Source organism: Cyanobacteria bacterium GSL.Bin1 (assembly GCA_009909085.1).
GTDB lineage: Bacteria > Cyanobacteriota > Cyanobacteriia > Cyanobacteriales > Rubidibacteraceae > Halothece.
On the sequence record JAAANX010000083.1, the window covers coordinates 57,672 to 106,363 of the forward strand.

At 43.5% G+C, this 48,692-nt stretch carries 44 protein-coding genes, 1 tRNA gene, 2 pseudogenes and 1 other annotated feature; of the genes and pseudogenes, 25 read left to right on the forward strand and 22 right to left on the reverse strand.

Annotated elements, in window-relative coordinates:
• Window positions 1-637 precede the first annotated feature (637 nt).
• From GVY04_10505 to folK, 3 genes are read right to left on the reverse strand one after another with little or no spacing between them, the layout of a single operon-like run.
• Window positions 638-1,258 carry a Uma2 family endonuclease gene (locus GVY04_10505; GenBank protein NBD16543.1) on the reverse strand — a complete coding sequence of 207 codons (621 nt, stop codon included), beginning with the start codon at window positions 1,256-1,258 and terminating at the stop codon, window positions 638-640.
• Window positions 1,255-1,818, reverse strand: a complete 564-nt coding sequence (locus GVY04_10510; GenBank protein NBD16544.1) for an NUDIX domain-containing protein — start codon at window positions 1,816-1,818, stop codon at window positions 1,255-1,257. Before GVY04_10510 ends, GVY04_10505 begins: the two co-directional genes overlap by 4 nt.
• A 12-nt stretch (window positions 1,819-1,830) precedes the next feature.
• Window positions 1,831-2,325 (reverse strand): 2-amino-4-hydroxy-6-hydroxymethyldihydropteridine diphosphokinase, encoded by a 495-nt coding sequence (gene folK / locus GVY04_10515; GenBank protein ID NBD16545.1) that lies wholly within the window; start codon window positions 2,323-2,325, stop codon window positions 1,831-1,833.
• Window positions 2,326-2,391: 66 nt separating this feature from the next.
• Between folK and GVY04_10520 the strand changes: the two genes are divergently transcribed.
• The 5 genes from GVY04_10520 to GVY04_10540 all read left to right on the forward strand — a co-directional run bounded on the left by GVY04_10520 (window position 2,392) and on the right by GVY04_10540 (window position 8,539).
• On the forward strand, window positions 2,392-3,522 hold the full coding sequence (locus tag GVY04_10520) for an FAD-dependent oxidoreductase (GenBank protein ID NBD16546.1): 1,131 nt from the start codon (window positions 2,392-2,394) through the stop codon (window positions 3,520-3,522).
• Between the two features lie 117 nt (window positions 3,523-3,639).
• The gene (clpB, locus tag GVY04_10525) at window positions 3,640-6,333 is read left to right on the forward strand and encodes an ATP-dependent chaperone ClpB (protein ID NBD16547.1); all 2,694 of its coding nucleotides are present in this window, start codon (window positions 3,640-3,642) and stop codon (window positions 6,331-6,333) included.
• Window positions 6,334-6,424: 91 nt separating this feature from the next.
• A complete protein-coding gene (locus GVY04_10530; GenBank protein NBD16548.1) occupies window positions 6,425-6,634 on the forward strand; it encodes a hypothetical protein in 210 nt (69 codons plus the stop codon).
• Window positions 6,635-6,725: 91 nt separating this feature from the next.
• Complete coding sequence (locus GVY04_10535) at window positions 6,726-7,892, forward strand: AAA family ATPase (protein ID NBD16549.1); 1,167 nt, start codon at window positions 6,726-6,728, stop codon at window positions 7,890-7,892.
• 2 nt (window positions 7,893-7,894) lie between these two features.
• On the forward strand, window positions 7,895-8,539 hold the full coding sequence (locus GVY04_10540; GenBank protein NBD16550.1) for a hypothetical protein: 645 nt from the start codon (window positions 7,895-7,897) through the stop codon (window positions 8,537-8,539).
• Between the two features lie 168 nt (window positions 8,540-8,707).
• Here GVY04_10540 and hflX read toward each other — a convergent pair whose 3' ends face one another.
• From hflX to pstS, 5 genes are all read right to left on the reverse strand, one after another.
• On the reverse strand, window positions 8,708-10,396 hold the full coding sequence (hflX, locus tag GVY04_10545; protein ID NBD16551.1) for a GTPase HflX: 1,689 nt from the start codon (window positions 10,394-10,396) through the stop codon (window positions 8,708-8,710).
• 222 nt (window positions 10,397-10,618) lie between these two features.
• Entirely contained in the window at window positions 10,619-11,440 is an 822-nt protein-coding gene (gene pstB, locus GVY04_10550) for a phosphate ABC transporter ATP-binding protein (GenBank protein NBD16552.1), read from the reverse strand.
• 32 nt (window positions 11,441-11,472) lie between these two features.
• Window positions 11,473-12,399 (reverse strand): phosphate ABC transporter permease PstA, encoded by a 927-nt coding sequence (gene pstA, locus GVY04_10555; protein NBD16553.1) that lies wholly within the window; start codon window positions 12,397-12,399, stop codon window positions 11,473-11,475.
• A complete protein-coding gene (pstC, locus tag GVY04_10560; protein NBD16554.1) occupies window positions 12,399-13,322 on the reverse strand; it encodes a phosphate ABC transporter permease subunit PstC in 924 nt (307 codons plus the stop codon). Before pstC ends, pstA begins: the two co-directional genes overlap by 1 nt.
• A 135-nt stretch (window positions 13,323-13,457) precedes the next feature.
• A complete protein-coding gene (gene pstS / locus GVY04_10565; protein ID NBD16555.1) occupies window positions 13,458-14,528 on the reverse strand; it encodes a phosphate ABC transporter substrate-binding protein PstS family protein in 1,071 nt (356 codons plus the stop codon).
• 242 nt (window positions 14,529-14,770) lie between these two features.
• Here pstS and rplS point away from each other — a divergent pair, with 242 nt between their 5' ends.
• The 8 genes from rplS (at window position 14,771) to rplL (ending at window position 18,639) form a co-directional block, all read left to right on the forward strand.
• A complete protein-coding gene (rplS, locus tag GVY04_10570) occupies window positions 14,771-15,127 on the forward strand; it encodes a 50S ribosomal protein L19 (GenBank protein NBD16556.1) in 357 nt (118 codons plus the stop codon).
• 81 nt (window positions 15,128-15,208) lie between these two features.
• A tRNA-Trp gene (locus GVY04_10575) sits at window positions 15,209-15,281 on the forward strand.
• A gap of 102 nt (window positions 15,282-15,383) precedes the next feature.
• Window positions 15,384-15,626, forward strand: coding sequence for a preprotein translocase subunit SecE (secE, locus tag GVY04_10580; protein NBD16557.1), 243 nt, complete (start codon window positions 15,384-15,386; stop codon window positions 15,624-15,626).
• Complete coding sequence (nusG, locus tag GVY04_10585; protein NBD16558.1) at window positions 15,626-16,246, forward strand: transcription termination/antitermination protein NusG; 621 nt, start codon at window positions 15,626-15,628, stop codon at window positions 16,244-16,246. Before secE ends, nusG begins: the two co-directional genes overlap by 1 nt.
• A gap of 2 nt (window positions 16,247-16,248) precedes the next feature.
• Window positions 16,249-16,674: a 50S ribosomal protein L11 gene (gene rplK / locus GVY04_10590; GenBank protein NBD16559.1), complete on the forward strand. Its 426-nt coding sequence runs from the start codon at window positions 16,249-16,251 to the stop codon at window positions 16,672-16,674.
• 55 nt (window positions 16,675-16,729) lie between these two features.
• Window positions 16,730-17,446, forward strand: coding sequence for a 50S ribosomal protein L1 (rplA, locus tag GVY04_10595; GenBank protein ID NBD16560.1), 717 nt, complete (start codon window positions 16,730-16,732; stop codon window positions 17,444-17,446).
• Window positions 17,447-17,459: 13 nt separating this feature from the next.
• Window positions 17,460-17,625, forward strand: a sequence feature (ribosomal protein L10 leader region).
• A gap of 36 nt (window positions 17,626-17,661) precedes the next feature.
• Window positions 17,662-18,198, forward strand: coding sequence for a 50S ribosomal protein L10 (locus tag GVY04_10600; GenBank protein ID NBD16561.1), 537 nt, complete (start codon window positions 17,662-17,664; stop codon window positions 18,196-18,198).
• 48 nt (window positions 18,199-18,246) lie between these two features.
• Window positions 18,247-18,639: a 50S ribosomal protein L7/L12 gene (gene rplL, locus GVY04_10605; GenBank protein NBD16562.1), complete on the forward strand. Its 393-nt coding sequence runs from the start codon at window positions 18,247-18,249 to the stop codon at window positions 18,637-18,639.
• Between the two features lie 198 nt (window positions 18,640-18,837).
• On the opposite strand, the gene GVY04_10610 is transcribed toward rplL, so the two are convergent.
• Together GVY04_10610 and GVY04_10615 are read right to left on the reverse strand one after the other, a co-directional pair.
• Window positions 18,838-19,284 carry a hypothetical protein gene (locus GVY04_10610; protein ID NBD16563.1) on the reverse strand — a complete coding sequence of 149 codons (447 nt, stop codon included), beginning with the start codon at window positions 19,282-19,284 and terminating at the stop codon, window positions 18,838-18,840.
• Window positions 19,285-19,340: 56 nt separating this feature from the next.
• Complete coding sequence (locus tag GVY04_10615) at window positions 19,341-19,667, reverse strand: hypothetical protein (protein NBD16564.1); 327 nt, start codon at window positions 19,665-19,667, stop codon at window positions 19,341-19,343.
• Window positions 19,668-19,963: 296 nt separating this feature from the next.
• On the opposite strand from GVY04_10615, the gene GVY04_10620 reads away from it, so the two are divergent.
• Window positions 19,964-20,278, forward strand: a complete 315-nt coding sequence (locus GVY04_10620; protein NBD16565.1) for a hypothetical protein — start codon at window positions 19,964-19,966, stop codon at window positions 20,276-20,278.
• A gap of 242 nt (window positions 20,279-20,520) precedes the next feature.
• Window positions 20,521-21,399: a formyltetrahydrofolate deformylase gene (purU, locus tag GVY04_10625; GenBank protein ID NBD16566.1), complete on the forward strand. Its 879-nt coding sequence runs from the start codon at window positions 20,521-20,523 to the stop codon at window positions 21,397-21,399.
• A 117-nt stretch (window positions 21,400-21,516) separates the two neighbouring features.
• Here the strand turns inward: purU and GVY04_10630 are convergent, their stop codons facing one another.
• Both GVY04_10630 and GVY04_10635 read right to left on the reverse strand, forming a co-directional pair.
• Entirely contained in the window at window positions 21,517-21,921 is a 405-nt protein-coding gene (locus GVY04_10630; protein NBD16567.1) for a DUF1824 family protein, read from the reverse strand.
• A 15-nt stretch (window positions 21,922-21,936) separates the two neighbouring features.
• Entirely contained in the window at window positions 21,937-22,824 is an 888-nt protein-coding gene (locus GVY04_10635; protein NBD16568.1) for a mechanosensitive ion channel, read from the reverse strand.
• A 53-nt stretch (window positions 22,825-22,877) separates the two neighbouring features.
• Here GVY04_10635 and GVY04_10640 point away from each other — a divergent pair, with 53 nt between their 5' ends.
• Entirely contained in the window at window positions 22,878-23,147 is a 270-nt protein-coding gene (locus GVY04_10640) for a hypothetical protein (GenBank protein NBD16569.1), read from the forward strand.
• Between the two features lie 195 nt (window positions 23,148-23,342).
• Here GVY04_10640 and GVY04_10645 read toward each other — a convergent pair whose 3' ends face one another.
• Window positions 23,343-23,852: a pentapeptide repeat-containing protein gene (locus tag GVY04_10645; protein NBD16570.1), complete on the reverse strand. Its 510-nt coding sequence runs from the start codon at window positions 23,850-23,852 to the stop codon at window positions 23,343-23,345.
• Between the two features lie 143 nt (window positions 23,853-23,995).
• Between GVY04_10645 and GVY04_10650 the strand changes: the two genes are divergently transcribed.
• The 3 genes from GVY04_10650 to GVY04_10660 all read left to right on the forward strand — a co-directional run bounded on the left by GVY04_10650 (window position 23,996) and on the right by GVY04_10660 (window position 29,435).
• Window positions 23,996-25,057, forward strand: a complete 1,062-nt coding sequence (locus tag GVY04_10650; GenBank protein NBD16571.1) for an NTP transferase domain-containing protein — start codon at window positions 23,996-23,998, stop codon at window positions 25,055-25,057.
• 267 nt (window positions 25,058-25,324) lie between these two features.
• Window positions 25,325-28,576 carry a carbamoyl-phosphate synthase large subunit gene (gene carB, locus GVY04_10655; GenBank protein NBD16572.1) on the forward strand — a complete coding sequence of 1,084 codons (3,252 nt, stop codon included), beginning with the start codon at window positions 25,325-25,327 and terminating at the stop codon, window positions 28,574-28,576.
• 118 nt (window positions 28,577-28,694) lie between these two features.
• The gene (locus GVY04_10660; GenBank protein ID NBD16573.1) at window positions 28,695-29,435 is read left to right on the forward strand and encodes a hypothetical protein; all 741 of its coding nucleotides are present in this window, start codon (window positions 28,695-28,697) and stop codon (window positions 29,433-29,435) included.
• 81 nt (window positions 29,436-29,516) lie between these two features.
• Here the strand turns inward: GVY04_10660 and pdxA are convergent, their stop codons facing one another.
• Window positions 29,517-30,584 (reverse strand): 4-hydroxythreonine-4-phosphate dehydrogenase PdxA, encoded by a 1,068-nt coding sequence (gene pdxA / locus GVY04_10665; protein NBD16574.1) that lies wholly within the window; start codon window positions 30,582-30,584, stop codon window positions 29,517-29,519.
• Window positions 30,581-31,516 (reverse strand): serine/threonine phosphatase, encoded by a 936-nt coding sequence (locus GVY04_10670; protein NBD16575.1) that lies wholly within the window; start codon window positions 31,514-31,516, stop codon window positions 30,581-30,583. The genes pdxA and GVY04_10670 overlap by 4 nt, the downstream gene beginning before the upstream one ends.
• Before the next feature lie 387 nt (window positions 31,517-31,903).
• Here GVY04_10670 and GVY04_10675 point away from each other — a divergent pair, with 387 nt between their 5' ends.
• The gene (locus GVY04_10675; GenBank protein ID NBD16576.1) at window positions 31,904-32,659 is read left to right on the forward strand and encodes a response regulator; all 756 of its coding nucleotides are present in this window, start codon (window positions 31,904-31,906) and stop codon (window positions 32,657-32,659) included.
• Between the two features lie 256 nt (window positions 32,660-32,915).
• Here GVY04_10675 and GVY04_10680 read toward each other — a convergent pair whose 3' ends face one another.
• Together GVY04_10680 and GVY04_10685 are read right to left on the reverse strand one after the other, a co-directional pair.
• Window positions 32,916-33,626, reverse strand: coding sequence for a response regulator (locus GVY04_10680; protein NBD16577.1), 711 nt, complete (start codon window positions 33,624-33,626; stop codon window positions 32,916-32,918).
• A gap of 205 nt (window positions 33,627-33,831) precedes the next feature.
• On the reverse strand, window positions 33,832-34,740 hold the full coding sequence (locus GVY04_10685) for an o-succinylbenzoate synthase (GenBank protein ID NBD16578.1): 909 nt from the start codon (window positions 34,738-34,740) through the stop codon (window positions 33,832-33,834).
• 61 nt (window positions 34,741-34,801) lie between these two features.
• On the opposite strand from GVY04_10685, the gene GVY04_10690 reads away from it, so the two are divergent.
• From GVY04_10690 to sodX, 4 genes and pseudogenes are all read left to right on the forward strand, one after another.
• The gene (locus GVY04_10690; GenBank protein NBD16579.1) at window positions 34,802-36,097 is read left to right on the forward strand and encodes a phosphopyruvate hydratase; all 1,296 of its coding nucleotides are present in this window, start codon (window positions 34,802-34,804) and stop codon (window positions 36,095-36,097) included.
• A gap of 98 nt (window positions 36,098-36,195) precedes the next feature.
• Window positions 36,196-36,438: pseudogene (locus GVY04_10695) on the forward strand (hydroxylamine reductase).
• Between the two features lie 577 nt (window positions 36,439-37,015).
• Window positions 37,016-38,047, forward strand: coding sequence for a hypothetical protein (locus GVY04_10700; protein ID NBD16580.1), 1,032 nt, complete (start codon window positions 37,016-37,018; stop codon window positions 38,045-38,047).
• A 28-nt stretch (window positions 38,048-38,075) separates the two neighbouring features.
• Entirely contained in the window at window positions 38,076-38,420 is a 345-nt protein-coding gene (gene sodX, locus GVY04_10705) for a nickel-type superoxide dismutase maturation protease (GenBank protein ID NBD16581.1), read from the forward strand.
• Here the strand turns inward: sodX and GVY04_10710 are convergent.
• Window positions 38,417-39,691, reverse strand: coding sequence for a DUF815 domain-containing protein (locus GVY04_10710; GenBank protein ID NBD16582.1), 1,275 nt, complete (start codon window positions 39,689-39,691; stop codon window positions 38,417-38,419). The two genes, sodX and GVY04_10710, sit on opposite strands and share 4 nt — an antisense overlap.
• A 98-nt stretch (window positions 39,692-39,789) precedes the next feature.
• Here GVY04_10710 and GVY04_10715 point away from each other — a divergent pair.
• Window positions 39,790-41,309, forward strand: a pseudogene (locus GVY04_10715) (FAD-dependent oxidoreductase).
• A gap of 259 nt (window positions 41,310-41,568) precedes the next feature.
• On the opposite strand, the gene GVY04_10720 reads toward GVY04_10715, so the two are convergent.
• From GVY04_10720 to GVY04_10735, 4 genes are all read right to left on the reverse strand, one after another.
• The gene (locus GVY04_10720; GenBank protein ID NBD16583.1) at window positions 41,569-41,754 is read right to left on the reverse strand and encodes a hypothetical protein; all 186 of its coding nucleotides are present in this window, start codon (window positions 41,752-41,754) and stop codon (window positions 41,569-41,571) included.
• Window positions 41,755-41,772: 18 nt separating this feature from the next.
• Window positions 41,773-42,711, reverse strand: a complete 939-nt coding sequence (locus GVY04_10725) for a hypothetical protein (GenBank protein NBD16584.1) — start codon at window positions 42,709-42,711, stop codon at window positions 41,773-41,775.
• Window positions 42,712-42,747: 36 nt separating this feature from the next.
• Window positions 42,748-43,152 (reverse strand): hypothetical protein, encoded by a 405-nt coding sequence (locus GVY04_10730; protein ID NBD16585.1) that lies wholly within the window; start codon window positions 43,150-43,152, stop codon window positions 42,748-42,750.
• Between the two features lie 78 nt (window positions 43,153-43,230).
• Window positions 43,231-48,150: a S8 family serine peptidase gene (locus tag GVY04_10735; GenBank protein NBD16586.1), complete on the reverse strand. Its 4,920-nt coding sequence runs from the start codon at window positions 48,148-48,150 to the stop codon at window positions 43,231-43,233.
• Window positions 48,151-48,692: the final 542 nt, after the last annotated feature.

Genomic DNA, 48,692 nt, shown 5'->3' on the forward strand with positions numbered 1-48,692 from the left:
TAGCTACTACATAGTCAATTCCCACGAATAGAAAAAGTGACAAATAGACGTAGACAATTTGAAAAAAATATGCGATCATAAAAAGTATGCCCTCGATTTTTAAATATAAAGCACTTAAGAGTCAGGGTTAAGGGAGATAGATTGTAGGTTAGCGTCTGTCAATCTATCTCTCAGCGTATTTTTTTAGCCCAGTATCTCTGTAGTTCTCAATCTAGTAAGAACTAGTTTCCTAAGAAGATTCCTGCAGACTTAGAAACCTAAAAAAGGATTTCGTTAGCAAAACTACCGAGAAAACCAAATTGTTTAGGTTTAGGAGAACCACTTAAGGGACTGAGGTACTTAGGTATGTATTATTACACAGATTGGAAGACTTGTAAACCAATCTCTATTAAATAAAATTAATATTTACTTTTATTTAAAATCGTATTTCCTTATAATCGCTGCAACAAGCAGCAAGGCGGTAGCCAGGAATTTGACTGTCTGAGAACACCTCCTCACCCAGAGCGTCTGCTAAGAATTGGGCTGCTTTCAAACTGCGGGGAACACAGGTAATCCAAGGTAATTTGCCCAATTGTTGAAGATTTGGGGCGCGCTTTGAGGGCACGATCAGCGACATAGATGCCGACCTACTTAGCCTTTATTGACCGGCTTGGAAAACTTGTTTAGCTGTGAGATTAAGCCTCGAAAAAGTAGGCGAAACAATAAGATCATCTCCTCGAAATTGGCTGACTTGATATTCTCCCTCAATCAATTGATAAACAGATACTGTGGGTTGTTTCGGGTTTCCTAAAAAATTGCGTCCTCCCAATGCCGCATAATCAACAATCCAATATTCAAAAATCCCCACTTCTTCATAATCGGCTCTCTTTTTGAAATAGTCATCGCGCCAGTTTGTGCTGATGACTTCAACAATGAGTTTGACAGAGTGAGCCTTTTCAATAATGGATTCTTTTTCCCAACGCGGTTCTGCTATCGTTGCCTCTTGATCCAGGACGATAATATCAGGTTCATACCCAGATTTTCCGTTGCTGGATTTGACAATTGACTCTCTGGGAATTGTCCAAAGTCCTCGCTTCCCCATTTGGACAATGGTAAGAATTAATTCTTCTATGAGAAAGCCGGTTACATTGGAATGTCTCCCAGTCGGTTTTGGCATTGCAACAATTGTCCCATCGTGGAGTTCGTAGCGTTGACTTGTGTTGGGATACCACGCAATGAAGTCTTCAAAAGTAACAGTTTGAGTGAAAGATTGAATCATAGATTTTTTGAATGGGGATCAAGAAACGGACGGGCAAGATAATAACTGGTAATTGATTTCGCATCTAAATTGGAATTGCCGCTATGAATTAATTGTTCTAATTCTTCGGGCGTGTAAAGCACCACTTCAATATCTTCATCTTCATCTTGTGCTGGTGGCGTTTCTAGCTTTTCTAAATCCGTCGCTAAAAATGTATAGATGTATTCATCAGAATAACCCGGTGCGAGAGCAAATTTGCCTAAATCTCGCCATTGTTTGGCGTGATAGCCGATTTCTTCCTTAATTTCCCGTTGAATCGTTGCTGCTGGGGATTCATCAATTTCTACCGTTCCTGCGGGAAATTCTAACAAGCGTTGTTGAAGAGGAATGCGATATTGATCCACTAACACTAATTTTCCTTCTGGTGTGACCGGAACTGCTAGCGCCCCGCCCGGATGACGGATACATTCCCATTCCCCTTCCACACCATTAGCAAGCCGGAGATGGCTGACTTCAAAACGAAACTTACGCCCTTGGTATTGGAGACGTTCTTTAAGCAGTTGGGGAGTGGAATCATTCATAGCGATTAAAAATTAAAGTTTTTGTAAGATACCGGAACAGTCGATACTTTGTTTTAATTGCGCGATCGCGCTGCCAGTAACCGGATCAATCCAGTTCGGGGCGATTTCAGCTAAAGGCACTAAAACAAAGGCCCGTTCTCTCATCCGTGGATGAGGAATTTGTAAGTGTTCTGTTGCCAACACCTGATCATCATATAAAAGGATATCTAAATCAAGGGTGCGCGCCCCCCAACGTTCCTGGCGCACCCGCCCAAATTCATTTTCAATCTTGAGTAAGGTGGCTAAGAGATCGCCAGGGGATAAGCTAGTGGTTAAGAGGGCACAGCCATTGAGATAGTTCGGCTGTTCCGGTCCTACAGGAAGGGTTTCGTACCAGCTGGAAACAGCACTGACGCTCACCTCAGAATGAGTATCTAACTGTTGAATGGCTTGTTCAAGAATCTGTTGTGACTCTCCTAAATTACTCCCTAGCGCGATCGCGCACTGGACTTTTTCCCTTGTACTCATAAAAAATTCAGTCAAGATTTAAAAATCTAAGAAACAATAGAAACTGTCGTCTTCAAGTTATTGCTCATGCAATCGCGCGCTCAACCCCAAAAACTTGTTCTCATCGGTGGCGGTCATAGTCATGCCATTTTACTACGAATGTGGCAGTTGCATACCCTCCCAGAGGTTCGCTTAACGCTCCTGAGCGATACCGAAAAAACCCCCTATTCTGGGATGTTACCCGGTCATGTAGCAGGACTCTACACTTACGATGAAACGCACATCGATTTACCGCCTCTGGCCCAACGTGCCCAAGCTGACTTTTATCATGACAAAGCAGTCGGTTTAGACCTCAAGCACAAGCAAATCTTATGTCTGAATCGTCCCCCATTAACCTTTGATCAAGTCTCTGTTGATATTGGTTCTACGCCAGCCACTTTGACAGTTCCCGGTGCCAAAGATTATGCGGTTCCGGCAAAACCGGTTTCTGTGTTCCTCAAGCACTGGTATCAATTTCTAGAAAGTGTGGAAAAAAATCCTCAGCAACAACGCACCCTTGCGATTGTTGGCGGTGGGGCTGGTGGGGTAGAACTCGCTTTAAATATGCAAAAACACTTGCAGGAAAAGAGTCAGCAGGTGTCCATTCATTTATTCCAACGGGAAAAGGAATTATTACTCGATAAAGGGAAATGGGTGCGTCGCCATTTGGCATCCTTGCTTAAACAACGAGGCATCTCCCTTCATTTAGGAGAAGCGGTCAGGGAAGTGTTTCCGGATAAAGTGGTCTGTGAATCCGGGTTTGTTCTCGCAACCGATATTATCTTTTGGGTGACACAAGCCAGCGCACCGCATTGGATTCAAGAAAGTGGTTTAGCCACTGATGAGCGAGGATTTATGCTCGTTAATGACTATTTACAATCAATCTCGCATTCTTTTGTCTTTGCGGCTGGGGATATTGCAACAATGGTTAACCATCCCCGTCCGAAAGCCGGGGTGTTTGCCGTGCGACAAGGAAAACCGTTGTTTCAAAATTTACAACGGATTGTTTTAGGAAAACCTTTAAAGCCTTATCGTCCGCAGCGAAATTATCTCAGTTTAATTGGCACCGGTGATGAAAGCGCGATCGCGTCCTGGGGAAATTTTGGCTTGCATTGCCCACTGCTTTGGCGTTGGAAAGATCACATTGACCGCAAATTTATGGCGCAATTTTCTCACTAATTAAAGAAAAACTGGCAACAAACAAGTTAAGTTGTCATCAATTAACAACAGTGAGTAAGACAAAGAAATTGCTATACTCTTGATGAAAGCCAATTTAACACCAATCGAGAGTAAAGAATGCAGCCGACTGACCCGAGCAAGTTTACGCAACAAGCCTGGGATGTAATTGTTGATTCACAAGAAGTAGCCCGCCGCTTCAAAAATCAGGAATTAGAAGTAGAACACTTAATGCTGACCCTATTTTCCACAGAAGGGGTCGCCAATCAAATTTTAGAAGCGAAACAAATTGATGTCTCTCGCCTTCAACAGCAGCTTGAAGTCTTTACCAACCGGCAACGGAAATCAATGCGAGTGGAACAACTCTACTTGGGACGAGGGTTAGATCAGTTGCTCGATCGCGCTGAGAAAGCAAGGCAAAGTTGGCAAGATGAGGTGATTGGTGTCGAACATCTCTTGCTCGCTTTTGCTGAAGATGAACGAGTCGGTCGTCGTTTGTTGCGCCCTTACAGTGTTGATCCCCAAGATATTGAAGCGGCGATTAAAGAATTTCGCGCCAATTCTACCCAAGAAGAAACAAGCACAGCAGAAGGAGAAGGGGAAAAAGAACAAGAGAAAGAAGAAGAACAAAGTCCCTTAGAAAAATATGGACGGGATTTAACTGAACAAGCCAGTGGCGGTAAACTCGATCCGGTCATTGGTCGGGATGAAGAAATTCGGCGTGTGGTACAAGTGTTATCCCGTCGTTCTAAAAATAATCCGGTTTTAATTGGTGAACCGGGTGTGGGGAAAACGGCAATTGCAGAAGGGCTAGCGCAACGGATTGTCAATGGGGATGTTCCAGAATCTCTTAAAAATCGGCGGTTAATTGCCTTAGATATGGGCAGTCTGATTGCTGGGGCGAAATATCGCGGGGAATTTGAAGACCGGCTGCGGAAGGTGTTACGGGAGGTCACTCACTCCGAAGGGCAAATTGTGCTCTTTATTGATGAATTACAAACTGTGGTCGGAACTGGTTCCGGTCAAGGCACGATGGATGCTGGCAATCTCTTAAAACCCATGCTGGCACGAGGAGAATTGCGCTGTATAGGGGCAACCACTCTCGATGAATACCGTAAGCACATTGAAAAAGATCCAGCACTGGAACGGCGGTTTCAACAAGTATACGTGAAACAGCCGGATGTGGAAGCAACGGTTTCCATTTTACGGGGATTGAAGGAACGCTACGAAGTTCATCATGGGGTGAAAATTACCGATTCGGCATTGGTGGCTGCTGCCAGTTTATCGGATCGCTACATTACCGATCGCTTTCTACCGGATAAAGCCATTGACTTGGTCGATGAAGCGGCGGCGAAGTTGAAAATGGAAATTACCTCCAAACCAACGGAACTCGAAAGCATTGATCGTCGCCTGATGCAGTTGCAAATGGAAAAACTCTCTTTAGAAGGAGAAGACGAGTTAGCCAGCGGGAATACCAGTGCCTATCGTTCGGCCAAAGAACGCCTGGAGAAAATTGAGCAGGAAATGCAGGAACTCGAAGGCAGTCAGAAAGAACTCTCTTCTCAGTGGCAATCAGAAAAACAGATGTTAGAGGAAATTAATACCCTCAAAGAAGAAGAAGACCAATTGCGCGTCCAAGTGGAACAAGCCGAACGAGAATATGACTTGGAAAAAGCAGCGCAGTTGAAGTATGGACAACTCGAAGGCTTACAACGTCAACGGGAAGATAAAGAGGGAAAACTACTGGAAATGCAGTCTCAAGGACGGGCATTATTACGGGAACAAGTCACAGAAGCCGATATTGCAGAAATTGTTGCGAAATGGACGAGCATTCCCGTTAATCGCTTGTTAGAGTCAGAACGGCAGAAACTATTAGGCTTAGAAGGCTATTTACATGAACGAGTGATTGGTCAAAAAGAAGCAGTAGCGGCGGTTTCTGCTGCGATACGGCGGGCAAGAGCAGGAATGAAAGATCCCGCCCGTCCCATTGGTTCCTTCTTGTTCATGGGTCCCACCGGGGTCGGAAAAACAGAATTAGCGCGCGCGATCGCGGAATTTTTATTTGATAGCGAAGAATCCATGATTCGGATTGATATGTCCGAATACATGGAAAAACATTCCGTCTCTCGTTTAGTTGGCGCACCGCCGGGCTATGTCGGTTACGAAGAAGGGGGACAACTCTCTGAACAGATCCGCCGTCGTCCCTATTCCGTGGTGCTGTTGGATGAAGTGGAAAAAGCCCATCCCGATGTCTTCAACATTCTCCTCCAAGTTTTAGATGATGGGCGCATTACCGATTCCCAAGGACGGACGGTTGACTTCCGTAATACGATTATCGTGATGACTAGCAATATTGGCGGTGAAGACATATTACAGCTTGCACAAGAAGACTCACAATATGAACAAATGCGGAAAAAAGTTTTACAAGCCCTCCGCGAACATTTCCGCCCGGAATTCCTCAATCGCATTGATGACTTGATTATCTTCCACACTCTCAGACGAGAAGAACTCGGGCGCATCATTACCATTCAACTCCGACGGATTGAAAGTCTCTTATCGGAACAAAAAATCACGATTAAACTGACTGAAGCAGCGCAAGATTACTTAGTTGATGTGGGTTACGATCCGGTTTACGGGGCACGTCCTCTCAAACGAGCGATTCAACGGGAGTTAGAAAACCCCATTGCCACGAAAATCCTAGAAATGGCATTTACGGAAGGGGATACCATCCTCGTCGATTGTGAGGATCATCAACTGGTGTTTAAGAATCAAGAAGAAGCGCAATCTGTAGAAGTTGAAGTAATGTCTTCTTAGTTTGAAAAATGATGATCAATGATTTAATGAATACTGAAATAACGAATATAAGATTCTAGTCTGATTTGATGCAGCAAAAACAGCTTTAAAGATGGGACTTCCTCTATTTGTCGTTACTCCTCAGTATTACAAAGATTCTCCTCAAGGTAATATTGATTTGATTCAAAAAGGAGGAATAGAGTTTAACCCTAATGATGGAATTGGAGAAATTTTGAAGCATTTTTTTCAAGATAAGGTAGAACAAGAAACTGTAAGTAGTCTTTCACAGCAACCTCAACAATTATCCTTACCTTTAGCTTAGGTGTTTAGAGCGTTGTCTAAAGGGTGGGCGATGCCACCCTACAAACTGCTCATTAGGTTATGCTGTAAATGCTGGTATCAGTTTAACTCCGATGCTAAAAACAATCAAAATTGAAAACTTTCGTGGTTTTGAGTCTTTTGAACTTCAAAATCTCGGAAGATTAAATCTATTAGTAGGCAGGAATAACAGTGGTAAAACCTCTATTTTAGAGGCGATTCGACTCCTCTGTTCACGGAATAACCTTGAGCCTCTCAGAGAGATGATGATAAGCCGAGGTGAATGCTTTTGGGATGAAAATAGAAAATATAAAGAGCTAGATATTTGTCACCTTTTTTATGATCATGAAATAACCATTAAGAGTAGATTTTTAGTTTTGGGTGTCCACAAAGATAGCCAAGAAAAACTCATTGGATATATGGGCTTTCGTAAAGGTAAGCAACCAAGTTATCATTTAGCTGACATGGAAGTATTAAATTCTACTCCTGAAAAAGAACAATTTAATCAGGGTCAAGATTTTTTAATTGATGCTAGCAGAATGAATTTGAATGAGCTTGGTTTTATTCTAAAATGGACATATGCAGAAGAACCAAACACTTGGAGATTTCCCTTATCTGGTAACGGCGGATTATCTGATTATTATATTCGTGCCATAAAAAACAGTGGTATTCAAAAAAAAAGTGAAACTAAAACGCAATTTATCACCTCATCTGCGTTAAGCTCTGCTAAAATGATCGACCTATTTGATCAGATTGTTTTAACCCCTGAAGAAGACTTAGTCTTGCAAGCACTGCAAACAATTGAACCAAGAATTATTCGTATTGCTTCAGTTAGTTCGGAAAGAGAGATAAGTTCTGAAGCACGGGAAGGATTTATGGTACGGTTTAGTGATAGTAAACAACGCATCCCAATTGGCAGTATGGGTGATGGGATCTGGCGTATTTTAGGACTTGCCTTAGCAACCGTTAGTGCATCAAATGGTGTTTTGTTAGTCGATGAAATTGATACGGGCTTACATTTCACTGCCATGTCTGATATGTGGAAATTGGTTTGGGAGACTGCAAAAAGACTTAATGTTCAAGTTTTTGCCACAACACATAGCAGTGATTGTTGGATGAGTTTAGCTGATATTGCCAGTCGAGAAGATACCGCAGAAGATGGCATTACAATCCAGAGAATTGAAAAAGGAAAAGATACAGGAGTCGTTTTCAATCGCGAGCAAATTCTCACTGCTGCCAAGTGGGATATTGAGGTGCGTTAGTAATGTCAAGGCAAGATAAGTCACCGAACTGGTTATTAGTGGAAGGAGAGGAAGATAAAAGAGTAATTCCCTATTTGATGGAAGCAAATGGTATCCCTTGGAAAAAACAAGAAGAACCTGCTTTCATTCGAGAATGTGGCGGTTATCAAAATATTGACTCCACTTTAATTTCTACTGTTTTGCAAAAATCTGGGCTACAGGCTCTAGGAGTTATAGTTGATGCAGATGATAATCTTAATGAGCGTTGGAAAAGCATTAGAAATGCTTGTTTAGAGAGTATTCCAGATATTCCTGAAAACTTACCAACAACAGGGCTTATTCATCCAATAAATGACATTCAGTTTGGTGTTTGGATTATGCCTGATAATCAAGCCAGAGGGATGTTAGAAACTTTTTTAAGCTACTTGATTCCAGATGAAAGTGAGCCACTTTGGCAATATGCTCAAAACGTTACTAAAGAAGCTAAAAATCAAGGAGCTACTTTTATCAATTCTCATTTTGATAAGGCACAAATTTACACTTGGCTGGCATGGCAAGATCCACCAGGGCGACAATTACATAATGCTGTAATGGAAAAGATTCTGAATCCAAATCATCCCCAAGCCAAACCGTTTGTTAATTGGTTTAAGCAGTTGTATGACTTGTAAGAAAAAATAAATAGATTAAAAGAGCGCGATGTTCCCTACGGGAACCGGCGAAGCCATCGCGCAACGAAAAAGTTAAGAGGCTTGCTCAAATCCTACATTCAGCTTGACTACTAGGGTTAAGGTCTGTTCCATCGTTTTCACAATTTCACCATAATGACTATAACATGGTTAAGTTTGAAGGATCATGACTCCCATTTTTTCTCGTAAGGTTTCTAATCCTAATCTTTGCTCTGCCGAAATATAAACGGCTTCTGGAAAGTGTTGTTTTGCTTCAGTCAGCGTTTCTGTATCCACTTGATCAATCTTATTAAATACCAATAAACTCTCCGGCGGCATAATTGGCATTTCTTCTAGAATTTTGCTCACTGATTCGATTTGGCTTTGCCAAGCCCGATGAGATAAGTCAACAACATGCAACATCGCATCCGCTTCACTCACTTCTTCTAGGGTGGCACGGAAGGCATCAATTAAAGCTGGGGGGAGTTCTTTAATAAACCCCACGGTATCCGTTAGTAAGACAGTTTGTAATTCTCCTTGCGACGGAACAGTGAGACGACGAGTGGTTGGGTCAAGGGTGGCAAATAATTGGTCTTCGGCGTAAATTTCAGCATGGGTTAAGCAATTGAGCAAAGTAGATTTTCCCGCATTGGTATAACCCACCACGGCAATGGTCGGCACTTCTTGTTTTTGTCGCTGGTGGCGCATCCGGGAACGATGGGATTGCAGTTGATTGACTTCCTGCTGTAACCGGGATACCCGCTTTTGAATACGACGGCGTTCCGTTTCCAGTTTGGTTTCTCCAGGCCCACGGGTGCCAATACCACCACCGAGACGAGACATGGCTTCGCCCCGCCCCACCAGACGCGGGAGGAGATATTCCAATTGTGCCAATTCAACTTGGAGTTTTCCGGCGCGCGATCGCGCTCTTTGGGCAAAAATATCTAAAATTAACTCTGTCCGGTCAATCACTCTTACGCCAATTTGCTGTTCTAAATTGCGCACTTGGGCCGGACTCAAATCTTGATCAAACGCCACTAAACTCGCACCCACCGTTTGCACCGCGATCGCGATTTCTTGGACTTTCCCTGCCCCAATCACAGTCTGGGGATGAGGGCGACTGCGCCGTTGGGTAATCGTCTGTAACACCTCACCCCCTGCGGTATCCACCAAACGGATCACTTCCGCCAAGCCATCTGCAAACTGTTGCTGGGATAATTCAGCACTCATCAACCCCACAACCACCACGCGCTGATGGGAACTATCCACCTGCTGGGCGACATATTCCCGCTCAAATTCCGCTTCTAGCCCCTCAACTAGGTCTAGGAAATCTTGTTTCGTCAGAACATCTAGACTCAACGGCGGAGAAACTGTCCAATATAACCCTTCTTCGCGACTGGGATCAGATTCTGGGGCAAGATGCGCTAAATAAGCTGATTCCACATAACCGGTTGCCCCACCCCCGCGACGCTGGAATCCTTGACCGGTCAGCGTTAACGTCACCAGCGCGTCTAATCGCTGCAACACCATTGCCGTGAGACTGGGTTTTTTCGGGGGGTTTGACTTCAACGCCGTGGTCACACACCGAATCCCCGACAGCCGCTTAGCGCCATAACGCGGTAATTCCAGGGGGGGAATTTGCGTTTGTCGCGGGCTACCCACCCCCACCCGAATCACTTGTCCGCGACGGTTAATATAAGCGGATACCGGCTGATTAATTTCTGTACTAATCGCAGCAAGGCGCTGAGCAAATTCCGGGGTGGTTGCGCGATCGCGCGGCTGACGCTGATGATACAGCCGTTGCAGTTGTTTAAGCTGGCTTGATTTGAGTCCTTTTAGGTTGCCGTATAGGGTCTCGATTGACAATCGTCTCCTTAAGATGAAAACAGTAATTTTTGCTACATATTGATTCCCAAGCAAGGGAGAGAATACGGATTAAGAGATTCATCCCCCATAACTCAGTCCTCTTTATTTCATCTTAAATCCCAGCCTTGAAACTTTGCTGTTTTGAAACTGCACCTAAAAAACCGCCACTGAGAATAATTCAGTAGCGGTTGCTTCAATTGCCAATCGCAGGAAAATTTAACCAAATGCGCCGCTAACATATTGCTGAGTGGCTTCTTCTTTCGGATTTTGAAAGATCGTTTCTGTATCGTCATATTCCACGAGATACCCTTGCTTCCCGCCTTCTATGGCTTCGGCATTAAAAAATGCGGTCCGGTCGGAAACCCGGGAAGCCTGCTGCATATTGTGAGTCACAATCACAATTGTGTATCTCTCTTTCAATTCCGCAATTAACTCTTCAATTCGGAGGGTAGAAATGGGGTCCAGTGCAGAACAAGGTTCGTCCATTAAAATCACTTCCGGCTGAATGGCGATTCCCCGGGCAATACAAAGACGCTGTTGTTGTCCGCCGGATAAAGATAAACCACTTTCTTTTAACTTATCTTTCACCTCATCCCAAAGGGCAGCTTGTTTTAGGCTTTGCTCAATCAATTCATCCATATTCCCCTGATAGCCATTAATCCGCGCCCCAAAGGCAATATTTTCATAAATTGATTTCGGGAAAGGGTTGGGCTTCTGGAATACCATGCCAATGCGACGGCGCACCTCTACCGGATCAACGCCTTTGGCATATAAATCTTTATCATGATAGGTAATTTTTCCTTCCACTCTTGCTCCAGCGACTAAATCATTGAGACGATTAAAGCAGCGGAGAATCGTACTTTTACCACAGCCCGATGGACCAATCAAGGCTGTCACTTCGTTGGCATAAATATCCATGTTGACATTGCGCACTGCCAAATAGGAACCGTAGTAGACATTAACATTATCTACTTTTAAAACCGCTTCATTAACCTGGGCGTTATGCGGTGTTTGAGAAAGTTGGGGATCGCTGGTCATTTTTTTACCTCAATTTTTAAAAAACGATGATTTTAATCTAGTTTTTTCTGAAATTTATTCCGAAGAAAGATGGCAAGGGAATTCATTAGGAGTAATGCCACCATCAGAATAATAATGCCAGTGGCAGCAACCGCGTGAAACTCTTCTTGGGGACGGGATACCCAATTAAAAATTTGAATGGGCATGACGGTAAAGGGGGTTCTTAACCCTTCCCAAATCGGCCAGGTTGGGGGTAAAAAGGCAATATAAGTTAAAGCTCCCACTGTAATTAAGGGTGCTGTTTCGCCAATGGCACGGGATAAGGCAAGAATGGTTCCGGTTAACATACCAGGAAAGGCAAGAGGGAACACTTGTTCTCGCACCACTTGCCAACGGGTTGCTCCCAGTGCCATTCCCCCTTGTCTTAAACTATCCGGAACGGCTCTTAGCGCTTCACGAGTGGCAACAATAATAATCGGCAGAATGAGCAACGACATGGTCATCGATCCGGCCAATACGGTGCGCCCTCCTGTTAGGGGTTGCATCACCCGCACGAAGGCTTGTAAGCCCAGCAAGCCATAAATAATTGAGGGGACCGCCGCTAAATTGCCAATATTGACTTCAATGACTTTGGCATACCAGGTGTCCGCAGCAAATTCTTCTAAGAAGATGCCGGAACCAACACCAACAACAAAAGAAAGAATGGCAGTAATGACCATGAGCCAAATTGTTCCCACCCAAGCCGATAAAAATCCAGCTTGTTCCGGCTTACGGGAAGGATAATTGGTCATAAAGCTCCAATCGAGGTTACTAATACCATCAATAAAAACGTCGATTAATAGAACAGCTAAGACCACTAAACCAATGTAAGTGGCAATTAGGCTGATAATACGAAAAATGTTACCTTGCTGGTAACGTTTGGGCAGGGAGGTCTGAAATTGTGTACTCACCTGCTCTTGCATGGGATCGGCAGTTGTCATTACTCGTATTTCTCCCTAAATTTGCGTACAAACCAAAAACTAAAGATATTCAGTAGGAGTGTAATTAAAAATAAGCTGGTGCCAACCACAAATAAAGTGTTGTAGGCAAGCGTCCCAGTTGGCGCATCTCCTAGACTAACCTGAACGATAAAGGAGGTCATCGTTTGAACAGATACTAAAGGATTCAAGGTTAAAGTTGGGTTTTGTCCCGCAGCAACCGTTACAATCATGGTTTCTCCAACTGCACGCGAGATCGCTAAGATAAAGGAAGCAACAATTCCAGATAAAGCTGCTGGAATCACCACGCCAATCACAACCTCTTTTTTAGTGCAACCCATGGCATAAGCCCCTTGACGTAAACTTTGCGGTACAGAATAAATTGCATCTTCGCTAATTGAGCCAACTAGGGGGGTAATTGAAATTCCCATGACTAAACCAGCGCTCAGCGCATTAAAGCCCTGTAAACCCGGAATAAAATTTTGTAATAATGGCGTTACAAAGAGTAGCGCAAAGTAACCGAAAACAACAGATGGTACTCCTGCTAAGACTTCTAATGCTGGTTTAATCGAACGACGTACTCTAGCAGGCGCATATTCACTCAGGTAAATTGCTGATAGTAAGCCAATGGGCAAAGCAACAGTAATAGCAATTACAGAAGTCAAAAATGTTCCGCTCAAGAGCACAAAAATGCCGTATTGTGGATTGACAAATAAAGGCGTCCATTGTGTATCAGTGAGAAAACGCCATAAGGGTACTTTCTGAAAAAAGTTAATGGTTTCAAATCCTAGGGTCAGGACAATCCCTGCTGTTGTGGCGATAGAGATAAAGGCAAATAGGCCAAAAAGAAAAACAACAAGGCGCTCGCTGAGTTTATTGAAACCCCGAGCGGGCTTGAATAGATTGTCACGTTGATTCGCTGTCATTGCTCCTCATATAGTTGAAAGGGCTCACGTTAAGGTCAGAGTAGACACCTTCCTAAGCCGAAGGTGCCCACTCTAACTGTTGGCCAGCCGATGACCGACTGACCCAACTCAATTGATCATTTCAGACCATTCAGATTAAAGCACCTCGTTGAGCTTCACGCCAACTGTGGAACCATCTTCAAAGACTGTACCCGTTTTGCGTTCCTCAAAGCGACTCAACGCCTTTTGGTAAATGCTGTCGCTAAGCGCAACATACCCCACTTCACTGACAAGGTTGCGGTTGGCTGCATCCATATAGAATTGAATAAATGCTTGAACTTGCGGTTTTTCCTCTGCCGCGGACCGCCTAACATAAATAAAAATGGGTCGTGCTAGGGGCTGATAGGTTCCTTCTTCTACAGTAGCGGTACTGGGCTCAATACAGCCTTCTCCGTTATCCGGATTGCCATCATCAATCGTGATCGCCCCTAATTCGTCTTGGTTTTCTTCGTAGTAAGCGAGACCGAGATAGCCTAAGCCGCCTTGGTCACTCATAACCCCTTGCACAATCACATTGTCGTCTTCGCTGGCGGTATAGTCACCGCGACTGGCACCCCCTTCACCCATAATCGCTTCCGTGAAGTAGTCAAAGGTTCCCGAGTCAACCCCAGGTCCGTACAAGCTGAGTCTTTGATCTGGGAAACTATCACGAACTTGATTCCAATTATCAATTTGTCCCTGAGCGTCCGGTCTCCACATGGTTTCGAGTTCTTCGGTGGTTAAACATTCTGCCCAGTCATTGGCAGGATTTTTAATCACAGAAATGGCATCAAAAGCAACGGGCAATTCAATATATTCAATACCCGCTTCGGCACAGGCTTCTTTTTCCACTTCTTTAATGGGACGAGAGGCATCAGAGATATCGGTTTCACCATTACAGAATTTCTTGAAGCCACCGCCAGTTCCAGAAACACCAACAGTCACTCGCACATCTGGATGTTTCTGTTGGAACTCTTCTGCCATTGCTTCTGTAATCGGGAAAACGGTACTAGAACCGTCAACGGCAACAGAACCACTAAGTTGGGAGTCTTCTTCACTAGCACCAGTAGTTTCGCCTTCAGTCCCTCCATTCTGAGCTTGTTGCCCACCGCCGCAAGCAGCAAGGGTAAATGTCAGTGTTCCAACGGAAGCTAGCGCGATCAAACGACGTGTATATTGGTTCAACATGTTCAACATAATATTTTTAACCTATCGATTCGATTAGTTTGTCCCGTAGCAAGATATCGTGTGATTGTAAAATTTAGGTTAAGATGTATAAATTAAATCATCGTATCTAAGTGATACATGCTTGGATCAATTCCTCCATCACAACTTTACCTCACGTAAGTAAAGAGAAGGTTAAATTGACAAAACATAAAAAATTGCTTTACAATCATAGGCTGTGACATTTTTCTCTGGGATTTTAAGCCATGAATGCACAAGAGATAATCCGCTCCATTGAACAGGAGCAGATGAAAGACGATCTGCCCGTAATTCATGTGGGCGATACGGTGCGGGTCGGTGTTTTGATTCAAGAAGGGGGAAAAACCCGCACTCAGCCTTTTGAGGGAACTGTGATCGCCAAGCGTCATGGTGGACTGAATGAAACGATGACTGTCCGTCGGGTTTTCCAAGGTATCGGGGTCGAGCGCGTATTTTTATTGCATTCTCCTCGGATTAAGGATATTAAAATTATTCGCCGCGGGAAAGTGCGTCGGGCGAAACTCTATTACTTGCGCGATCGCGTTGGTAAGGCAACTCGCGTGAAACAGCGCTTTGATCGCTAAAAGCCTCTCCGAGATTGATCGCAAATCGGAGAAAAAAGTGTTATACTAGCACGAGGCTAAATGAGCGATAACAATCATTGTGCGTCCTTAGTTCAGTTGGTAGAACGTCGGTCTCCAAAACCGAATGTCAGGGGTTCGAGTCCTCTAGGGCGCGCTCGCTATTTACAACCCCCCTGTAACCAGTCCAAAACTGTACCGGGGGGAAACTTTTTCGTCTCAACGAAAACCGTCAAGAGCAGAAAGGGGGATTGATATTGTGGCAAAGAACGAACCAAAAAAAAGTGACCGCCCCGAAGTGAAAGCAAAAGAAGAGCAAAGTAGCTTCGATTTGGCTGACTTTCTCAAAGGCACGAAAGAGGAACTGGGCAAGATTGTCTGGCCGAGTCGTAAACAACTGATTAGTGAGTCAGCCGGTGTCATTTTAATGGTCACACTGGTTGCCACCATTATTTACTTATTTGATAACCTCTTCATTTGGATTGCAGGACAGGTATTTTGATGAGTTTTGCCACAGACAATCAAAACGAAGACCCAAATCTTGAACAGTCAACGGATCGTAAACCAAGATGGTATGCGATTCAAGTAGCTTCTGGATGCGAAAAGCGGGTGAAAGCAAACCTAGAACAACGCAGCCAGACCCTTGATGTTGCTGATCGCATTTTACAAATTGAAATTCCCCAAACCCCAATCTTCAAACTGCGTAAAGACGGAACTCGTCAACAAGCTCAAGAAAAAGTTTTTCCCGGCTATGTTTTAATCCAAATGCTGTTGGATGACCAAGTTTGGCAGGTTGTAAAAAATACGCCGAATGTGATCAACTTTGTGGGTGCCGAACAAAAACGTCCCTATGGACGGGGGCGCGGTCATGTTAAACCTATGCCTTTAAGCCCCTCGGAAGTAGAACGGATTTTCCGACAAAGCGAACAACAAGAGCCCGTCGTTCAAGCAAAAGTCGCAGTCGGTGATAAGATTGTAGTCCTTAGTGGACCGTTCAAAGATTTTGATGGAGAAGTCGTGGAAGTCAGTTCCGAACGGAACAAACTCAAAGCCCTCCTTTCCATTTTTGGACGGGAAACACCAGTGGAATTGGAATTTAATCAGGTTGAGAAACAAGACTAGCAATGGCAAAAAAAGTTGTCGCACTTATTAAATTGGCACTGCCTGCGGGAAAAGCAAACCCCGCCCCTCCGGTTGGTCCTGCCTTGGGTCAACATGGGGTAAATATTATGGCGTTTTGTAAAGAATACAATGCCAAAACCGCTGACCAAGCCGGAATGGTGATTCCGGTAGAAATTTCGGTTTATGAAGACCGTAGTTTCACCTTTACTCTGAAAACACCGCCGGCTGCCGTTCTCTTGAAGAAAGCAGCAGGCATTGAAAAAGGGTCCAGCGAACCCAATCGCCAAATGGTGGGCAGCATTACCCGCGCCCAATTGCAAGAAATTGCAGAAACCAAAATGCCTGACCTTAACTCAAATGATATTGAGGCAGCCATGAAAGTGGTGGAAGGCACTGCCCGCAATATGGGAATTACTGTTAAAGATTAAACTGTGTGAGTTGGGGAGAGGCTCCAGCTTCGTTATTGACCCAAGGAGAAAAATAATGGCAAAAAAACCATCGCGTCGGATGCGGGAGTTACTGGAAAAAGTTGAAAATCGTCCCTACGAACCCCTGCCCGCTCTAGAATTACTTAAAGAAACAGCAACCGCTAAATTTGAAGAAACCGCAGAGGCACATGTTCGCCTGGGAATTGATCCCAAGTATAGCGATCAACAGATCCGAACCACCGTTACTTTCCCGAAAGGAACCGGACAAGCGGTGCGCATTGCTGTGATTACCCGCGGCGAAAAAGTGAATGAAGCCACTGAAGCCGGTGCAGAAGTGGTCGGTTCCGAAGAACTGATTCAAGAAATCCAAAATGGTCGCATGGATTTTGATGTGGTGATGGCAACCCCGGATATGATGCCCCAAGTGGCGAAATTGGGACGGGTTTTGGGACCGAAAGGACTAATGCCCTCCCCCAAAGGCGGAACCGTCACCAACGAATTAGAGTCTGCCATTCAGGAATTCAAAGCCGGGAAGCAAGAATTCCGGGCTGATCGAACTGGAATTGTCCATGTCATGTTCGGAAAGGCTTCCTTCTCAGCAGAAGATCTATTATCGAATCTCAAAGCCTTACAAGAAACGCTCGATCGCAATCGCCCTTCTGGGGCAAAAGGAAGATACTGGCGCAGCATTTATGTTTCCGCGAGTATGGGACCGGCGATTGAAGTCGATATTGCCGCTTTAAGAGACTATAAATTACCGGAAGCAGCATAACTGAAAAACTGAATACAACAAACAGTAGAAGCCAAAGACAGCAGGAGTCACAAATAAGACTTAAATTGCCTGCCGAGGTGAATACCCAAACGTTCCCCCTGTGCCCAAGTTGTTTTGGGCGGTTGGGAGGGTGGGTCATCAAACCTCGGAGAATCATCCGGGGTTTTTTTGATGAAGGGGGAAAGACCAATGAAAACTAGGAGGTGCAAGCGCGTGTGGGCAGAACACTAGAAGATAAAAAACAAGTTGTAGCGGAATTAAAAGACCTGTTGAGTGAATCGCAACTGACCATTGTGATTAACTACAAAGGGTTATCCGTTTCTGAAATTGGCGATTTGCGCGATCGACTGCGCGAAACCGGAACCACTTGTAAGGTAACCAAAAATACTCTGATGCGCCGAGCCGTTGATGGGGATGAAAATTGGCAACCTTTACAAGATTTTCTCAGGGAATCCTCGGCATTTTTATTTGTCAAGGATGACTTTAGCAATGCCATCAAGGCTTATCGAGACTTTTCTAAAGCCACCAATAAAACTGAGTTACGCGGTGGTGTGATGGAAGGTGCGCCTTTGAGTAAAGAGCAAGTGGATGCCCTCGGAGACCTTCCCTCTAAGGAAGAACTGATGGCACGCATTGCTCGCGGAATCAATGCCAATACGACCAAAATTGCAACTGGCATCAAAGAAGTTCCCACGTCTCTGGCACGAGCACTCAGAGAAGTCTCAGAAAAAGACAACGAAGAAGCAGCGTAGATTGTTATTCATTCATCAATCATTCATTTTATTTAGGAGTACAAACCAATGTCTGCAAAAACTGATGAAATTCTCGAACAATTAAAAACTCTCTCCTTATTAGAAGCTTCAGAACTGGTTAAACAAATTGAAGAAGCTTTTGGTGTAGATGCGTCGGCGCCTGCAGGCGGCATGATGATGGCAGCTGCCCCCGGAGCTGCTGCTGCTGAGGAAGCGGCAGAAGAGAAAACTGAATTTGATGTGGTTCTCGAAGAAGTACCTTCTGACAAGAAAATTGCCATTCTCAAGATCGTTCGGACCATTACTGGCTTAGGCTTAAAAGAAGCAAAAGGCTTAGTGGAAGAAACCCCGAAAGCACTGAAAGAAGCTACGACCAAAGAAGATGCCGAAGAGATCAAGAAACAGTTAGAAGAAGCAGGTGCCAAAGTTACTGTTAAGTAGTAACTGTTATATAGCAGTTCTTGAACTCATGAAGTACACCATTTTAAGCTTTAGGGCTTCTTTGTACCTTTTCTTTTGTACCTCACCTGATTGGGAACTGCTATATGAGTAAAGGTGGGTCAAAAAAACCACCTTGCAACTCGATAATCTGGTTCTAGTATCGTTATTACTGAGGGGCATTACACTTTAAAGATTTTATTATTGGCTTCTATTTTGATTACTACCAAAATAGAAGCCAATAACTGAACCTACTAAACCAGTTTGAGTTGTAATTAACAGAGCAAAAATATCTTTAGTGTAGGTATATCTTTTATCTCTTTCCTCTAGATCATTTTGATTAATTGGAATAAACATCACACATAAAGTACATAAAAAAGTCACTAAGTAAGTTCCAACAAGTAACCAGATTAACCAGTTAGCTAAATTAGAACGTGTATCTTCTCTTTTGTGATCAAGTGATTTATCTAGTTTTACTTTTTCTTCACTTGTTGCATCACGTTCAAGATATTTTGCAACCTCTTCTTCTGTAAAATACTGACTTTTTTCTTCGCTTTCTAATTCTTCATCATGATTTACTTTTTTATTTATTGGGGGAAACTGAGCTTTTTTCTCCTTATTTCCAGTAACTTCTTCTGATTCTGACATAAAAATTAGTTAAACACAATTTTTAACTATTTGTTACCTTTGATTTATTAAGACCATTAATTAGGAATTAACCGAGCTATTCTACCTTGATTTTTTGCGTTTTTAAACCATTCTCGTAAAAGAACACGCTTTAATTTGTCATTAGGTTTTCTAATGTAAATTTCAGCTCCATTTTTTTCAGCTTGTAGAAGATAGTCAATAATATACTGACCATTTTCCTTTAGCAAATCTTCCTCTAAATCAAGAAATTTTAATTTATGCCCTGGTCTGAGAATAAAAAAATCAGAACCTGAACTACGAGAATGTAGTAGGTATGATACCAGAGCATAATACTTTTGATCTTGCTCGGAACTTAAACGATTATTAACTATTTTTTCTACCATCACCTAAACCTCCTATTTTCTAGCTTAGCTTGTGTAAGATAGTGAAAATCCTAATTATGTCTTGATAATTTTGACTAGCATTATATTTCATTATTTCCAATAATGGTTCTCGATTCACTATCTTAGTCAGTTCATAGGAAATTCTAAATGACTGACTATCCTATGCCACAAGTCTAGTGAGGCGCGATGGCTTTGCCGGTTCCTTTTCGGAATATCGCGCTCTCCTCCTGCAGAGAGAAGGAACTTAATTGAATAGTTAGTAACCTAAAGGTGTTGAACGGTAAAACAAAGCGTATATGGTCTTAGCCGCCGAAAGAACAACAACACTGGAAGCGTTACATACTCAATATGTGGAGGCAACTCAACAAAATTATCCTCATGCTTACGTCTTTTCTTTAGACGAAATTATGGCAAATATTGCTGAAAATGCTGAACCCAGTGATGATATCGACGCTTTAACGAAAAGCGTCTTAGAAGCGATGCTCTATACTGCTTCTAATACAGTGGGAGAAATGATCGAACGTGCTGAAGCCGACTTTATTCGTCGTTTTGAAAAAATGACCCCCGAACAACAACAGGTTTGCACTCAGTATCGATTAAAATTTAGCTAACCCAACACCATGCTCGCCCTGCGGGCAGACACCAAAGACTCTTCACCTTACCTCATCATGAAATTTTACTGGAGACTCTCTCAGGGTGGTCTCAAAATTGTAAGAGTACTGCTGTTTACAAAATTTTCCACCGCATAATAAAAGCATTGTGTTGTTATCGGTAAGAAAACACCAGTTACTTTGACCTTTAGAGATCGCGCGTTTCAGGTAAAATTTAAGCTGGTTCTTTCAGTTCAGTAAGGATGGGTTGGCTGGCAATGTTTCAGGATGATTTAACGGCGATCTTATTATTTTCCTGTCGCGATCGCATGGGATTAGTCTCTCGTCTCTCCAACTTCATTTTTGAACGAGGGGGGAATATCCTTGACTTAGACCAGCATGTTGATGCGAACGAAGGCATATTTTCAGCACGAATCGCTTGGGGGATGCAAAACTTTATGATTCCTCCCTCTGAGTTAAAAGCTGCTTTTATCCCACTGGCTAAAGAATTTGACGCGACTTGGAACATCCACTTTTCACAAGAAAAGACAAGACTGGCGATTTTTGTTTCTAATTCCGACCATTGTCTGCAAGAAATTCTGTGGCGTCATCGCCTCGGAGAATTTGCAGTTGAGATTCCCCTAATTATCTCAAATCATCCTGATTTAAAGCCCCTCGCCGAACATTATGGTATTCCTTACTATGTTCTCCCAATTACCCGCGACAATAAAGAAGCACAAGAGAAAAAGCAACTGGAACTATTAACCGAATACAAAATTGATACGGTCATTCTGGCACGTTATATGCAGGTTTTGACGCTCCAAATGATTGATGCCTATCCCAATCAAATTATTAATATTCATCACTCCTTTTTACCGGCTTTTATCGGTCGTAGTCCTTATAGGCAGGCTTATATCCGAGGGGTTAAGATTATCGGCGCGACTAGTCACTACGTCACTCCTGAACTGGATGAAGGTCCGATTATTGAGCAAGATATTATCCGCATTTCTCACCGTGATTCTCTTCAAGATTTAGTACGCAAAGGAAGAGATTTAGAGCGTTTAGTTTTAGCTCGCGCGATCCAATACCACACGGAAAATCGGGTTTTGGTTAAGGGCAGAAAAACCATTATTTTTAAGTAGAAACTGATTCAGCATTTTGTCTAAACCCTTTTCTGTTACTTTCCAAATCAAAAGATTATCCAGAGCTATGATTATTCTCCTAGCTAACTTTTGTCAGTCAATCAGCATCAGCCCTGACTACTCAGCAAATAAATTTAACGGTAAATGACCATAAACTCCTGCAATCAAATCATCTTCGGCTTGGCAAGAGACTAAAACGCCACGATATTCTCCTGTATAATTATCTTGATAAAATCCCATTTGCTTCGTACTAAATTTAATATAAACAGGAGTATTCACAGCCAAAACCTGCTCAAAATTAATCCGATTAATATCATATCCTAAAGCGCTGAGATAGCTTTTCAGTGCTTTAATCGCTTGCTCAGTATTATCGGCACAGATTCCTAAATTTTCCCACTCTGATTCCTGCACAATTTGTTGAATGGCCGTTTGTAATTCTTCTTTTTCTTGTTCCGTTTTAACTGATTTTTGTTCGGTACAACTGTATTGATCTAATAGTTTTCTAGCTTGCGTCAGTTCCATATCTAATTTCAATTATTAATTCTCAATATCTTGACCATTAATTGGTAAATAATCATTAAATCTTTGTTGATCGTAATAGTAAACAGTGCGAATTGGATAGGGAATATTAATATCCGCTTCATCGAACACGCGTTTAATTGCAATAATGGCTTTAGTTTGAACACGACGCACAATATTTTGTTGAGGAATGGTCCAGTATCTCACTACAAAGTCGATGGAACTATCGCCAAAGCTGACTAAATCAATTTCTGGCTGCGGTTGTTCTAACACCCCTTCCACTGCTTGAATGGTCTCTCTCAGGAGTTGAGCGGCCATTGGTAAGGGGGTATTATAGTCCACACCAACGCCTAAATCAGTGCGTCGATAGTCATAAGCGGTGCGAACCTGGATTTCGTTGGTAAAAACAGTTGCATTGGGAACAATCACTTCTTCTCCTTGATAGGTCCGAATGCGCGTGGTACGGATATCAATATGTTCAACGGTTCCCTCGTATCCGGCAACAATGATTTGATCGCCGATGCGAAAAGGTTCTTGCAATAAGAGTAAAATTCCCGCGAGAAAGTTTTTGAAAATATCTTGGAAGGCAAACCCAACCGCAACTGATCCTAGCCCCAGGGCAGCGATAATATCACCCAGACTTAATCCGGGAAACGCCACAACGCCAGCGAGTAAAACCCCTAGGGTTAAAGTTAAAATATAGCTGGTTTTTTCCAGTAACAGTTGTAGGGAGGCACTCGGAAGTGCTTTCTTGCCCACTTTACGCGCAACTTTATGAGTAACTTTTGCCGCATAACGGGCTAAGAAGAGGATAATAATTCCTGCAATCAGTCCGGGTAAAGCACGAATCAAACTGCCGACAATATCTTGCAGGCTGGTGATAATGGTATCTAAAATCCCACTCATTGATGATTTAGGGCTGTAGTAACGACTTTAGTTAGGATAATACGTTTTGGTCCATGGAAACATCGCAATCGATTTCTTCTGCCAGTGCCATTGCGCTGCAAAAAGAATTATCCCCGCAAGTCATCACCGATGACCAATTTCCGCAACCGATTCGCTACATCGCGGGTGTTGATGTGGGATTTAAGGATCGCTACCGCATTACACAAGCAGCTGTTGGGGTGTTGAGTTTTCCCACGTTAGAAAAAGTAGAATCCGCGATCGCGATTGGCACTGACGGATTTGCTCTCCTTGATGCGATCTATTTCGTCGTCTGGAAGCAGTAGATATTCTGCGTCAAGTTTGGTTACAGCAGGATTACCCGTCAAGCGAAGGAAAAGTGCAACTGCGAACCGAAAAAGATGGACCTCCTCATGCCAACAGGATTTTCTCCCTTTTCATGATTCAGGAAGATGATGAAGCTCTGGCCAAGGCTCGTGAGAGACAAAAGACGGCAGAATTTAAGAAGGAGTACTCCTTAATTAGCGACAGCCTAAACTGTCTCGAGTCGCAACGCCCGTTGTCGAATTAACGCCTTCTGCTCTTTGACACAATAATTTAATTTGGTAACGATTGATAATGGCATCAGTAAAATCCGCACCTGTAATTTTTGTGTCTTCAAAACTACTGCGAGTCATGACTGTTCCAATTAACACCGCATTAGTTAAATCGGCACCATCTAACACCACTCGATCCATTAAAGCACCACTTAAATTCGTATTAGATAAATCAGCATTAGTTAAGGTTCCTTTAGTAAACATTGCATTTTCCAAGTTAGAGCCACTAAAGTTGGTTCGACGCATTTGCGCAGCAGCAAAAACAGCCCCGACTAAATCTTTATGAGAAAAATCTCTTTCTGAAACCACAGTATGGGTATAATTAACGCTGTTATCTTGCGCCATTGCTGGTTTGGCATCCAGTAATATCCAAATTCCCGCTAAGAGGATCGCAATTGCCAGATAAAGAATTCGCTTGAGCATTTTTTGGACCATAATCTCTTCAATAATCAACGACGGCTTATTCCCCATCAATAACTATTTTTTCCTGTATTGTTTTGTTTTGATCATTTTCACTCTCTAACTTAATATTATCTCTTAAGATTAATGGAGACTCAATACAGCAGCATCATCAACCAATGGAAACTTCAATGATTCCTGTAATTCTTGCAGGCGGTAAAGGAGAACGCTTTTGGCCAGTTAGCCGCCGAGAACGTCCAAAACAATTTTTATCCCTTGATGGCAGTGGTCAGACTCTTTTGCAAGCAACAGCCAACCGACTGTTCCCGCTAACATCCGGATGGGAAAAAGTATGGGTGATTACATCGGAAATGTTAGCTTCAGGGGTACAAGAACAACTGCCAAATCTTCCCGCAGAAAATTGCCTAGTCGAACCGCAAGGTCGAGATACAGCGCCGGCTGTGGCGTGGGCAACCTTAGAAATAGCCCAACGGTACGGAGAAGATACAGTGATTGGTTTTTTCCCTGCGGATCATTGGGTGGGAGATCCGGCTAAGTTTCAACAGACGATCGCAGCAGGCGTGGAATTAGCCAAGGCAGAAAAAGTAATTGTGACCCTCGGGATGCAACCCAGCTATCCTGCCACGGGTTATGGTTATATCGAACAGGGGAAAAAGCTTGGTGAGTATCAAGGGTTATCCGCCTATAGTGTCACTCGCTTTACGGAAAAGCCTAATTATGAAACAGCGGAGTCTTTTATTGCGACCCAACGTTTTAGCTGGAATAGTGGGATGTTTATTTTTCGCGCTGGGGTGGTTTTACAAGAGTTAGCGCAAGAAGCACCGGAGATTCTGACGCCCTTACAGGAAAAGGGAAAAGCTGCTTATGCCAATCTCCCGAAAAATAGTATTGACTATGCCTTAATGGAAAAAACGCAACTGGCGTGTGTTCTCCCGAGTGAATTTAATTGGGATGACTTAGGAGATTGGAATGCACTCGAACGGTTGTTTCAAGGGGATCGGGAAAATGTTGAGATGGGAACGCATGTGGGGTTAGACACTAAAGGAACAATTGTTTATAGTAGCGATCCCGAAGAAGTAATTGTCACCTTAGGCTTAGAAGACGTAGTGATTGTGCGCGATCGCGGCGTGACCTTGGTCGTGAAAAAAGATCGCACTCAAGATATCAAAAAACTTCTGAAACAACTCCAAGCAGACAATCGTTTCGACAAGCTGTTATAGGAATTTCAATGATTTCCTGCTTTCTAGTCGAACTGAACAGGATCTTCAAGTCATCATGCTCTCTAAGCAAGGCGGGAATGCCGACATGATGACCAATTAATAATCAGCCACTGTTGGTTGTCTCAACTTGGATCTCGGTTACGACAACGGCACTTTCAACACACTTGCTTCCTTTTTTCATGGGGGACTAACTCACATTTATTTCAGAACGGCAGTTGTGATATAAAATAGTCTCGATTCCAACTGTGTTCTAGGCGCGAAAAGAATATGCCCCGTCGTACCGATCTAAAAAAAATTCTAGTCCTGGGTGCTGGTCCCATTGTTATCGGACAAGCCTGCGAATTTGACTATTCCGGGACGCAAGCCTGTAAAGCCCTACGCGAAGAAGGGTATGATGTGGTGTTGGTCAACTCAAACCCCGCAACGATTATGACTGACCCGGAGACGACGGAACGCACTTATATTGAACCCCTCACTCCAGAAATTGTCGAGAAAATTATTGCCAAAGAACGTCCGGATGCACTGCTTCCAACAATGGGGGGACAAACAGCATTGAATGTTGCGGTGGATTTGGCCAATGCTGGGGTTTTAGAAGCCTATAATGTAGATTTAATTGGTGCGAAACTGCCCGCGATTGAAATGGCAGAAGATCGCTTGCTGTTTAAAGAGGCGATGGCACGAATTGATATTCCCGTTTGTCCGTCGGGAATTGCCAGTAGTATTGAGCAAGCAAAGGTCATCGCGCAACAAGAAATTGGCAGTTATCCTATTATTATTCGTCCTGCTTATACCCTTGGGGGAAGTGGCGGGGGAATTGCTTATAATCAAGAAGAGTTTGAAGAAAAAGCCCAACTGGGGCTCGATGCCAGTCCCGTTTCCCAAATTCTCATTGAACGGTCTTTATTGGGTTGGAAAGAGTACGAGTTAGAAGTGATGCGCGATTTAGCGGATAATGTCGTAATTATCTGCTCGATCGAGAACCTGGATCCGATGGGTGTTCATACCGGCGACTCGATTACGGTTGCACCGGCGCAAACCTTGACGGATAAAGAATATCAACGGCTGCGGGATTATTCTAAGAAAATTATTCGTGAAATTGGCGTGGAAACTGGTGGATCCAATATTCAGTTTGCGGTGAATCCTGATGATGGGGAAGTCGTCGTGATTGAAATGAATCCCCGCGTTTCGCGATCCTCGGCGTTAGCCTCCAAAGCCACCGGATTTCCGATCGCGAAGTTTGCAGCAAAATTAGCTGTGGGCTATACCCTTGATGAAATTCCGAATGATATCACCAAGCAAACCCCCGCTTCCTTTGAACCGACCATTGATTATGTGGTGACTAAGATTCCCCGGTTTACCTTTGAGAAATTCCCCGGTTCTACCCCGAATTTAACCACGCAAATGAAGTCGGTGGGAGAGGCAATGGCAATCGGACGCACCTTCTGTGAATCCTTCCAAAAGGCGCTGCGATCGCTGGAAACAGGACGTATGGGGTGGGGATGCGATCAAAAAGAAATCCTACCCTCTCTGACACAGGTTCGTGCTAACTTACGCACCGCAACCCCAGAGCGCGTTTTTGCGGTTCGTCATGGGTTCCACTTAGGAATGACGGTAGAAGAGATTTATCGGTTAACCGGAATTGATCGCTGGTTTTTAAGCAATTTAGAACGAATGATTGCTAGTGAGAAGTTCCTGAAAGCAACGCCGTTAGATCAAATCACCGCCGAACAAATGCGGGAAATTAAACAGTTAGGCTTCAGTGACCCGCAAATTGCCTTTGCCACAAAAACCACAGAAGGAGAGGTTGCCGAAAAACGGCGGGAACTGAATGTTTTCCCTGTTTATAAAATGGTGGATACCTGTGCTGCAGAATTTGAAGCCTTTACCCCCTATTACTATTCCACCTATGAAGTGGGCGAATCGGAAGTCATTCCCTCTGAGAAGCCGAAAGTGATGATTTTAGGGGGAGGACCGAACCGCATTGGACAAGGGATTGAATTTGACTATTGTTGCTGTCATGCGTCTTTCTCACTGGGCGATGCAGGTTATGAGACGATTATGGTCAACTCTAACCCCGAAACCGTTTCTACCGATTATGACACCAGCGATCGGCTTTATTTTGAACCCCTCACGCGAGAAGATGTCTTTAATATTATTGCCGTAGAACGTCCACGGGGAATTATTATTCAATTTGGCGGACAAACGCCCTTAAAACTTGCCGTTTCTCTGGAAGAATATCTCCATCGCCATCAAGACACGATTCCTACCAAAATCTGGGGAACCTCTCCCGATTCCATTGATATTGCCGAAGATCGAGAACGGTTTGAACAAATTTTACGCCAGTTAGTGATTGATCAACCGCCCAATGGACTGGCGCGGAGTTATGATGAAGCCTTGGTGATTGCGGGGAATATTGGCTATCCCGTGGTTGTGCGTCCATCTTATGTTCTCGGGGGTCGCGCCATGGAAATTGTCTATTCTGATGAAGAATTAGAACATTACATGAATTTTGCAGTGCAGGTGGAACCGGAACATCCGATTCTGATTGATAAATTTTTAGAGAACGCAATTGAAGTTGATGTGGACGCGATCGCGGATCAAGAAGGGAATGTGGTCATTGGTGGCATTATGGAACACATTGAACAAGCTGGGATTCACTCTGGCGATTCCGCCTGTTCTCTCCCTTACGTCTCTCTCACCGATACCGTTCTCGCCACCATCCGCAAGGCAACTGCCCAACTGGCAACTGCGCTGAAAGTGGTGGGCTTGATGAACATTCAATTTGCAGTCCAAGGCGAAACGGTTTACATCCTAGAAGCCAACCCTCGCGCCTCTCGCACCGTTCCCTTTGTCTCCAAAGCAACAGGCTTTCCGCTAGCAAAAATTGCCTCTTTGATCATGTCCGGCAAAACCTTAGCCCAACTCAACTTCACCGAAGAACCGCGCCCTGACCATATCGCCGTCAAAGAAGCGGTGTTTCCCTTTGATAAATTCCCCGGTACCGATGTCATTTTAGGTCCCGAAATGCGTTCCACTGGGGAAGTGATGGGAATTGACTATGAGTTTGGAAAAGCCTTTGCCAAAGCCGAACTTGCAGCGGGTCAACGCTTACCTCTCTCGGGAACTGTTTTTGTCTCTACCAATAACCGCGATAAACCATCCGTCATTCCCGTCGTGAAAGATTTTATTGAACTGGGGTTTAATATTATTGCCACGGAAGGCACGAAAGCAGCTTTAGAAGCGGAAGGATTAGAGGTGGAACTCATTTTGAAACTCCACCAAGGTCGTCCTCACGTCTTGGATGCCATTAAAAACCGGAATATCCAACTGATTATCAATACCCCCACTGGACAAGAAGCGCAGACGGATGGTCAACTCATCCGGCGCACCGCATTAGCCTACAAAATTCCAGTGGTCACAACAATCGCGGGTGCAAGAGCAAATGTTGCTGCCATTCGGGCACTCCAATCGGGATCATTAGAGGTGAAGGCGTTACAAGAGTATATTCAAGCCGGGTGAAGATCAGCTGCGATCGCGCTTTAGCACTTTTATTATTATCTTGCTTCCGGTATTTCTGTTCTCCGCGCACGCTGTCGTTTTTTATTGCTCATTCTCAATTGTTCAGGTCAAAGTAAACATGTTAGATCAAGAGGGAATAAAAAACTATGTGACATTATATGGAGAGATTCTAAATCGACATCAAATCACTGCTTCTGATGACGATCTGAATAAAATTTATAACTTAATATTGCTAATCTTTAAACTTGATGATTTGTATGATTCTGCCAATGACGTACCTGATCAAGTTGAGTTAAATAAAATCAGAAAAGAGATGATTGCACTAATGCCTGATTGTCATCCGATTGCTATGAATGCAATTCAACTTGTGTTCACTGCAATGCATGATGAAGCTCATTCGGATTTAAGTCAATCTCTCAATTATTACTTAAATATTTGTGGCAAAAGTATCGGTGCTCAGCTTGTTTCTAGCTATTTAGCCAGTAAAGAAGGGATTGATTGGAAGATTTGGTTTTCAAATCTGATGGTTGAATTTAATAATGAAATCAATGATATTATTAGACTGGCTAATGATTATTTAGATATAACAGTTGATGTTAAAAGAATGTCGGAAGAGGTATCTCAAATCAAAGCCAAACATTTTTTCTCCAGTAAATTAGAATTCAAAAACTATTTATGCTATAGATATTTCTATCATAAAATTCGCTATTACCTTTATTTAGCTCGTTTTAAATATTTAAACCTTGCTTCGCAGTGGAGAGATTATTTAGTGGCTATCAACTGTGCAGAATCAGTACTTGATTTTGCGGTCAAAACTTATATTACTGACAAAAAATCAGGTCGAGAACCAGAGCATTAGCAATATGATTAGGGTCTGTTGAAAAAGTCACTTGGCGGGTTGAAGGGAGTGAATCGGGAATCGGGAATCAAAGATTCTCCTTCATTTCAAAACTGACAGACTACTAGGGTGGCGCGCTGACAACTCGGAAGCCAAATCAATAGCAGCTTTCAAACTCTGACAACTTGCCACTCCTTTTCCGGCAATGTCAAAAGCAGTACCATGATCAGGAGAAGTGCGAATAAACGGTAAGCCAATCGTCGTATTAATGGCTTCGTCAAATGCCATTAACTTGACTGGAATTAAACCTTGGTCATGATAAAGGGCAAGATAAGCATCCGCAGCACTCACACTTCCATCTTGAAACCAGGCATATCCGGGCTTGACCCACAAGGTATCAGGAGGAACCAATCCCACTAATTCCACATCCGGATCGGTCTCACGGGCTTGTTCCAGCCAGAGGGATAACCACTCTTGTTCCTCTGTTCCCAATTGTCCAGCTTCTCCACTGTGGGGATTTAAACCCGCGATCGCGATTTGCGGTTGGGCAATGCTGAAGTCTTGTTTGAGCGTCCGAATCAATAGGTCGAGCTTTTGCGTCATCAACGCTGGCGTTAAGGTCTGGGGAACTGCCTGCAGGGGAATATGAGTCGTTGCCAGAAGGGTGCGTAACGTCCAACCGGTATGGGGAGATTGCGCCACAAATAACATGCCAAACTGTTCGACGTTTGCGGCTTGCGCCAATACTTCCGTTTGTCCCGGATAATAATGTCCGGCTAACTTCCAAGCAGATTTCGCGATTGGGGAGGTAACAATGCCATCAAAGTTTCCCTTGAGTGTTTCTTGAATCGCCGTATTGAGGTAAGCAAAACTGGCTGCGCCACTGGCAGCATTCCCTAAACCCAATTCAATTTGTTCGATTGTGTTACGAGACAGAGGAACGTCTAACAGGTCAATTTCATCAACAGACGCTAAATCTTCCTGATGGCGTAGTTGCTGGGCTGTTCTTTCCAGCAGCGATCGCGTCCCCACTACTGTGATCTGACATCGTTCGGTCAAAGCCCGATCAGCCAGGGCTTTTAAAACAATTTCCGGTCCAATCCCTGCCGGATCTCCCAACGTGAGAGCTAAACGAGGATACGCTTCACGCTTCATCATGTCTTCCCTCATGCACAAGGACGAAGTTTAAAGTTTACAACGACCGCTGTTATGTTGTCATGACCCTGTTGAATCTTGGCAAAATGAATGAGATCTAACAGGCCTTGTTCTAAATTTACCTTTGATTGCAATAAAGGCATCAAACAATTCTTCCCTTGTTCTTCTAAGAAATCTCCATCTGATAGACCATCACTACATAAAATTAATAAACTATCTTCCTGGACTTCTAAAAATTGGATATCAGGTTCCACCTTGCTATTCTTGCGGGGTCCTAAGGCTTGGGTCAATTGATACGCATTAGTCAGATTATAAGCATCTTCTGGGGCAACTCCCTTTGCAATCTCCTCTTGACCTACCTCATGATCCACTGTTAACTGTAAAAGATGGCCATAGCGATTCATTTGATAAGCGCGAGAATCTCCTACGTGCGCAATAACTAGCTGCGTATCTTGAACAAGCGCCATGACTAACGTTGTTCCCATACGCCCTGATCCTGACCGCGCTTTTTCCTGGTTCACTTCATAAATTTTCTCATTTGCTAATAAAATCCCTTCCCGAATCGTCTCTTCATTAGGAAGTTCATCCTGCCAATGCTTTTCAAAATAGCGTTGGAGGATTTCCACTGCCATGGTACTTGCCACCTCTCCTGCCGAATGTCCTCCCATCCCATCGCAGACAACATATAATCCTCTAACTTGTGTTGTTGCCCCTTGCGGTGACTCTTCCTTACGAATTTGTGTATAAATCCCATAATAATCTTCATTATGGCGACGACGACCAATGTCAGTGCCCCCAGCTTGATCTAACCGGTCTAGTTGCATGGCAAGAGCCAATGTGGGAATCTCTTCCGCATCTGTCATTAAATCGCCTAAAGCTAATTTAGCATCTTTTTCAAAACTATCTTCATTGGGGGGGGATTGATTATAATTTTCGGTTGAGCTCATTGTTAGTTACACGATTCTGAATGTAAAACGATTGAGTGATGTCAGATGCCGAATATCAAGCAGTTTTCTGTAAGTGAGGATAGCATAGTAGATCAAGGGATTGACACGGGACAGTTAATGAGTAAATATTTCTTGTTAACTCTCCTTATGAATCGCTAGAATCTTAATAAAGAGAACCAAATTATTAGTGAAGTTTCAGGCACTCGACAGTTATCTCCTCTGATTCTCAGAACGAATGTGTTGCTAAGTTACAAATCATTAACGACACAGACTAGGGGATAGCTTTCTGTTACTTTAACTATTGTCTACTCTTAGCTTTTACTCTCCTCTCCCTCTAATTTGACACATTTTTAAAACCTTGAAATTTAAATCTCTCATAAATAGTTTATGACGTATAAAATTTTAGTAATTGATGACAAAGATTTCATCCGACAAAAAATTGTTGAACTGCTTACCAATGAACAGTTTGAAGTTATACAAGCAGTTAATGGTAAGCAAGGAGTGCAATTAGCAATCCGAGAACAACCTCACCTCATTATTTGTGATATTGTAATGCCTGACTTAAGGGGTGATCAAGTCTTAGAAAAATTAAGACAAATCTCGGAAACCAGTTCAATTCCTTTTATTTTTTTAACTGCTCGATCCAATCACTCATCGCGTTGGCAAGCGGGAAAGCTCGGTCTCGATGATTATTTGGTTAAACCTTTTACAAAAGAGGAGCTGATCAGAGCTGTTCGTAGCCGTTTGCAGAAGCAGACCTTTTTTCTGGCTCAACTCAATTCCTGTTATGAACAAGTGAAGCAATTAAAACATAAAAATCAACAGATAGAAAACCGAAAAGAAGTGGAAGAAGAAATCATTAGCAATTTTGTTGAAGATTTGCGAGGAAACTTTAGCAAGCTTAACTTAGCTGTTCAGTTACTCAAAAAAGAAGCGAGTCCCGAGAAGCGAGCTCGTTATATTGCTATTTTAGAACAGGAACTGGCTTCAGAGCTCCAGCTTTTAAATAAGGTTTCTCATCTCCAAACTCTCATGAAGTCTGAAGATTTCAGTTTCCTTGAACAATATAAATTCCTAGACAACAGTAATGAAAATGAGGCTGAACAGACTTCACCTGGTGCTACGATTCAGCAAGAATATTAGCACCTCAAAGAGGAAATTTCCTCACGGGGTGACAACCCGGGTCTGATTGAGACTGGGGTTAGGTTTTCGGGAACAAGACGTCGACATCTCGATGCCGAAAAACCGCTGCATTGGCTTTTGGGATTAGGTCGAACCGGATTTGTTAGGTCAGAAGCCAGTCACGATGAAGAAATTTCCCCATCACCTAAACCCGTTAGGTCATAGGGTGTTAGCCCGCGCTGCTAGGAAGACCAAGCCGAAGGCATTACTTTGCGACCTAACTTTTAAGTTCTAATTCTGAGGTGATGTTGGGCCGATAGCCCCTTTGATAAGCAAAATAACTGAGTTGAGTACGATTCTTAAGGTTTAACTTACTCAGAATATTGCTGAGATGAGTTTGAACCGTCCGGGGACTAATATATAGACGCTGGCTGATTTCTTTGTTCGTAAATCCTTGAATGACTTTCCAGAAGACCCGTTCTTCGGCAGAGGTGAGGAAAAGGAGATCGTCTGTCGGTACAAGATCAGGAGAGTCAAGGTTTGTGGCTTCAGCTTTCTCACTTAAGTTTATGTCGGTTTGCTGAGTTTGTAAAAGCCTTACTATTTCAGCATTAACACGGTCCGCTCTTTCAAGATGCAGTTGAATTCTTAAATTCAGTTCTTCGAGCTTGACGGGTTTAGTAATATAATCGTCAGCCCTAAGGGCTTGCGCTTTTTCTAGATCTTGAAGCTGACTTTTAGCGGTTAAGAAAATAAAGGGTACGAGTTGACCGTCGGCGCGCGATCGCACTTGACGACAGAAGCTAAACCCATCCATCCCTGGCATAGCCACATCGGATAGAATGAGATGCGGTTGGAAACTCTCGTATTTACTTAAACCTTCTTGTCCTGATCGGGCTTCTTGAACGAAATAGTGACGTTGGATGAAATCAACGGTTAATGCTTGTCGAAACACTAGATCGTTATCGACAACAAGTATCTTTTTCATGGTTTGATCTTAGATTATTGTGATATAAATCATTATAGTATTATTATACAGATCATACAAACTAAAAAAGAATCTCACTAACTTCCTTTATGAACTATGGCAGACATGACAGCGCGATCTCAAGGAGTGAGAAGCCGAGTCGGATTCAGATTGGGGTTAGGTTTTCCGGATTCGGGGTTCGGGCGTGGGGTTAATTGGTAACTAATCACTGTTCAAACCAAGCATCAATCCCAAACCCCAGTGCCCGCTTTGGCTTCAGTTCTCTCGCCAGTCGAAACACAGCTTCTCTTGCCACAGTCGTTTCCATGACCGAAGAAAATACCAGATCCAGTGAATACTGTTGACATAAGTCTCGCAGTAAACGCGGCGATCCCGCGATCGCGCACTTGAGCACAAAAATACCGCGCCATCCTCTTTCATAGCAAGCTTGCAACTGTCGCAACGTTCCCACTGATTCATCTAAGGCAATCGGGGTTTTAAAGGTTGCTGCAAGTTCCTGCATCTGCTCAAACTGATGGGGCGGAAGGGGTTGTTCGATAAATTCCACTTTCCCCGATACATCCGCCTTTTGCAACCACTGTTGCGTTTCTTGCAGCGTTAACCCGCCATTAGCATCAAGCCGTAATTGCATTTGATCCGGAAGAGCCTGGGTTAACTGTTCAAACCAAGCCAACTCTTCTGCTAAAGAGAAAACGCCAATTTTCCATTTGAACGTCTGTTGTCCCTGTTGCCAAGGGGATTGCCAGGCTTGTAATCCCTCTTCTCCCGCCGGTAAGAGAGTACTTAAGGATAACTCTTTTTCTGGCGTTTCTTCAGGGAAAAAATTTTCTAAAGCCGACTCAAAAGCAAACTGACAAGCAGGCAATTTTTCAGGAATCTCCCTGATTTCTGTTGCTGTAATCCCTTGGGAATATTGAGAACAAAAAGCAAGTGCTTGGTCTAAAGTTTCGGAACCAAAACGAGGAAGTGGGGCAATTTCACCATAACTGATCTGTCCTTCTGGATCTTGCAAAGCAATCATAATTCCTTCGCGAATTTTCCATTCTCCAGAACTGGTTTTCAAAGGACGGTAAAACGGTCGTTTATAGGCGGTAAATAATAATTGATAATTAATAACTAATAATTGATAATTAAATGTATTGTTCATTTTAACCGGTTACTCAGAGGAAAACGCCATGTATAACCCAGATAGTGCCATTGAAGCCATCCAAGCCCGAGAAATCCTAGATTCACGAGGAAGACCGACTGTGGAAGCACAGGTGCAGTTAACCAGTGGTGCGATGGGGTTAGCACAAGTACCCAGCGGCGCGTCCACGGGTAGCTTTGAAGCCCACGAATTGCGAGATGGCGATCAACGCTATGGCGGAAAAGGGGTTCTTAAAGCAGTAGAGAACATTCAAGATAAACTGGCACCTGCTTTGATGGACTTAGATGCCCTGGATCAGGTCTTAATTGATCAAACGATGCGTGACCAAGATGGGTCGGAAAATAAGTCCAATCTTGGCGCAAATGCGATTTTAGCCGTGTCTCTGGCAACCGCCAAAGCAGCAGCCGATCATTTAATGCTTCCCCTCTATCGCTACTTAGGGGGACCAATGGCAAATGTCCTCCCCGTTCCCTTTATGAATGTCATTAATGGCGGTGAACACGCATCCAATAATGTGGATTTTCAGGAATTTATGATTGTGCCCATTGGTGCGCCCACATTTGGTGAAGCCTTGCGTTGGGGGGCAGAAATTTTTAGTGCGTTGAGTAAAGTGTTAGATTCCAAAGGTTTACTAACTGGGGTTGGTGACGAAGGCGGATTTGCGCCCAATTTAGATTCCAATCGTGCTGCACTGGAAATTCTCATGGTTGCCATTGAAAAAGCAGGCTATCAACCCGGCAAACAAATTGGTTTGGCCTTAGATGTAGCAGCCAGTGAATTTTATCAAGATGGCAAGTATATCTATGAAGGAAGTGAACATTCGCCAGCAGAATTAATTAATTATCTCAATGATTTAGCGAGCGATTATCCGATTATTTCCATTGAAGATGGGTTATATGAAGATGACTGGGATAATTGGCGAATCCTTACAGAAAAACTGGGATTACGGACGCAATTAGTCGGCGACGACCTCTTTGTCACTAATCCGATCCGTCTGCAAAAAGGAATTGAAACCGATTCTGGAAACGCAATTTTAATTAAGCTCAACCAAATTGGGACCCTTAGCGAAACCCTAGAAACAATTGATCTCGCCCATCGTCATCAGTATAGCTGTATGATTAGTCATCGTTCAGGAGAAACCGAAGATACCACCATTGCTGACTTAGCAGTGGCAACCCGCGCCGGACAAATCAAAACCGGTTCCCTCTCTCGTAGCGAACGCATTGCCAAGTATAACCAGTTACTACGGATTGAACAAGAACTCGGCGATCGCGCTGTTTATGCCCCCACTGCTGGCTGGGGTCCTCGTTTCGGACGCGATTAACCCCCTCTCAATTAGCTTGATTCCCCCACTTGGGGGAACTTTCGTTTTGAGGGATTAACCAATGACTAATGACCAATGACGCTTTTTTTACCCTTGCCTTAGCTAATGCCTTCTCCGTCGATGTTAATGAATTACCCCTATCGATGATTCTGTCTTGGTACGAACAAAAAGCCGTTGCCATTTTGTTGACCTTACTCTATCTTGGCATTAAAGATATTCGCTTGGGTTCCACCTTACCGGCTTTTATTTCCCAGAATGTTTTTCAACTTTTATCCCAACAGTACAACTTGAAAAAAATCTCGACGCCTGAACAAGATTTAGCCGCTTGTTTGCAACACTAGGCTTGGTTGATTGTAGTTGCTAATTTTCCGAGTGAATTTAACGTTTAAAGTATTCAACCAGATAATCTAACAAACAATGGAGGATAAAAGAATTATCCTCCGCTGTCATCAAAACTGATAAATACTGTTCAGTGAAACTTTCTTGTGAAGTTTATTCTCTTAAACTTTCTTAAAAAGAAGTAATATAATTTTAAGTAAATTTTTATTGCTTTTATAAAGTAAAAAAATAACTTTAGATATACTGAATTTATATCAGTAAAAGCCGATTTCTGATTGCCTCTACCAAGCTTAGTGGATGTAAATCTTGTAATTTAAAACCTCTTAAATTCCTGTCAGTTTATAAATCCAGGCTTCATTGTCGTGGCATTTTATCAAATTTCCCCAAAATTTAGTAAAAGAGATAATTTCAGCTAGAGAGTAATTTAAATTTTAAGCTGAGAGCGTTACCAAAAGATATGCCAATTAAGCCATCCAATAATTTACTTATACAAAGTGAAGTGATTATAAAACTTTGCAAAGCAAACACGATTGTAACGTAAAAATCTTATTTTTCACTTGATTGACATGGAGATTAAAAATGCCAAACAAAATGTATGTTGCAAGAGCGCCTATTAATGGAGGACAGCTAGTTTCTCCTTACATAAAAGATGAGTCTGCAGTTATTAATCCTGCCGAAGATATTACTGTATCAATCACAACCGTATCTCAGCAACTTTACACAAAGTATGCTGAACATTACAAAGCTGGTGAATATGATAACGATTACTTTATACTTTTGAGTACAATCGGGATAGGAAACCAAGATGAACCAACACTTAAGGTACACGAAATACAACATATCGACACAATAGATCGTGATATCACAGACCTATGGGCTGATACTGTACTTGCTATCGAGGATTTTGGAAAAGATGATAGTACAAAGAGAATATACTTGTCATTTCACACCTTTTGTCAAAACTTAGGAGGGTCAAGTTTTGATAAACTGAAAAACTCTTTCTCGAAAATTATCGGTCTAACCGGTTCAATTTTTCCAGGGCTTGCCCCCTGGACATCTATTGGTAGAGTTGTCGTTGATGGAGTTAATAACATTCTCCATAAATTGATCAACATTAAAGGAGAAACAAAATCTGTAACATTTTCATTTTATCCATTCGATTCTGATGCTACAGGCGATGCCCCTTTACAAACTGGCTCTTTTGTTATGTTTTTTGAAGAAACTGAAATTGATAACCTGCGTTTAGAAAACAACGGAATTGTGTATTCGACAACGGGCAAAGATGTCAATCCATATATAGTTGTCAATGTTAAAAATAAATTAGTCCTTTCACCAGAGCAACTCAAGACAAGTGCTGCTGTTGAAATATTAGACAAATATAATTCTGGCTATGGCTATCCTTTGCCAAAAGAAAGAGAACCTGCACTTAAATATTTGGATGCACTTTTAGAATTTGGCAATTCCTACAAATTGGCACAGTACACTGACAGGTATTTTCAACTCAAGCGCAAAGGTGCACAACGTACTGATGCAGAAAACAAGCGATTTAATAAGTTGAGTCAAATCTTGAAGACTGAGTATAAAGACTGGGATTCTGAGCCTAATCTTTAAGAGAGTGCTTATAAAAAGAAAATATTGAATGCTAGCAGACATTACCCTAAAAGAATTTCTGTTGTGGTTACTGAGAAAACGCAAACGGTTTCGTGTCGTTGGCAACTCAATGTTGCCGTTGCTGAAACCAGGAGAAGAAGTGTTAATTGACCCGGCAATCAATCAAACTCAACAACCGCAAATTGGGGATCTGGTAGTTGCTCAACACCCGAGGGAAGACAATCTGCAACTGATCAAGCGGGTGCGTTTTATTTCCGAAGAAGGACATTTTTTCCTGCTCGGAGATAATCTGGAAGAAAGCACTGATAGCAGAAATTTTGGCAGTGTTGGGTTAGAACAAATTGTGGGGCGTGTGACCTGTCGCTTTGGTTAACCCCCCAGTTCTCCTTGTAAAAAATCAATAAACTGCCTCGCACTGCGTCCAGAACGACCATTATGACGAGTTGCCCACTGTTTGGCTCGAAATTCTAAGTCGTCTGGTGAGAGCGGAATTTGAGCTAATTGAGCCAAATGATGCACAATTTCCAGATAGCGCTCTTGATTAGGCGGTTCAAAGGTAAGGGTTAAACCGAAGCGATCGCTGAACGATAATTTCTCCTGTACGGTATCCCAAGCATGAACTTCGTCTTGATCACTAGGACGCGGACGATCCTCGAAAAACTCTCGAATCAAATGACGGCGGTTGGACGTGGCATAAACAACCACATTGCGCGATCGCGCGGTAATATTTCCTTCTAAAACCACTTTTAACGCTTTAAACGAGTCGTCATCTTCTTCAAAAGACAAATCATCGACAAAAATAATAAACTTCTGGGGTAAGTCCCGTAATTGCTCTAAAATTAACGGGAGATTGCGCAACTCTGCCTTTGGCACTTCCACTAATCGCAAGCCATCACTGCCATATTCATTGAGTAACCCCTTCACCAAAGAAGATTTTCCTGAGCCACGGCTACCATAAAGAAGAACGTTTAGAGCAGAATAGCCCTTTAAAAGGAACTGGGTATTTTGCACCAGCTTTTCTTTCTGCCAGTCATATCCCACAATTTCTGTGATTGGAACAGGATCGGGATGAGCAATCCCCACTAATTGTCCGGCTTGCCAAGTAAACGCTCGATATTGGGCAAAAATCCCACAACCATAAGTTTGATAATGCTTTGCCAGTTCTGGTAATACAGATCGCCAATCATCATGGTGATGGAGAAAATGATCGGTTGCAATGGGGTGTTCCCAAGCAATGAGCGGATGATTCAACTGACAACCGGCTTGGACCCACCGACTCAGGGTCGCACTCCCACATCGATAAAGTTCTTGTAACGCCCTCAGGTCCACTTGCGCTGCTTTAACCAACGCTGGCGGTAATGCTTCGAGAGAGTTAGCTTGCACTTGTTGCGAAAACGGATTGTTATCATAAAGAATCCGATGGACCAGGTAATCTTCCCAGCTTTGCTGGCTGGCGGCGAGAGATTTAAACCAGGTGCCGTAGGCTTGGAGACAAAGGGCGCGATCGCGCTGTTCTTTTAATCTCTGTAATAATTCAAGGAAGGCTTGTCCCACCTCATCTGCTAATACCGACTGATATAGCAATAAAGATGCAGCTTGTTGGAGCAAAAAACTAGCAGAGGGACGGGAGGAAGAGGAAGACATAGTTACACTCAAAGGGATATCAGTCAGCTCTCAGCAACGACTCATTTCGATCGTTTCTAATAGAACTGACCTGATCAATCATAACGGAGAAAAAAGCAATGGCAGTTGATTACGATATCGTTATTATTGGTGGGGGGTCTGGTGGTTTAGTGGTTGCCAGTGCTGCTGCCCAACTCAACGCGAAAGTTGCCCTTATTGAAAAAGATCGCCTTGGTGGCGACTGTCTTTGGTTCGGGTGCGTTCCCAGTAAATCCCTGCTTCAGGCATCCCGTGTCGCTCATACGGTCAAAACTAGTGCTCGCTTTGGCGTTGATACCACGCCCCCTGACATCGAATTTTCCGAAGCAATGGGTCATGTGCAACAGGTCATTCGTACGATTCAACCCCATGATTCACCAGAACGGTTTGAAGGGTTAGGGGTTGAGGTTATTTTCGGGGAAGGTCAATTCAAAGATCAAAAAACCTTCACGGTTAATGGGCGGGACTTAAGCGCCCGTGCCTTTGTTATTTCTACGGGGTCTCGTCCCAAAATCCCCCCAGTAGAAGGTATTGCAGAAGCTGGTTTTATCACCAACGAACAAGTCTTCTCTTTAAAAGAATGTCCTGAATCTTTAGCAGTGATTGGTGGTGGTCCCATTGGCTGTGAATTGGGGCAAGCCTTGCATCGGCTAGGGTCACAAGTGACAATTATCTCCAGCCGTGACCATATTCTTCCAAAAGAGGACCCAGAAGCGGCGTTAGTAGTTGAAGAACAAATGAAAGCCGATGGCGTGAGGATTTTGAATAATACGCGGGCACAAAAGGTAGAAATGATTGATGGGAAAAAACATCTTTGGGTGGGAAAAGAAAAAATTGTTGTGGATGAAATCTTAGTATCTTCGGGACGAATTCCTAATGTTGAGCGTTTGAATTTAGAAGCAGCTAGAGTTGAATATAGCGAAAAAGGACTGATTGTCAACGAAAAACTGCAAACTTCTAAGAGTAATCCAAGAAAATGATCATCCAGTAGCTATAGGCTGCTTAGGGAAATTTCAAGACATTATGGATGGTTTATTTGTTGCAGCACTCTAACAAACGCATTTATGGTTGTGGTGATGTCATTGGCGATTATCAATTTACCCATGTGGCAGGGTATGAAGCTGCTGTTGTCATCCAAAATGCCCTATTTTTTCCCTCTGCGAAAGCCGACTACCGCGTCATTCCTTGGGCAACGTTTACTGAACCTGAACTCGCTCATGTGGGGTTAACAGAAGCGCAAGCCCGACAGCGTTATGGGAACAAAATCGAAGTTTTAAAGCAAGACTTTGCAGAAGTAGATCGCGCGCAAGCTGAAGGGGCAACCACAGGCTTTGCAAAGTTTATTACCACCCCCAAAGGACAAATTTTAGGAGCCCATATTGTCGGACCGACAGCCGGAGAATTAATCCACGAAGTCATCCTCGCGATGAAAAACAACTTGCCCATTTCCGCGTTAACTGGCATCATTCATATTTATCCCACCCTGTCTGAGATCAATAGTAAAGCGGCCTTACAACTGAAGAAACGGAATTACGGAAAAAATAAGTTTTTACAAAATACGTTGCGAAAATTATTCGGTTTTCTCCGCTCAATTCGTTAACTAGAATCACCGGCGATTTGCAACAGCCTGAAAGAAGGGGGATTGTTCCTATATTGAAGCCCATTTTAGTCAATTTTTAGAAACATCACTATCCGTCTTCACTTACTTTTTGATATTGTGGATTTTAGAAGAATCGTAAAGTAAATCGACGTATCTTTTCATTATTTGATCGGCTTCTAAATCATTAATTGCTTTAAATTCAAGCTCTTGAGTATACTTGATAAAACTGGTTTCTTCAAAAATGGGTAGTGCTAAACAATTAATGATACGTTGTAGTAATACACAAAATACCAATCAGTTCCCTTGTTGCTTGGTCAATCACTTTTTGAGTCGGCTGCTCGACGAACTGCCGTCGACACGCACGACATTTGAACCGTTGTTTCTCATTGTGGATGTGACCATTTTTGACCGTTTGAGAAGAAGCGCAATTGGGACAAGTCAGCATTAGTTATAACACCGGCAATCATTTCTGCCCTTCTATCATTACATCTTGAGCACTACCCATTAATAAACTCACTAGCTCTTTAGTAATCGGCCAATTTGTTTGCCGCTCAAAATGGATAAACATTGGGCTGGGATTAGCTTCTAGAAAAATGTATTTTCCTTCCGGTGTCAAACGCCAATCAATTGCTGTCCACTCTAACCAGAGTGCGCGGGCAATTTGGGAACAATGAGATTGTATGACATCAGGTAATTGATGAGGAATTAATTGAGCTTGAGGATCTTCACGAAAATCTAACGACTGAGTGCGGATTTCTGCCGAGTAAACAGACTGTCCAATGACATAGGAACGAATATTGGTACCCGGAATATACTCTTGTAGTGTAATCGGCGAAATTTTCAAGACCCAATCCAAGCGTTCAGGTTGTAAATGCTCTTTTTCTAACAGTCTTGCTTGAGCGCCGCCATAAACTGGCTTAAAGATCACTTTTTCATAAGAGGCAGCGAATTTGATGACGGCTTCTGGATCGTTGCCAATCAGAGTAGCAGGAATCTCACCGCCAATTTCCCGTACTTTGCGAAGTTGTAGAGGCTTTTCCTTATGGAATTGATAGGCACGCCATGAATTGATCCAATGAATATTAGTCCCTTGCATAAAGGTTCTCAAAGCGCTCATGGCATCATTGAAAGCAAGAGTCTGTTGATAATGATCTTTGAGACTAGGAATACCAACACGCTCAAAGTTCCGCCAAAAGACACTATGTATCTCCTGGCAATCTAAGCGACGACCATCCGGTAAGCTGATATAACCCTGGCTAGTATCAGCTTGCCATGACAAACGAATTTGAGTGGGGAACAAAGAAGTGTCAAGGTAATCAGCAAGACATCCAGCCTGGGTAAGAGCAGCTTGCAGGTGGGCTGCGTGAAGATCTCTAGAATTACCTAAAATTAAAACTTGCATACCAGACTGGAATTTTCTTACTTTTGGCAATCCTTGTTAATCAATTACCGGATTATGGAAAAATGGGTGGTTGTCACTGCCTTGTCCGCCTAAAGGAGCAATCTCTCCGGAAAAGTCGCCTCCTTCTTCCCCGATTGCCAGAGTGGTCAGCTCTTCACCACTCCCGCCGGGAGAGCGGGGAACTTCAATTAGTTCTAGGGGCATGTCCCCTCCTTCTTCTCCGATTGCCAGAGTGGTCAGCTCTTCACCACTCCCGCCGGGAGAGCGGGGAACCTCAATTAGTTCTAGGGGCATGTCCCCTCCTTCTTCTCCGATTGCCAGAGTAGTTACCTCTACATCACTCCTGCCTATTTCATTCAAGGCTTCTGTCGTGCGTGTAAGGGGATCGATGCCATTCGTCTTCAGTTCTTGATCAGAAAGAGTGAAAGGATGTTGTTTCATAGGAAAACTCGCTGATAGTTGAAAACAATAATTTATATATCTTATCTTTTAGTCAAGTGAAGCAAGTTAAGGTGAGTTCTAGGTCAAAACAAAGTTATCACTGTCGAGGTCACTTGCCTGAATTCCTGTCAGGATCGCTAGGTTTGTATCTAAAGCAGCAATCAAGGCATCGTCTCCTTGTTGAATGAGAGAAAGGTCATCAAAATCTAGTCCCAGACCACCAATCCCCAAGACATCAACATCCAATTCAAAATTAGTAATTGTATTGGTACTGCTTGGTAAATCAGCATTAGCAATCCAAAACTGATCGGCTCCTTGACCACCACTCAGAAGACTATCACCTTCTCCAGCAAATAACTGATCGTTGCCGTCACCACCAAATAAACGATCGCTGGCACCAGCAAATAGAACGTCGTTTCCCTTACCGCCAAATAGCCGATTATTTCCTGTGCCAGATATAGCATTCAGGATATCGTTCCCAGCTTCTCCAAACAATCGGTCATTGTTACTAGCAAACAATTCATCGTCCCCTTTGCCACCAAAGAGTTGGTTATTACCAGAGCTTTGAGAAGCATCTACGATATCGTTACCATCACCAGCAAAGACAACAACACCACCATCAAATAGATTAATTTCATCATCCCCAGGAGTGCCAAATACTGGCGGTTCAGGTTCGGGAGAGGGATTGAAGTTACCAAAGTCAATACCAGTAACAATTTCACCAGAACCGACAACTACAGTGTAAGGTTGGAGACTGCCAGGAACAGGTTCGATACTAACCGCTAAGTCATCTTCAACGTAGCTTTCGTTAAAGGCTACCTGTAAACCATCTGTGCCATTGACATTTTCAACTCCAATGGTGGCACTATCTAGAGTACCGTTCATTTCCTCGTATTGATAAAGGATACTGCCATCCGGCTCCAGAATCACCTCAAAAGTAAGTGAGCCTTCATCGAAATAACGTGGAATGTCTTGATACTGAACGATAAATTGTTCTTCGGCTTCGTCGTAGTAGTAATAAATCGAACCTCCCTGAGCGGGATTGAGATCGTCCCAGAAAGGAGCGACCAAGTTATTGGGCTGCTGTGGATCGGGAATTGGATCGTTGGTGTAATCAAAAGCTTCGGAATCAAACGCAAGATAGCCATTAGAAGAAATATTAACGGTGTTTTGCTCTTGCTCGAAGAAGGGGAAAGTAAAGGGTAAATCGAGTGTAGCAAAATCGTCGTCAAAGAGATTCAGCTCTGTTCCTACATCTGAAATGTCTACCCAATCAAAGATCGGACCCTCTGGGTCGTTGCTGTCAGTAGATTCGTATTCAAAGGTAACTGGAAAAGTGGGTTGCCAGTCCTCCTGTACGATTTCGGTGACTGTATAGGTGCCGGGTTCAATGCCTATGAAGGTGTAATCACCGTTGGCATCAGTAATGGTAGAAACTTCCCCCTCGTCGAGTTCTCCGTTCTGGTTTTCATCAATGTAGATCGTCCAACCTTCAAGTCCAGGTTCGTCTTCATCTCGCTCACCGTTACCATTGAGGTCGTTCCACTTGCTCCCTTGAATCTCTCCTGGTAATATTTCTTGGTTACCAAAATCAATATCGGTGACAGCTTCCCCAGGTTCGAGTTCCACCGTATAGGTGCCGCCAGCAATTTCAAAAGCATAGGGCACGCTGTTTTCTAAGATAAGCCCAGCATCTTGTTCGTTGGCAAATCCGTACTCTAACGTCTGACCAAAGGCTAATACTTGACCAGCACCATACTCGTACTCAAGCAGTGTTGGCAAATTACTGTTTTGTCCCTGGGCGATAATCTCTGTATCTTCTGGTAGATTTTCAAAGGCAGCATGGCTGGCAGCGGTGCCAAAGAAGGGATCGGGCACACCAGTCATCAAAGGATTAGTTGGAGCAACTACATCGTTAAAGTCCTCAAAAAAGTTGCTCACCGTTACACCATTTGGCAATTGACCGCCACCGAAGTCTCCACCGTTAAAACCCAAGGAAGCGGCGCCAAACCATAGAGTTCCACCACTACTGACGTAATCGGCGAAATTTGAGGCATTAGCGACGTAGTTGTTGTAGAAGCTTTGAGGTTGATCGTTCGAGATGAACACTACTTCGTAGGAAGACAAATCAATATTGTCCATCTCGGAAGAGTTAACAACTTCTGTTTCAAGGTCGTTGTTTTCTAGCACTTGCTGTAGAGCATCACTATCCCATGGCAAGGAATCCTGGAACACCAATGCGCCAGTTCCAGTGCCTCCACCAGGAAAAGTTTGTTGCCAACCTTCTTGCAGCACCTCAGCTACAGTATAAGTATCCACTGGTAGCTCGGTAAAGGAGTAGTCCCCATTAGCATCAGTAACAGTAGAAATATCCTCCTCGTCGAGTTCGCCATTTTGGTTCTGGTCGAGGTAGATCGTCCAGCCTTCCAGACCTGGTTCACCTTCACCCCTTTCGCCATCACCGTCTAGATCGTTCCACTTACTGCCAGAAATTGATCCTGGTTCTAATTCAAAGTTACCAAAGTTAAGGTCAGTAACTGCATCTCCAGGAGCAAGATCCACGACATGAGCACCCGTCCCTATGCTATTCACTGTGACATCGTCTACATACCAGCCTTCAAAGTCATTTGCTATGTCATCTAAAGTATCAAAGTCAAATTGTACTTGGATGGTACTGCCGACGTAGGGAGTCAGGTCAAAGGTTGCGTTTGTCCACTCAGGTGTGCCGTTGACGAGATCGCCATTATTTTTGGAAGCAATTTGCTGGAATGCTCCCCCATCCTGAGAAATTAGCACCTGGGCTTCGTCCCAAGGAGGACCGCCTTCAGCTTCTAGGAAGTAATTAAATGAAAGCTCGGCACCGCTGACAGCGGTTAAATCAATTTCTGGAGAGGTAATCCGGCCAGCGGTGTAACCGACATCGTAGTTACCGCCGCCATCGGGTCCTTCCCCTTGACCAAAGTACATACTATCATCGGCCGAGTGACCTGGTTGTTCGCCACGACCAATAGATAAGTGCCACAATCCCTCTACTGGCGCACCCGTGTTGTCAATTGTAAATCCGTCGAGACTGGGATCGCCGTTGGCATCACTAAAGTCTGCTTGGTACAGTTCTTCGATCAATCCCAGTTCAGGAAAAGTTTGCTCCCATCCAGGTTTTAGTTCCTCAGCTATAGTGTAGATACTGGGTTCTAAATTAGTAAAAAGGTACTCGCCGTTGGGATCAGTAGCGGTAGATAATTCGCCTTCGTCTAATTGACCGTTATTATTCTGATCCAGATAAATTGTCCAGCCTTCTAAGCTTGGCTCATCTTCATCTTTAACACCATCTTCGTTTAGATCGTTCCACTTAACACCAGAAACTTCAGCCGGATTAGCTAAGTAGTTGCCAAAGTCAATCCCAGTAACAATCTCCCCTTCTCCGAAGGTTACTGTTTGAGAGCCAGATTCAGGAAAAGTTGGCAGCCAGCCAGGTTTGACTACTTCAGCCACAGTATAAGTTCCTGCTTCTAAGAAGTTAAAAGCATAATTCCCTTCAGCGTCAGTAACCGTAAATGCTTCGTCTTCGTCAAGTTCGCCGTTTTGGTTCTGGTCAAGATAAATCGTCCAGTCTTCTAGAACCGGTTCATCCCCATCCTGAATTCCATCTTGATCTAAGTCATTCCACTTACTCCCTTCAATTCCCCCTGCATTGGGAGCAAAGAGAGCATTGAAAGCATTGAGCCGTCCTTGAGACACAGTTATCCCTTCTAGTGCGGGAATTAGATCAGTGGTTTCTAAAATTCGCTCCTTGACCTCTTGTGCGCTCAAGCCAGGAAACTCAGATAAAAGTAGACCAGCAACTCCCGATACGTGCGGCGCAGCCATAGAAGTACCATCAAAAACAGCATAATTGTTTCCAGGAACGGTACTAAGAATTCCCTGCCCTGGTGCTCCTAAATCTACAGAGGTAGCCCCAAAATTAGAAAATCCCGCTAATTGATCGGCATCAGTTGTAGCTGCCACGGAAATAATGTTGTCTAAGTCATAGCTCGCAGGATAAAAGGGAAAGAGGTCTGTATCTGATGAACCATTCCCCGCTGCGGCAATGAACAACTGTCCTGCATCGCCAGCAGCAGCGATCGCATCAGATAACCCCTGGGAAAACCCTCCGCCTCCCCAGCTATTGTTGGTTAAGTCAACCCCCATCATTGTGGAGTATTCCACTGCCTGAATCGCATTAAAGGTAGTGCCGCTACCGAATTCATCCAGGAACTTGATGCTCATGATCTGGGCATCCCAGTTGACACCGGTTACCCCAATGTCGTTATTACCTTCAGCGGCAATTGTCCCTGAGACATGGGTCCCGTGGTCATTATCATCAAATGGGTCTCCATCATTATTAACAAAGTCATAGCCGTAGAAATCATCGACGAAGCCATTGCCATCATCGTCGAGCCCATTGTCAGGAATTTCTCCTGGATTAGTCCACATATTGTTTTGGAGGTCTGGGTGAGTGTAGTCCACTCCTGTATCGATCACCCCAATTACTACATCGTTTCCCGTTTGAATCTCCCAGGCTTCTGGAGCATCGATGTCAGCATCAGGAATCCCTCCTGTTTGTCCGGTATTGTTTAGTCCCCAAAGTTGGTCAAAACTGGGATCGTTGGGGATAGTTTGGGTAGTAAAGACAGTAGTGTTAGGTTCTATATATTCAACTGCTGGATCTCTGCCGTAGGTAGTGATCGCTTCTGGCACACTAATGCCTTGAATTTCCCAGAGCTCAATCCCGAGGGTTTGGGTTGAGTTGATCATTGAGGCATTGAGCTTATCTTGAAGATTTTTCACCTCAGATGGCTCAGCTCCTGGTCTGAGCTTAACAATTAGCTGTTCGGGAACGAACTCTTTTTCTGCCTCAGGAAGATTACCGTTGGTTGATGAATAAAGTTGGGTGGAAATGCCGTTATTGATGTTTTCAGTTTTTTCTACATCGTTAGTCTCAAAACGAGAAATAGTCATGGCTCTAACTAGAGGACAAAAACGCTGAAAGCTTGATCTGCCCTAGATATGTGTAAAATTAGACATTCTGTAAATTTTAAGTGAGATGGATTGGGTCATGTTGCCAAATTGGCATTAAATTTAATTGCAACCAGCCAGCAATAACTTCTTTGATCCAGAACTAGCTGTAACACGCACCGTTCGATCATTTTAAAATTGAGTTGCTTAATCAATGAAGCCAACAACTTTACTGTACAAGGCTTTTAGCCATTTTAGAGGAGATAGAGGGAATTTTTGATCCGACCCCCTGGCAACGGAGTGATGGGATTTGAAGAATCTTAGGAGCGCGATCACTTTTTATAAATTTTTTCTGATTTACTCCCCTCTACATCTCTTGAAACCCTCATACCGTAAACTTGTCTGCCATGATCATTCTGAATGAGTGACGTACTCCCGACGCTTATCCTGCGGATAAAGCGCGGGCTTCTCCAGTCTTTCGACCTTCGCGTTTTATAGTGAGGCGGACGCCCAACCCCACTTCCTTAATTAAAATTCCTGAGTTT

Bases quoted from the DNA above. Each gene is read 5' to 3' on its own strand.
- GVY04_10505 (NBD16543.1), bottom strand. From the start codon at position 1,258: ATGATTCAATCTTTCACTCAAACTGTTACTTTTGAAGACTTCATTGCG.
- GVY04_10510 (NBD16544.1), bottom strand. From the start codon at position 1,818: ATGAATGATTCCACTCCCCAACTGCTTAAAGAACGTCTCCAATACCAA.
- folK (NBD16545.1), bottom strand. From the start codon at position 2,325: ATGAGTACAAGGGAAAAAGTCCAGTGCGCGATCGCGCTAGGGAGTAAT.
- GVY04_10520 (NBD16546.1), top strand. From the start codon at position 2,392: ATGCAATCGCGCGCTCAACCCCAAAAACTTGTTCTCATCGGTGGCGGT.
- clpB (NBD16547.1), top strand. From the start codon at position 3,640: ATGCAGCCGACTGACCCGAGCAAGTTTACGCAACAAGCCTGGGATGTA.
- GVY04_10530 (NBD16548.1), top strand. From the start codon at position 6,425: ATGGGACTTCCTCTATTTGTCGTTACTCCTCAGTATTACAAAGATTCT.
- GVY04_10535 (NBD16549.1), top strand. From the start codon at position 6,726: ATGCTAAAAACAATCAAAATTGAAAACTTTCGTGGTTTTGAGTCTTTT.
- GVY04_10540 (NBD16550.1), top strand. From the start codon at position 7,895: ATGTCAAGGCAAGATAAGTCACCGAACTGGTTATTAGTGGAAGGAGAG.
- pstB (NBD16552.1), bottom strand. From the start codon at position 11,440: ATGACCAGCGATCCCCAACTTTCTCAAACACCGCATAACGCCCAGGTT.
- pstA (NBD16553.1), bottom strand. From the start codon at position 12,399: ATGACAACTGCCGATCCCATGCAAGAGCAGGTGAGTACACAATTTCAG.
- pstC (NBD16554.1), bottom strand. From the start codon at position 13,322: ATGACAGCGAATCAACGTGACAATCTATTCAAGCCCGCTCGGGGTTTC.
- pstS (NBD16555.1), bottom strand. From the start codon at position 14,528: ATGTTGAACCAATATACACGTCGTTTGATCGCGCTAGCTTCCGTTGGA.
- rplS (NBD16556.1), top strand. From the start codon at position 14,771: ATGAATGCACAAGAGATAATCCGCTCCATTGAACAGGAGCAGATGAAA.
- nusG (NBD16558.1), top strand. From the start codon at position 15,626: ATGAGTTTTGCCACAGACAATCAAAACGAAGACCCAAATCTTGAACAG.
- rplK (NBD16559.1), top strand. From the start codon at position 16,249: ATGGCAAAAAAAGTTGTCGCACTTATTAAATTGGCACTGCCTGCGGGA.
- rplA (NBD16560.1), top strand. From the start codon at position 16,730: ATGGCAAAAAAACCATCGCGTCGGATGCGGGAGTTACTGGAAAAAGTT.
- rplL (NBD16562.1), top strand. From the start codon at position 18,247: ATGTCTGCAAAAACTGATGAAATTCTCGAACAATTAAAAACTCTCTCC.
- GVY04_10610 (NBD16563.1), bottom strand. From the start codon at position 19,284: ATGTCAGAATCAGAAGAAGTTACTGGAAATAAGGAGAAAAAAGCTCAG.
- GVY04_10615 (NBD16564.1), bottom strand. From the start codon at position 19,667: ATGGTAGAAAAAATAGTTAATAATCGTTTAAGTTCCGAGCAAGATCAA.
- GVY04_10620 (NBD16565.1), top strand. From the start codon at position 19,964: ATGGTCTTAGCCGCCGAAAGAACAACAACACTGGAAGCGTTACATACT.
- purU (NBD16566.1), top strand. From the start codon at position 20,521: ATGGGTTGGCTGGCAATGTTTCAGGATGATTTAACGGCGATCTTATTA.
- GVY04_10630 (NBD16567.1), bottom strand. From the start codon at position 21,921: ATGGAACTGACGCAAGCTAGAAAACTATTAGATCAATACAGTTGTACC.
- GVY04_10635 (NBD16568.1), bottom strand. From the start codon at position 22,824: ATGAGTGGGATTTTAGATACCATTATCACCAGCCTGCAAGATATTGTC.
- GVY04_10640 (NBD16569.1), top strand. From the start codon at position 22,878: ATGGAAACATCGCAATCGATTTCTTCTGCCAGTGCCATTGCGCTGCAA.
- GVY04_10645 (NBD16570.1), bottom strand. From the start codon at position 23,852: ATGGTCCAAAAAATGCTCAAGCGAATTCTTTATCTGGCAATTGCGATC.
- GVY04_10650 (NBD16571.1), top strand. From the start codon at position 23,996: ATGGAAACTTCAATGATTCCTGTAATTCTTGCAGGCGGTAAAGGAGAA.
- carB (NBD16572.1), top strand. From the start codon at position 25,325: ATGCCCCGTCGTACCGATCTAAAAAAAATTCTAGTCCTGGGTGCTGGT.
- GVY04_10660 (NBD16573.1), top strand. From the start codon at position 28,695: ATGTTAGATCAAGAGGGAATAAAAAACTATGTGACATTATATGGAGAG.
- pdxA (NBD16574.1), bottom strand. From the start codon at position 30,584: ATGAGGGAAGACATGATGAAGCGTGAAGCGTATCCTCGTTTAGCTCTC.
- GVY04_10670 (NBD16575.1), bottom strand. From the start codon at position 31,516: ATGAGCTCAACCGAAAATTATAATCAATCCCCCCCCAATGAAGATAGT.
- GVY04_10675 (NBD16576.1), top strand. From the start codon at position 31,904: ATGACGTATAAAATTTTAGTAATTGATGACAAAGATTTCATCCGACAA.
- GVY04_10680 (NBD16577.1), bottom strand. From the start codon at position 33,626: ATGAAAAAGATACTTGTTGTCGATAACGATCTAGTGTTTCGACAAGCA.
- GVY04_10690 (NBD16579.1), top strand. From the start codon at position 34,802: ATGTATAACCCAGATAGTGCCATTGAAGCCATCCAAGCCCGAGAAATC.
- GVY04_10700 (NBD16580.1), top strand. From the start codon at position 37,016: ATGCCAAACAAAATGTATGTTGCAAGAGCGCCTATTAATGGAGGACAG.
- sodX (NBD16581.1), top strand. From the start codon at position 38,076: ATGCTAGCAGACATTACCCTAAAAGAATTTCTGTTGTGGTTACTGAGA.
- GVY04_10710 (NBD16582.1), bottom strand. From the start codon at position 39,691: ATGTCTTCCTCTTCCTCCCGTCCCTCTGCTAGTTTTTTGCTCCAACAA.
- GVY04_10720 (NBD16583.1), bottom strand. From the start codon at position 41,754: ATGCTGACTTGTCCCAATTGCGCTTCTTCTCAAACGGTCAAAAATGGT.
- GVY04_10725 (NBD16584.1), bottom strand. From the start codon at position 42,711: ATGCAAGTTTTAATTTTAGGTAATTCTAGAGATCTTCACGCAGCCCAC.
- GVY04_10730 (NBD16585.1), bottom strand. From the start codon at position 43,152: ATGAAACAACATCCTTTCACTCTTTCTGATCAAGAACTGAAGACGAAT.
- GVY04_10735 (NBD16586.1), bottom strand. From the start codon at position 48,150: ATGACTATTTCTCGTTTTGAGACTAACGATGTAGAAAAAACTGAAAAC.